56 protein-coding genes and 1 tRNA gene (1 of these 57 only partly in view) are annotated in these 54,360 nt (G+C 65.5%); 33 read left to right on the plus strand and 24 right to left on the minus strand.

The features are described from left to right. The first annotated feature begins 242 nt into the window (after window positions 1–242). Window positions 243–644 carry a DoxX family protein gene (locus tag ACI2KK_RS03135; RefSeq protein WP_404667834.1) on the plus strand — a complete coding sequence of 134 codons (402 nt, stop codon included), beginning with the start codon at window positions 243–245 and terminating at the stop codon, window positions 642–644. Between the two features lie 41 nt (window positions 645–685). Here the strand turns inward: ACI2KK_RS03135 and ACI2KK_RS03140 are convergent, their stop codons facing one another. From ACI2KK_RS03140 to ACI2KK_RS03150, 3 genes are all read right to left on the minus strand, one after another. Continuing rightward, a complete protein-coding gene (locus ACI2KK_RS03140) occupies window positions 686–1,702 on the minus strand; it encodes an alpha/beta hydrolase (protein WP_404667835.1) in 1,017 nt (338 codons plus the stop codon). A 31-nt stretch (window positions 1,703–1,733) separates the two neighbouring features. Next, on the minus strand, window positions 1,734–1,979 hold the full coding sequence (locus ACI2KK_RS03145; RefSeq protein ID WP_404667836.1) for a DUF2790 domain-containing protein: 246 nt from the start codon (window positions 1,977–1,979) through the stop codon (window positions 1,734–1,736). A 232-nt stretch (window positions 1,980–2,211) separates the two neighbouring features. Beyond that, window positions 2,212–3,699, minus strand: a complete 1,488-nt coding sequence (locus tag ACI2KK_RS03150) for a YifB family Mg chelatase-like AAA ATPase (protein WP_404667837.1) — start codon at window positions 3,697–3,699, stop codon at window positions 2,212–2,214. A gap of 174 nt (window positions 3,700–3,873) precedes the next feature. Here ACI2KK_RS03150 and ACI2KK_RS03155 point away from each other — a divergent pair, with 174 nt between their 5' ends. Next, a complete protein-coding gene (locus tag ACI2KK_RS03155; protein WP_404667838.1) occupies window positions 3,874–4,140 on the plus strand; it encodes a type II toxin-antitoxin system RelB/DinJ family antitoxin in 267 nt (88 codons plus the stop codon). Window positions 4,141–4,177: 37 nt separating this feature from the next. Here the strand turns inward: ACI2KK_RS03155 and ACI2KK_RS03160 are convergent, their stop codons facing one another. The 5 genes from ACI2KK_RS03160 to ACI2KK_RS03180 form a co-directional block, all read right to left on the minus strand. Further along, complete coding sequence (locus ACI2KK_RS03160) at window positions 4,178–5,983, minus strand: M48 family metalloprotease (protein ID WP_404667839.1); 1,806 nt, start codon at window positions 5,981–5,983, stop codon at window positions 4,178–4,180. Window positions 5,984–5,987: 4 nt separating this feature from the next. Continuing rightward, a complete protein-coding gene (locus tag ACI2KK_RS03165; RefSeq protein WP_404667840.1) occupies window positions 5,988–7,985 on the minus strand; it encodes a DUF4034 domain-containing protein in 1,998 nt (665 codons plus the stop codon). Between the two features lie 141 nt (window positions 7,986–8,126). After that, window positions 8,127–10,817: a magnesium-translocating P-type ATPase gene (gene mgtA / locus ACI2KK_RS03170; protein WP_404667841.1), complete on the minus strand. Its 2,691-nt coding sequence runs from the start codon at window positions 10,815–10,817 to the stop codon at window positions 8,127–8,129. 872 nt (window positions 10,818–11,689) lie between these two features. Next, complete coding sequence (locus ACI2KK_RS03175) at window positions 11,690–12,118, minus strand: molybdopterin-binding protein (RefSeq protein WP_217840915.1); 429 nt, start codon at window positions 12,116–12,118, stop codon at window positions 11,690–11,692. Between the two features lie 23 nt (window positions 12,119–12,141). Continuing rightward, a complete protein-coding gene (locus ACI2KK_RS03180) occupies window positions 12,142–12,405 on the minus strand; it encodes an accessory factor UbiK family protein (protein ID WP_217840914.1) in 264 nt (87 codons plus the stop codon). Between the two features lie 395 nt (window positions 12,406–12,800). Between ACI2KK_RS03180 and glnK the strand changes: the two genes are divergently transcribed. The 3 genes from glnK to sutA all read left to right on the plus strand — a co-directional run bounded on the left by glnK (window position 12,801) and on the right by sutA (window position 15,279). After that, the gene (gene glnK, locus ACI2KK_RS03185; RefSeq protein ID WP_002555808.1) at window positions 12,801–13,139 is read left to right on the plus strand and encodes a P-II family nitrogen regulator; all 339 of its coding nucleotides are present in this window, start codon (window positions 12,801–12,803) and stop codon (window positions 13,137–13,139) included. A 49-nt stretch (window positions 13,140–13,188) separates the two neighbouring features. Continuing rightward, window positions 13,189–14,520, plus strand: a complete 1,332-nt coding sequence (locus ACI2KK_RS03190; protein ID WP_404667842.1) for an ammonium transporter — start codon at window positions 13,189–13,191, stop codon at window positions 14,518–14,520. Window positions 14,521–14,949: 429 nt separating this feature from the next. After that, window positions 14,950–15,279: a transcriptional regulator SutA gene (sutA, locus tag ACI2KK_RS03195; protein ID WP_217887061.1), complete on the plus strand. Its 330-nt coding sequence runs from the start codon at window positions 14,950–14,952 to the stop codon at window positions 15,277–15,279. Window positions 15,280–15,662: 383 nt separating this feature from the next. Here the strand turns inward: sutA and ACI2KK_RS03200 are convergent, their stop codons facing one another. Genes ACI2KK_RS03200 through ACI2KK_RS03225 form a run of 6 tightly spaced genes read right to left on the minus strand, consistent with a single transcriptional unit; the run spans window position 15,663 to window position 20,252 of the window. Continuing rightward, window positions 15,663–16,358, minus strand: a complete 696-nt coding sequence (locus ACI2KK_RS03200) for an HAD family hydrolase (RefSeq protein ID WP_404667843.1) — start codon at window positions 16,356–16,358, stop codon at window positions 15,663–15,665. Beyond that, window positions 16,355–17,254 carry a tyrosine recombinase XerC gene (gene xerC / locus ACI2KK_RS03205; protein ID WP_404667844.1) on the minus strand — a complete coding sequence of 300 codons (900 nt, stop codon included), beginning with the start codon at window positions 17,252–17,254 and terminating at the stop codon, window positions 16,355–16,357. Before xerC ends, ACI2KK_RS03200 begins: the two co-directional genes overlap by 4 nt. Beyond that, complete coding sequence (locus ACI2KK_RS03210) at window positions 17,254–17,952, minus strand: DUF484 family protein (RefSeq protein ID WP_369988688.1); 699 nt, start codon at window positions 17,950–17,952, stop codon at window positions 17,254–17,256. The genes xerC and ACI2KK_RS03210 overlap by 1 nt, the downstream gene beginning before the upstream one ends. A gap of 13 nt (window positions 17,953–17,965) precedes the next feature. Continuing rightward, window positions 17,966–18,796, minus strand: coding sequence for a diaminopimelate epimerase (gene dapF / locus ACI2KK_RS03215; RefSeq protein ID WP_404667845.1), 831 nt, complete (start codon window positions 18,794–18,796; stop codon window positions 17,966–17,968). 4 nt (window positions 18,797–18,800) lie between these two features. Beyond that, window positions 18,801–20,048, minus strand: coding sequence for a diaminopimelate decarboxylase (gene lysA / locus ACI2KK_RS03220; RefSeq protein WP_404667846.1), 1,248 nt, complete (start codon window positions 20,046–20,048; stop codon window positions 18,801–18,803). Between the two features lie 9 nt (window positions 20,049–20,057). Next, window positions 20,058–20,252, minus strand: a complete 195-nt coding sequence (locus ACI2KK_RS03225; protein WP_217887067.1) for a lipoprotein — start codon at window positions 20,250–20,252, stop codon at window positions 20,058–20,060. Between the two features lie 235 nt (window positions 20,253–20,487). On the opposite strand from ACI2KK_RS03225, the gene cyaY reads away from it, so the two are divergent. The 3 genes from cyaY to rnk all read left to right on the plus strand — a co-directional run bounded on the left by cyaY (window position 20,488) and on the right by rnk (window position 21,600). After that, entirely contained in the window at window positions 20,488–20,820 is a 333-nt protein-coding gene (gene cyaY / locus ACI2KK_RS03230; protein ID WP_016502185.1) for an iron donor protein CyaY, read from the plus strand. A gap of 1 nt (window position 20,821) precedes the next feature. Beyond that, window positions 20,822–21,040, plus strand: coding sequence for a DUF1289 domain-containing protein (locus ACI2KK_RS03235; RefSeq protein WP_217840905.1), 219 nt, complete (start codon window positions 20,822–20,824; stop codon window positions 21,038–21,040). Between the two features lie 149 nt (window positions 21,041–21,189). Beyond that, window positions 21,190–21,600, plus strand: a complete 411-nt coding sequence (rnk, locus tag ACI2KK_RS03240) for a nucleoside diphosphate kinase regulator (RefSeq protein ID WP_011536336.1) — start codon at window positions 21,190–21,192, stop codon at window positions 21,598–21,600. A gap of 110 nt (window positions 21,601–21,710) precedes the next feature. Here rnk and ACI2KK_RS03245 read toward each other — a convergent pair whose 3' ends face one another. The 3 genes from ACI2KK_RS03245 to ACI2KK_RS03255 all read right to left on the minus strand — a co-directional run bounded on the left by ACI2KK_RS03245 (window position 21,711) and on the right by ACI2KK_RS03255 (window position 25,296). Next, window positions 21,711–24,581, minus strand: a complete 2,871-nt coding sequence (locus tag ACI2KK_RS03245) for a class I adenylate cyclase (protein ID WP_404667847.1) — start codon at window positions 24,579–24,581, stop codon at window positions 21,711–21,713. A 117-nt stretch (window positions 24,582–24,698) separates the two neighbouring features. Then, window positions 24,699–24,944, minus strand: coding sequence for a TIGR02647 family protein (locus ACI2KK_RS03250; RefSeq protein ID WP_404667848.1), 246 nt, complete (start codon window positions 24,942–24,944; stop codon window positions 24,699–24,701). A gap of 52 nt (window positions 24,945–24,996) precedes the next feature. Beyond that, window positions 24,997–25,296, minus strand: a complete 300-nt coding sequence (locus ACI2KK_RS03255) for a hypothetical protein (RefSeq protein ID WP_404667849.1) — start codon at window positions 25,294–25,296, stop codon at window positions 24,997–24,999. Between the two features lie 144 nt (window positions 25,297–25,440). On the opposite strand from ACI2KK_RS03255, the gene ACI2KK_RS03260 reads away from it, so the two are divergent. Then, window positions 25,441–26,103 carry a glutathione S-transferase gene (locus ACI2KK_RS03260; RefSeq protein WP_404667850.1) on the plus strand — a complete coding sequence of 221 codons (663 nt, stop codon included), beginning with the start codon at window positions 25,441–25,443 and terminating at the stop codon, window positions 26,101–26,103. Window positions 26,104–26,192: 89 nt separating this feature from the next. On the opposite strand, the gene argH is transcribed toward ACI2KK_RS03260, so the two are convergent. Further along, window positions 26,193–27,587, minus strand: coding sequence for an argininosuccinate lyase (argH, locus tag ACI2KK_RS03265; RefSeq protein ID WP_404667851.1), 1,395 nt, complete (start codon window positions 27,585–27,587; stop codon window positions 26,193–26,195). 299 nt (window positions 27,588–27,886) lie between these two features. Between argH and ACI2KK_RS03270 the strand changes: the two genes are divergently transcribed. The 7 genes from ACI2KK_RS03270 (at window position 27,887) to rsd (ending at window position 34,238) form a co-directional block, all read left to right on the plus strand. Continuing rightward, window positions 27,887–28,633 (plus strand): LytTR family DNA-binding domain-containing protein, encoded by a 747-nt coding sequence (locus ACI2KK_RS03270; protein WP_217887073.1) that lies wholly within the window; start codon window positions 27,887–27,889, stop codon window positions 28,631–28,633. 120 nt (window positions 28,634–28,753) lie between these two features. Then, on the plus strand, window positions 28,754–29,695 hold the full coding sequence (gene hemC, locus ACI2KK_RS03275) for a hydroxymethylbilane synthase (protein WP_404667852.1): 942 nt from the start codon (window positions 28,754–28,756) through the stop codon (window positions 29,693–29,695). Next, on the plus strand, window positions 29,692–30,471 hold the full coding sequence (locus ACI2KK_RS03280) for a uroporphyrinogen-III synthase (protein ID WP_404667853.1): 780 nt from the start codon (window positions 29,692–29,694) through the stop codon (window positions 30,469–30,471). Before hemC ends, ACI2KK_RS03280 begins: the two co-directional genes overlap by 4 nt. 31 nt (window positions 30,472–30,502) lie before the next feature. Continuing rightward, a complete protein-coding gene (locus ACI2KK_RS03285) occupies window positions 30,503–31,603 on the plus strand; it encodes a uroporphyrinogen-III C-methyltransferase (protein WP_217887076.1) in 1,101 nt (366 codons plus the stop codon). Beyond that, a complete protein-coding gene (locus ACI2KK_RS03290; protein ID WP_404667854.1) occupies window positions 31,600–32,838 on the plus strand; it encodes a heme biosynthesis HemY N-terminal domain-containing protein in 1,239 nt (412 codons plus the stop codon). The genes ACI2KK_RS03285 and ACI2KK_RS03290 overlap by 4 nt, the downstream gene beginning before the upstream one ends. 201 nt (window positions 32,839–33,039) lie before the next feature. Continuing rightward, entirely contained in the window at window positions 33,040–33,537 is a 498-nt protein-coding gene (locus ACI2KK_RS03295; protein WP_404667855.1) for a disulfide bond formation protein B, read from the plus strand. A 230-nt stretch (window positions 33,538–33,767) separates the two neighbouring features. Further along, entirely contained in the window at window positions 33,768–34,238 is a 471-nt protein-coding gene (gene rsd, locus ACI2KK_RS03300; RefSeq protein ID WP_404667856.1) for a sigma D regulator, read from the plus strand. Window position 34,239: 1 nt separating this feature from the next. Here rsd and ACI2KK_RS03305 read toward each other — a convergent pair whose 3' ends face one another. Beyond that, window positions 34,240–34,905 (minus strand): FKBP-type peptidyl-prolyl cis-trans isomerase, encoded by a 666-nt coding sequence (locus tag ACI2KK_RS03305; protein WP_404667857.1) that lies wholly within the window; start codon window positions 34,903–34,905, stop codon window positions 34,240–34,242. A gap of 224 nt (window positions 34,906–35,129) precedes the next feature. Here ACI2KK_RS03305 and ACI2KK_RS03310 point away from each other — a divergent pair, with 224 nt between their 5' ends. Then, complete coding sequence (locus tag ACI2KK_RS03310) at window positions 35,130–36,176, plus strand: AlgP family protein (protein ID WP_404667858.1); 1,047 nt, start codon at window positions 35,130–35,132, stop codon at window positions 36,174–36,176. Here ACI2KK_RS03310 and ACI2KK_RS03315 read toward each other — a convergent pair. Beyond that, window positions 36,152–36,631, minus strand: a complete 480-nt coding sequence (locus ACI2KK_RS03315; RefSeq protein WP_404667859.1) for a TIGR02444 family protein — start codon at window positions 36,629–36,631, stop codon at window positions 36,152–36,154. The genes ACI2KK_RS03310 and ACI2KK_RS03315 overlap by 25 nt on opposite strands. 50 nt (window positions 36,632–36,681) lie before the next feature. On the opposite strand from ACI2KK_RS03315, the gene ACI2KK_RS03320 reads away from it, so the two are divergent. The 5 genes from ACI2KK_RS03320 to ACI2KK_RS03340 all read left to right on the plus strand — a co-directional run bounded on the left by ACI2KK_RS03320 (window position 36,682) and on the right by ACI2KK_RS03340 (window position 41,308). Continuing rightward, window positions 36,682–38,592: an ATP-binding cassette domain-containing protein gene (locus tag ACI2KK_RS03320; RefSeq protein ID WP_404667860.1), complete on the plus strand. Its 1,911-nt coding sequence runs from the start codon at window positions 36,682–36,684 to the stop codon at window positions 38,590–38,592. Then, the gene (locus ACI2KK_RS03325) at window positions 38,592–39,176 is read left to right on the plus strand and encodes a mechanosensitive ion channel family protein (protein ID WP_217840888.1); all 585 of its coding nucleotides are present in this window, start codon (window positions 38,592–38,594) and stop codon (window positions 39,174–39,176) included. The genes ACI2KK_RS03320 and ACI2KK_RS03325 overlap by 1 nt, the downstream gene beginning before the upstream one ends. A 160-nt stretch (window positions 39,177–39,336) precedes the next feature. Beyond that, a complete protein-coding gene (locus ACI2KK_RS03330) occupies window positions 39,337–39,969 on the plus strand; it encodes a LysE family transporter (protein ID WP_217840887.1) in 633 nt (210 codons plus the stop codon). A gap of 387 nt (window positions 39,970–40,356) precedes the next feature. Beyond that, window positions 40,357–40,599 carry a DUF2789 domain-containing protein gene (locus tag ACI2KK_RS03335; RefSeq protein ID WP_217840886.1) on the plus strand — a complete coding sequence of 81 codons (243 nt, stop codon included), beginning with the start codon at window positions 40,357–40,359 and terminating at the stop codon, window positions 40,597–40,599. A 70-nt stretch (window positions 40,600–40,669) separates the two neighbouring features. After that, a complete protein-coding gene (locus tag ACI2KK_RS03340; RefSeq protein ID WP_217840885.1) occupies window positions 40,670–41,308 on the plus strand; it encodes an NADH:ubiquinone oxidoreductase subunit N in 639 nt (212 codons plus the stop codon). A gap of 6 nt (window positions 41,309–41,314) precedes the next feature. On the opposite strand, the gene ACI2KK_RS03345 is transcribed toward ACI2KK_RS03340, so the two are convergent. From ACI2KK_RS03345 to ACI2KK_RS03360, 4 genes are all read right to left on the minus strand, one after another. Then, a complete protein-coding gene (locus ACI2KK_RS03345; protein WP_217840884.1) occupies window positions 41,315–41,752 on the minus strand; it encodes a CBS domain-containing protein in 438 nt (145 codons plus the stop codon). Between the two features lie 250 nt (window positions 41,753–42,002). After that, on the minus strand, window positions 42,003–42,467 hold the full coding sequence (locus tag ACI2KK_RS03350) for a DUF805 domain-containing protein (RefSeq protein ID WP_404667861.1): 465 nt from the start codon (window positions 42,465–42,467) through the stop codon (window positions 42,003–42,005). Window positions 42,468–42,488: 21 nt separating this feature from the next. Next, window positions 42,489–42,839 carry a DUF4190 domain-containing protein gene (locus ACI2KK_RS03355; protein WP_404667862.1) on the minus strand — a complete coding sequence of 117 codons (351 nt, stop codon included), beginning with the start codon at window positions 42,837–42,839 and terminating at the stop codon, window positions 42,489–42,491. Between the two features lie 184 nt (window positions 42,840–43,023). Beyond that, a tRNA-Arg gene (locus tag ACI2KK_RS03360) sits at window positions 43,024–43,100 on the minus strand. A 261-nt stretch (window positions 43,101–43,361) separates the two neighbouring features. Here ACI2KK_RS03360 and ACI2KK_RS03365 point away from each other — a divergent pair. The 11 genes from ACI2KK_RS03365 to ACI2KK_RS03415 all read left to right on the plus strand — a co-directional run. Beyond that, on the plus strand, window positions 43,362–44,111 hold the full coding sequence (locus ACI2KK_RS03365) for a GntR family transcriptional regulator (RefSeq protein WP_217840882.1): 750 nt from the start codon (window positions 43,362–43,364) through the stop codon (window positions 44,109–44,111). Further along, the gene (locus ACI2KK_RS03370) at window positions 44,108–45,832 is read left to right on the plus strand and encodes a fumarate reductase/succinate dehydrogenase flavoprotein subunit (RefSeq protein ID WP_404667863.1); all 1,725 of its coding nucleotides are present in this window, start codon (window positions 44,108–44,110) and stop codon (window positions 45,830–45,832) included. The genes ACI2KK_RS03365 and ACI2KK_RS03370 overlap by 4 nt, the downstream gene beginning before the upstream one ends. A gap of 192 nt (window positions 45,833–46,024) precedes the next feature. Next, complete coding sequence (locus ACI2KK_RS03375) at window positions 46,025–46,270, plus strand: ferredoxin family protein (protein ID WP_008096634.1); 246 nt, start codon at window positions 46,025–46,027, stop codon at window positions 46,268–46,270. A 119-nt stretch (window positions 46,271–46,389) separates the two neighbouring features. Continuing rightward, entirely contained in the window at window positions 46,390–47,796 is a 1,407-nt protein-coding gene (locus tag ACI2KK_RS03380; protein ID WP_404667864.1) for an ABC transporter substrate-binding protein, read from the plus strand. Between the two features lie 15 nt (window positions 47,797–47,811). Then, a complete protein-coding gene (locus ACI2KK_RS03385; protein WP_217887091.1) occupies window positions 47,812–48,594 on the plus strand; it encodes an ABC transporter permease in 783 nt (260 codons plus the stop codon). Then, window positions 48,594–49,445 (plus strand): ABC transporter ATP-binding protein, encoded by an 852-nt coding sequence (locus tag ACI2KK_RS03390; protein ID WP_404667865.1) that lies wholly within the window; start codon window positions 48,594–48,596, stop codon window positions 49,443–49,445. The genes ACI2KK_RS03385 and ACI2KK_RS03390 overlap by 1 nt, the downstream gene beginning before the upstream one ends. After that, on the plus strand, window positions 49,442–50,407 hold the full coding sequence (locus tag ACI2KK_RS03395; protein ID WP_404667866.1) for a HEAT repeat domain-containing protein: 966 nt from the start codon (window positions 49,442–49,444) through the stop codon (window positions 50,405–50,407). Before ACI2KK_RS03390 ends, ACI2KK_RS03395 begins: the two co-directional genes overlap by 4 nt. Further along, a complete protein-coding gene (locus tag ACI2KK_RS03400) occupies window positions 50,407–50,682 on the plus strand; it encodes a DUF971 domain-containing protein (RefSeq protein WP_404667867.1) in 276 nt (91 codons plus the stop codon). Before ACI2KK_RS03395 ends, ACI2KK_RS03400 begins: the two co-directional genes overlap by 1 nt. Before the next feature lie 491 nt (window positions 50,683–51,173). Continuing rightward, window positions 51,174–52,616, plus strand: a complete 1,443-nt coding sequence (gene gabD / locus ACI2KK_RS03405) for an NADP-dependent succinate-semialdehyde dehydrogenase (protein WP_404667868.1) — start codon at window positions 51,174–51,176, stop codon at window positions 52,614–52,616. Between the two features lie 182 nt (window positions 52,617–52,798). Then, window positions 52,799–54,076 carry a 4-aminobutyrate--2-oxoglutarate transaminase gene (gabT, locus tag ACI2KK_RS03410; RefSeq protein ID WP_404667869.1) on the plus strand — a complete coding sequence of 426 codons (1,278 nt, stop codon included), beginning with the start codon at window positions 52,799–52,801 and terminating at the stop codon, window positions 54,074–54,076. A gap of 130 nt (window positions 54,077–54,206) precedes the next feature. Further along, a protein-coding gene (locus ACI2KK_RS03415; RefSeq protein ID WP_404667870.1) for an HDOD domain-containing protein crosses the window boundary here: on the plus strand, window positions 54,207–54,360 show its start. The gene runs 1,208 nt beyond the window's last position; the window shows 154 of its 1,362 coding nt (coding positions 1–154); it begins with the start codon at window positions 54,207–54,209; the stop codon falls past the right edge of the window.

Consider the following 54,360-nt stretch of genomic DNA (forward strand, 5'->3'; position numbering starts at 1 on the left):
CACCCACCCACCACACAAACACCACACCCCCCCCCCCCCCCCCCCCCCCCCCCCCCCCCCCCCCCCCCCCCCCCCCCCCCCCACACCCCCCCCCCCCCCCCCCCCCCCCCCCCCCCCCCCCCCCCCCCCCCCCCCCCCCCCGCTCCTACAGGGGCGCGTTTGTGCAACTTGAGCACATCTGCTCAAGCCTTCATCCTGCCGTGCGGGCACAGTCGGTCGTTTCGACTGCCGAGCCCACCACCATGCCCACTTTCGACTCCCCCAGGCTCACCGCCTTCGGCCTGCTGTTCATGCGCACCGCTGCGGCCGTGTTGCTGCTGTTGATCCACGGCCTGCCCAAGTTGCTCAACTGGTCCACCGAGCTGCAGCACATCGAAGACCCCTTCGGCCTGGGTGCCACCCTGACCCTGAGCCTTGCGGTATTTGCCGAGGTGCTGTGCCCGATCCTGCTGATCCTGGGCGTGTTCGCCCGCCTGGCCTGCCTGCCGGTGCTCGCCGTGCTGCTGGTGGCGCTGGTGGTGGTGCACCCGGACTGGAGCCTGGAGCAGGGGCAGTTTGCCTGGTTGCTGCTGGTGTTGTTCGGCGGGTTGGCGTTGACCGGGCCGGGGGCGTGGTCGGTGGCCGGGGTGCTGGCGCGGCGTTGATCGACATGACCGGGGCTGCAAGCAGCCCCGGTTACTGCGGGTTATTGAAGGTGCTTCTTCAGCGCCTGCGCCGCTTGGTCCATCGCACTGCGTGTGCCCGGCACCTCGCTCAGCACATTGAGCAAGCCAAAGTCATGGATCATCCCGTTGTAGCGCACCGCCGTCACCGGTACCCCGGCAGCGCCGAGCTTGCGGGCATAGGCTTCGCCTTCGTCGCGCAGCACGTCCATTTCGGCCGTTTGCACCAGCGCCGGCGGCAGGCCTTGCAACTGCTCCAGGGTGGCCCGCAGCGGCGAAGCATGGATGTCATCACGCTGGCGCGGGTCGCTGGTGTAGCTGTTCCAGAACCACTGCATCATGTTGCGGGTGAGGAAGTGCCCCTCGGCAAACTGGTTGTACGAGCCATTATTGAAGTTGGCATCGGTGACCGGCCACAGCAGGGCCTGGAAGCGCAGCTTCGGCGTACCGGCTTCCTTCGCCTTGATTGCCACTACCGCAGCCATGTTGCCGCCGACGCTGTTGCCGGCCACCGCCAGGCGGCTGCCGTCCACGCCGATCTGTTGGCCATGCTCGGCCACCCAGCGGGTGGCGGCGTAGGCCTGGTTGATGGCGGTAGGGAATTTCGCCTCTGGCGATGGCGTGTAATCGACGTACACCGCTGCCGCCCCAGAGCCCACCACCAGGTCGTGGATCAGCCGTTCGTGGGTGGGGTAGTCGCCCAGCACCCAGCCGCCGCCGTGGAAGAACATGAACACCGGCAACTCGCCCTTGGCCCCCTGTGGCCGTACCACGCGGATTTCCAGCGGCTGGCCATCGGCCTGGATGGTCCGGCGTTCCACCTGAATGCCCGCCAGGTCAACCTTGACCCCGGCCTGGGCGCCGCTGAGCACGGCCCGGGCGTCTTTGGGTGCCAAGGTTTCCAGCGGCTTGCCGCCACCGGCGGCGAGGGCCTCGAGGAAGCCCTGGGTGGTGGGCTCGACACCGGGGCTGCCGGCGGCGAAGGCGCTGTTCACGGCAAGGGCCAGCAGGCCGGCGGTCAGGGTGCGGGACAGGTTCATGGTCTTGCTCCTCTGCTTGTGAGCCGGCGGCTCAGTTCTGGTTGCTGGCGGTGGTGGGTTGGCTGTAGCTCACGGCGCGCAACTGGCCGCTGCTGTCGCGGTAGGTGAGGGTGGCGCGGCTGGCGTGGCCTTGGCTGGCGGCCGGGGTGTCGACGGTGATCACCTGGGCGATGTCCAGGTCCATGCCGTAGTGGTACGGCGTGGCCTCGGTGGCGAAGGCGCCGGCGCTGGTGGCGAGGGTCAGGGTGGCGGCGGCGAGGATTTTGTTGAAAGTCATGATGGTTCTCCAGAAGGTGCTGAGTAGGTTTGGCGACTGCTTGCTGCGTGAGGTGAATATTGCGCGCAAATAGTTAGTGTGCAAAATATATTTCAACTATTGGGCTCATAGAGGTCCCTGTAGGAGCCGGCTTGCCGGCGATCACCGCCAACGGCGGTGCCAGGCTTGGCGGTCGTGTGGGTTGTGCGGGCCCTATCGCTGGCAAGCCAGCGCCTACACGGGGAAGCGCACCTCAGGATCCCGGGCGGTACTGCAACGCCTCTGCCAGGTGCGCCCGGGTAATGCCCTCGACCCCTTCAAGATCTGCCAGCGTGCGCGCCACCTTCAGCAACCGGTGCGCCGCTCGCAGCGACAAGGTCAGCCGTTCGCAGGCAGTCTCCAGCCAGGCCTGGTCAGAGGGTGTCAGGGTGCAATGCCGGCGCAGTCCGTCGAGAGCCAGAAAGGCATTGGCACAGCCCTGGCGGCGTTGTTGCAGCTCGCGTGCCGCAGCCACCACCTGGGCCACGCTGGCGCTGGTCTCGCCGCTGGGCTGGTTGCCCAGCACGGTGTTCTCCCGAGCCACGGTCAGGTGCAGGTCGATGCGGTCGAGCAGTGGCCCGGACAGCTTGTTGCGGTAGCGCTGGATCTGCTCCGGGCTGCACCGGCAGCGGCCGGTGGGGTCGCCGAAATAGCCGCAGGGGCAGGGGTTCATCGCTGCCACCAGTTGGAAGCGGGCCGGGAAGCGCACCCGGTCGCGGGCCCTGGCTACCACGATTTCGCCCGACTCCAGCGGCTCGCGCAGTACTTCGAGTACCCGTCGCTCGAATTCCGGCAACTCGTCGAGAAACAGCACACCGTGATGAGCCAGGGTGATCTCGCCCGGTTGCGGGCGGCTGCCGCCACCGACCAGCGCCGGGCCCGAGGCGGAGTGGTGCGGGTGGCGGAACGGCCGCTGCGGCCAGCTGTCGAGCGGGGCGTGGCCGCTGACCGAGCGGATCGCCGCCACTTCCAGCGCCTCGCGCTCGTCCAGCGGTGGCAGCAGGCCGGGCAGGCGGCTGGCCAGCAGGGTCTTGCCGGTACCTGGGGGGCCGGTGAACAACAGGTTGTGCGCGCCAGCGGCGGCCACCAGCAGCGCGCGTTTGGCGGCGGCCTGGCCCTGCACCTCGCACAGGTCGGGGTAGGGGCGATGCTCCAGCAGCAGGCCGTTGGCAGCATAGGGCGGCAACGGCAGTTGCCCGCTCAGGTGGGCCACCAGCTCCTGCAGGTGCCCCACGGCATACACCACCAGCCCGCCCGCCAGGCTGGCCTCTTCGGCATTCTCCCGCGGCACCACCAATGCCCGCCCGGCATCCCGCGCGGCCAGCGCGGCGGGCAGCACCCCCTGCACCGGGCGCAGGGCGCCAGACAGCGCCAGTTCGCCCAGGCATTCGATGTCTTCGAGGGTGGCCAGCGGCACCTGGCCGTTGGCGGCGAGTATCCCCAGGGCGATGGCCAGGTCGTAGCGCCCACCGTCCTTGGGCAGGTCGGCAGGGGCGAGGTTCTGGGTGATGCGCCGGGCCGGGTAGTCCAACCCCGAGTTGACGATGGCGCTGCGCACCCGGTCCTTCGATTCCTTGACCGTGGCTTCCGGCAGGCCGACCAGGGTGAGTGCGGGCAGGCCGTTGGCCAGGTGGGTTTCGACGCTGACAGCAGGTGCCAGCACGCCAACCTGGGCGCGGCTGTGGACGAGGGCGAGGGACATGGGCACTCCGTGGTTTGCCAGAAGGGGCCGCTTCCTGCGGCTGGCAAAGCTTAGTGCTGCTGGCGGGGGGCAAGCCGGAAAGAGTGCTTCGAGGTTTTGCTGTCAGTCAGGGCGCATGCCGTGACGGATACACTGGCAACTTCGCTTTCCCACCAGCAGATACCTGGAGGATCAATGGCCAAGACAGAAGTCCTGAGCATCCACATCGACAGCCAGCTCAAAACTCAAGCCGCAAGCGTTCTGGCCGAGTTGGGCATTACCAGCTCGCAGGCCATCCAGATGTTGTTTTATCAGGTGGCGAGGGCCAGAACGCTGCCGTTTGACGTCACCGTGGCGCGGCTCAATGAGCGCGCCCGGCAAGCCATGACAGAGCATGATCAGCCGCACACCCTGCGCATGCATGAAAACGCAGAGGCGTTGTTCAAGAGCCTGGGCATTTGAACCTCAAGCGGCGCTTGCTGCGAACGAGTGTTTGGCTCTACCCCTGATCATGCAACGCACACCGTGCATCACAATGCTGCAGCATCGGGTCGAAGGCATCGAGCATCAGTGCTTCCAGCGGTAGATCGACCCGCGGCAGTACGCGGTCCAGCGCCACCTGGCAGTACTGGCGTTCGTAGTGGGCCTCGCCGGTGATGCGCTGCAGCAAGCGCGACAGCGCCGTCGACGGCGGCTTGATCAGCAGCAGGTGCTGGTTGGCGCCGGTCTCGCGCAGCAGCCACACGCCTTCGGCCTGGGACAGCAACGGCGCCAGGGTGTCGCTCAGGCGCTGTAGCTGCGAGGCCGAAAGGCCGTGGTGCTCGTAGCTGGGCGCCTGTTCGCTTTGCTGCACCAGGCTGTCGGCCTGGGCGCGTAACGCTTGTGCTGCGGCCCAGTCCTGCCCGCGCAGGGCCTGCTCGGCCATGTGATGCAGGGCGCTGACCTGGTAGTAGCCCGGCTGCTCGGCCAAGGGCTGCCAGCAGCTGGCGGCGCTGGCGAAGTCGCCTTGCTCTTGCAGCTTCTGGGCGTGCTGGAACATCAGCCAATGATGTTCAGGCGCCATGGCCAGGCCCTGTTCGAGCCAGGGGCCGCGTTCTTCGGCCGGCACCTGCAGGCAGTCTTCGAGCCAGGCCAGGCGTGCCATTTCGTCGACACTGAGTGCGCGCAATGCACGCTTGCTGAGCAGGCCGTGCACTTCACCGCGCTGCGCGCGCCGGCGTTGGCTGGCTTGTTCATGGCGCTGCTGAAACTGCTCGGCACAGCGCTCGTCCATGGCCTGGGCCAGGGCCTGGTGCTCGGCCCCCAGCCACAGCTGGGCGGCGCTGGCTGAGGGGCGCTGCCAGGCGATCGGTGCATGCTGCGCATCGCTGTCCACTGCCAGGGCTTGCAGGCGCTGGGCCAGGCTGGGATGGGTGGAATGCTCGTCTGCTTCTTCATCCAGCGCATCATGCAGCCAGGTGCAGGCCTGGGCGCGGTCCAGCGGCTCGGCCAGGGCCTGGCCGCGGGCCAGTTCGACGAAGTGCCCGCTGTTGGCGGCGGCATAGCGTTGTGGCCAGAACACTCGGCGCAGCGCGCGGGACTGGATGCGCAGGCCGATCAGCGCCTGGGCCATGGGGATGCTGCCGCAGGCTTGCGCGGCCTCGGCATCGGCCTGGTACTCGCAACTGCGGGCGAAGGCGAAGCTGACCTCAAGCAGGCGCGGCACGTACCAGGCAACGAACAGGCGCAGCGGGGCGTGGGCCAGGCCGATGTGTTTTTCGCTGCGCTCGCCCAGTGCCCGCCAGCGCTCGCGGGCAAAATACAGGCGGCTGCTGTAGCGGCCATGGCGCTGGGCGATATGGGCGAACTCGTGTGCCAGCACGGCGGTGCAGGCGGTGGTGTCGAGGGTTTCCAGCAGCGGCAGGCCCAGCACCAGCACATTGTGCGGGCGGCCGAACAGCGACGCGCGCTGGCGAATGCTGGCGTTGAAGCCCTCGTCCAGGTACACCGCGTCCGGCATCGGCGCGCCCAGGCGCGTGCGTACCTGCTCGACGGCTGCAGCCAGGGCGGGGACGGCGTTTGCATGCAGCTCGATACCTGGCGCCTCGTCGTCGTCGCGGCGGCTGAAGGCCTGGCGGGCGATCGACCAGCCCATCAGCGGCGACGGCAGGGTCAGCGCCGCCGCCAGCCAGCCGGCCCAGCCCGGCAGCAGCAGCCAGGCGAGCAGCGGCAGCAGGCAGAGCAATGTGCTGAGGGTAATCAGAAAAGCTTCGCCGAACCACAGCCAGGCATGGATGCGCAGCCGTTCGCTGAATGTTGCGGCCATGGCCTCAGCGGGCCTCTGGTGCTGGCGGCAGTTCGCCCGGGACGAACTTGCCTTGGGTCAGGAAGGCCTTGAAGGCGGTGAAAATCGACAGCAGGCGGTTATGCGAGTTGTACACCCGCTCGGCGATCTCGATGATCTCTTCGCTGTCTTCGTTGATCTGGTGCCCGCGGGTGGCCCATTGCATGGCGGCGAAGCGGTTCTTGCGCGGCGCGCCGCGGCCTTCGAGCCAGGCCAGGGCGATTTCGGCGCAGGCGCGCCCGGCAACCCAGTCGTGGGAGTGGTCGAACACCGACAACAGGTAGCGCAGGCCCAGTTCGTGGTCCACCGGCTCGCCGTAGCGGCGCAGCAAAATGCCCAACTGCACTTTGGCATGACCGTCGGTCTGGTCCTCGCCCATGGCGTCGATCAGCAGTTTCCACACCTCGACCCGGGCCACCGGGTCGTGCATGTCTTCGTTGTTCATGCGATCGCGCGCCAGGTTGTACTTGCTGACCTTGCAGCCGGCCTCGGCGGAGCGCTTGAGCCAGTAGTCAGCCTTGTGCGCGTCGATGTACTGCTCGGGGGTGTCGTTGAACCAGCCGCGGTGCACGTCGTACAAGGCGCTGGCGGCGTCTACCCGGCCGAGGTCGGCCAGGCGCTGCCAGAGGAAACAGGCCACCGGGTGCAGGCCGGCATGCCAGATCATGCGTGGTATTTCTTCGAGGTCGAAACCAAAGCCCTCGCGCCCGTTCTGGCGCTTGGCGGCGGTTTGCAGCCATTGTTCGGCAAGCTCCGGCGAGCGCTCGAAGCCCCACACGCCGAACTGGTGGCCGGCGGCGCGCAGGGCGCAGGCGGCGGCGTAGTTGCTCAGGGCGCTGAGGCGTTCGATGGCGTTCTTGAAGGTGTTCTGCGGGTCGGGCTGCGGGTCGTACAAGCTGATGTACACCAGGCTCCAGAACGGGTCGCCGAGGTTGCCGACCCAGCCTTCACCCGGGTACAGCGCGACGCTTTGGCTGTAGCACTGCATGGCTTCTGGGTGGTTGCCCAGCGAATAGCGCTGGAACGCCCCCTCCCAGGCCAGCAAGGTGGCGCGCTCCAGCGGGCGCAGCTCAAGCGGCTTCCAGTAGTCGAACACCTCTTGCCAGGCGGCGACTTCCTCGCTGTCTTCGGCCTTGGGCAGCTCGATCTGGTCCTCGAAGATCAGCCAGCGAATGGCGTTGCGCTGGGCTTCGCTCCAGCTGGCGGTCAGCGGGCCGTCGGCCAGGCCGTCGATGTCGTCGTAGCTGCCGCCCCAGCGTGGCTTGAGGTAGGCGGCGTGGGTTTCGACGGCCTCGAAGCAGTTGGGCATCCATTGCATGGCGCACAGCAGCCAGTAGTCCTGCGGGCGCTCGAACTGGTGGGCTTCGCGGGGCGGCAGGATGGCCGGCAGCGCCTGCGGCACTTCGGCGGGGGCCTCGAGCTCGTAGCGTTCGAGGTAGCCGCGGGCGGTAGCCAGTGCTTCTTCCTCGGCGTGCTCGCCCGGGCGGTAGCTGGCCGGCTTGCCCTGGAACAGCTCATGCAACCAGCCGGGTTCGTTGAAGTGTGCGCAGATCTTGATCAGGCAGATGGCAGCTGCCGCCGGGCGCGGCGACAGCTGCATGGCCTTGAGCAGGTGCACGGCGGCCAGCTCGCAGGCTTGCGCCGCGCCCAGCCAGCGCTCCTGGGTGACCTCGGAGGCCACGTTGAAGGTGCGGATGAAAGTCGCTCGGTCGAAAGCATGCATACCCATCACCAGGTGGGCGTGGTAGCTGCCCGGGCAAGCTTCGATCCAGCCCTTGAGCACGCGGGTAAGGTCCTTGCCGATCTGGTGGTCCCAGTCGATCAGCATGTGCCCTTCGATGACTTCCGAGTACAGCGGCACCTCGCCTGGCGCGGCTTGCTGCCATTGGTTTTCGAGGTCTTCGCAGAACGCGGTGAGTTCGTTGAATGCGCGGGCTTGCGCCAGTTCACGCAGGTGCTGGCGGGTGCTGGAAAACAATTGCAAGGGAGGGCTACCTTGTAAGTCCATTTAACAAAGGTGTGAGCTGGGTCACATACTGGCTAATGGTCATTATTCCGAAGCCCGCGCAGTGCGTAAAGCATGCACGGCGCGGGCTAGGGGTATCCCTGATGCCTCAGGAGCCGCTCAGAACCACTGGCCGAAGCGGCGGATGTACAGGGTCTTCATGCCCTGGGCCACCAGGCAGTAGCCCAGCAGGGTGGCCACCAGCCAAGGGAAGTACTCCCACGGCAGCGGCACCAGCCCGACCATCGCCCCCAGCGGCGAGAACGGAATGTACAGCCCCAGGGCCATCACCAGCCCGGTGGCGAGGATCACCGGCAGCGCAGCGGTGCTCTGGAAGAACGGCACCTTGCGGGTGCGCAGCATGTGCACCACCAGGGTTTGCGACAGCAGCCCCTCGACGAACCAGCCGGACTGGAACAGCGCCTGCATTTCCACGCTGTTGGCGGCGAACACGTACCACATCAGGGCGAAGGTGGTGATGTCGAAAATCGACGAGGTGGGCCCGATCCACAGCATGAAGCGGCCGATGTTGCCGGCATCCCACTTGCGGGGCTGGCGCAGGAATTCCTTGTCCATGCGGTCCCAGGGCAGCGACAGCTGCGAGAAGTCGTACAGCAGGTTCTGCAGCAGCAGGTGAATCGCCAGCATCGGCATGAACGGGATGAATGCGCTGGCCACCAGCACCGAGAACACGTTGCCGAAGTTGGAGCTGGCGGTCATGCACAGGTACTTCATGATGTTGCCGAAGGTTTCGCGGCCCTTGAGCACGCCTTCTTCGAGCACCATCAGGCTCTTTTCCAGCAGGATGATATCGGCTGACTCCTTGGCGATATCGGTGCCGCTGTCCACCGAAATACCCACGTCGGCGTCGCGCAGGGCCGGGGCGTCGTTGATGCCGTCACCGAGAAAGCCGACGGTGTGGCCATTGGCTTGCAGCGCCTTGAGCACCCGCGACTTCTGCAGCGGGGTGAGCTTGGCGAACACCGTGCGTTCTTCCGCCAGCACCTGCAGTTGGCTTTCATCCAGTTGCTCGATGTCCTGGCCGAGCAGCGGCTGGCCGGGCTCCAGGCCCACTTCGCGGCACACCTTGGCGGTGACCACCGGGTTGTCGCCGGTGAGCACTTTCACCCTTACACCCATCTCGCGCAGGGCGGCGATGGCGGGGCCTGCGGTTTCCTTTGGCGGGTCGAGGAAGGTCAGCAGGCCACGAATCACCAGCCCGCGCTCGTCGTCGGCGTGGTACTGCGCCTTGCGCTCGCCAGCCAGGATTTTGCGGGTACCCACCAGCAGCACACGAAAGCCCTCCTGGTTGTAACGGCTGGCGCTGGCCAGCAGCTGTTCGCGGCGCGCGGCATCCAGGGGCAGGTGCTGGCCGTCATCCTCCACGTGGGTCGCGATGGCGAGCATCTCTTCCACCGCACCCTTGCTCACCAGCAGGTGCTCGCCCAGGGCATCCTTGACGATCACCGACAGGCGCCGGCGGATGAAGTCGAACGGCAGCTCATCGACCTTGGCGTAGGCGAAGGGTGGCTGGAACTGGCTGTTTTCGCCGGCAAAGCGCAGCACGGCCTGGTCCATCAGGTTTTTCACGCCGCTCTGGTGGTGGCTGTTGAGCCAGGCCAGCTGCAGCAGGTGCGGGTTGCTTTGGCCGTCGAGGCCGACGTGGTGCTCGAGGATGATGCGGTCCTGGGTCAGGGTGCCGGTCTTGTCGGTGCACAGCACATCCATCGAGCCGAAGTTCTGGATGGCGTTCAGGCGTTTGACCACCACTTTGCGCCGGGCCATGGCCACGGCGCCCTTGGCCAGGTTGGCGCTGACGATCATCGGCAGCATTTCCGGGGTCAGGCCCACGGCCACGGCCAGGGCGAACAGGAAGGCATCGCTCCAGTCGCCCTTGACCACCCCGTTGAGCACGAACACCACCGGCACCATCACCAGCATGAAGCGGATCAACAGGGCGCTGACGCTGTTCACCCCGCGGTCGAAGGCGGTCTGGCTGCGCGAGCCGGCGATGGCCTTGGCCAGCGAGCCGAAGTAGGTGCGTTTGCCGGTGGCCACCACCACGGCGCGGGCCCGGCCGCTGACCACGTTGGTACCCATGAAACCGACATTGGGCAGCTCGAGCAGGTTGCCGTCGCCGCTGCTGCTGCCTTCGGCGGACTTCTGCGCCACATGGCCCAAGGTGTCGTACTTCTCGACCGGCAGCGCCTCGCCGGTGAGCACGGCCTGGCTGATGAACAGGTCGCGGGACTCGATCAGGCGGATGTCAGCGGGGATCATGTCGCCGGCGGCCAGTTGCACGATGTCACCGGCCACCAGCTCGTTCATGGGCACTTCGCGCAGACGGGCAGGGCGGTCGATGCGTTCGCGGCGTAGCACCGTGGCAGTGGTGCGGACCATCGCCTTGAGGGCTTCGGCGGCCTTGCCCGAACGGTACTCCTGCCAGAAGCGCAGCAGGCCGCTGAGGCTGACCATGGTGAGGATGATGATCACCTTGGTCAGGTCGAGGTCGTCGGTGTCGCCGGCCTGCAGCGGCAGCCAGTAGTCAGTGACGAAGCTGATGGCGGCCAGAGTCAGCAGTACATAGATGAAGGGGTTGTGCAGCGCCTTGAGCAGTTGCACCAGGCCCGGTTGGGGTTTGTCGTGGGCGACTTCGTTGGCGCCGTCACGCAGCAGGCGCTTGGCGGCCTCGTGTTCGGTCAGGCCGAGTTCGCTGGTATCGAGGTTGGCGAAGGTCACGCCCAGGCCGTTGCGGGCTTCGCGGGCGGCGTGGACTTCGCAGGCTTTGGTGTTGCGGTCTTTTACGGTCATTTGGCTGTGCTCCTGCCGCAGGAGGCGGCACGACACACAGCGGGCTCACTACGGTGAGTAGGCGTGGGTCGGGCCGCGATCATTCGATCGGTTTTTTGTCCGGCGTTTTCGGGTTCGCTGGCGAAGGCCGGGTTTATTGTCGGCAGCGAACTTTCTACTGGCTGAGTCCATGGTGTTTCGAGTTCCTTTTAAAAGTTTCAGGCAATAAGTTTCCTGCGAACTTACATGATCGAAAGTTCGGGCTTATATATGGATTGTTCAGTTTTTATCGGGCGCCGCGCGCGCAGCCGATTACGCTAGGAGCGCGGTTTATCGACTTGGAGGTTCCGGGTTGTCGTCGGCGTGGCACCGCCATGCGACGTGCAGCCGTGGGCCGCGCGCAAAGGGCAGGTGGGCATGTGGCGAGGCCGCAGGCTGCGTAGCATGGCGCGGCACAAGAGGGGCGCGGGGCCGGCGATGTATGCAGGTATTGAAGTTCATGAGCTTGCCTCCGTCCGGGCTGGCACCCGGGGCGGCAAGCTACGGCGGAGCATCAGGCTCTGGCGCGGCTTGCCCGACCTTGGGGGCGGGCCCGGTATTCCGGTTCAGGTGCCTGGCAGCCAGGGGCGGCCAGGCAGCGACTAGATACTGTGTCCATTGAATTCTTCGTGAGTTGAAATAAAGGCCCGTTTCAAGGGCGGTGGAACTTTATGCAAAGCATAGCGGGTGAGTCAACAGGCAAGGTGTAACTTAAAGAAGTTTCATCTTGTGTTCATAGGACTATATATGTAGGAAATTTCATATTTCATTTGAAGGCTACATCGCCGGCAAGCCGGCTCCTACAAGGGGCGGTGAACCGTTCTGTAGGAGCCGGGGCCGGCAAACGCATCAAATCAGGGCTTTGCACCCAGAATGATATGCGAGGCCTTGATCAGCGCGGTGGCCTTCACACCTGGCGCCAGGCCGAGCTCCTGCACCGCCTCGCGGGTGACGATGGCAAACACTTCGGTGCCACCGGCCAGCTTCAGTACCACTTCGGCGTTGACTGCGCCGTCGCCTACACGCACCACCTCACCTTCCAGGGCGTTGCGCGCCGACAGGCGATAACCGTCGGCGTCGGTCATCAGCACCACCCAGGGTGCCTTGACCAGTGCCACGGCCTGCTTGCCGACATTGATGTTGAGGTTGTGCAGGCTGGTCATGGTGACCACGGCCACCAGTTTTTCGCCGCCACCCAGGGTCAGTTCGACCTCGGCATTCACCGCGCCAGGCTGGACGGCGCTGACGGTACCTTCGAAGACATTGCGGGCACTGACTTTCATGTAAACGCTCCGTGTATCGGTTGTTATTCTGCGGGCGGCGGCGCCAGCCGGGCTTCCAGCTCGGCAAATTGCTGCTCCAGCGCCTCCAGGCGGGCGCGGGTGCGGGCCAGCACCACCATCTGGCTGTCGAATTCGTCGCGGCTGACCAGGTCGAGCTTGCTGAAAGCGCCCTGCATCAACACCTTGAACTGGCTTTCCAGTTCGGCGCGAGGCTGTGCGGTGTCACCGCTGAACAGGCGCGAGGCCTGGTCGCTCAGGGCATCGAGAAAGGCTTTGGGCGCGAGCATGTGTGGCTATCCGCTGATCTGTGAAAGGGCAGCAGTGTAGCACGCAGCTTTTTTGCACCGTGCCTGCACACTTTTTGCGCAGCGTGGCCAAAGGTCGCGCACCGAATTTGTGCAGCTTTGCCCTGCTGGCGACTGGCCAATCCCGAGTGTTTCACGCAACTAGCTGTTTTTTGGCGTTTTCCCGTACCTGGCAAGGTTTCTGCAAAGACCTGTTCAAGCCGTGCACTGATGCAGTCCATCGAGAGCAAGCAGTGCGCAAGGCCCACCGTTACAGCCGCATCGTGTCTTGGCGGGGAGGATGGAGCCGACGATGCGTTACAAAGCCAGGCGCTGCGCTTAGACTTGAGACGGGTTTGTTTTCCTGGGGCAAGTCCACCAAATCGGGAGAGAGTTTCATGAAGCTAGTCACTGCCATCATCAAGCCGTTCAAGCTGGACGACGTGCGCGAGTCGCTGTCGGAAATCGGCGTGCAGGGCATCACCGTGACCGAGGTCAAGGGCTTCGGCCGTCAGAAGGGTCACACCGAGCTGTATCGCGGCGCCGAATATGTGGTCGATTTCCTGCCCAAGGTAAAGATCGATGTCGCCATCGATGACAAAGACCTTGATCGGGTGATCGAAGCCATCACCAAAGCGGCCAACACCGGCAAGATCGGTGACGGCAAAATCTTCGTGGTCAATCTGGAGCAGGCGATCCGCATCCGTACCGGCGAAACCGATACCGACGCGATCTAAGCGCTACAAAAAAAGCCTCACCAAACCCAACGCCCCAGGAGAAAACAACATGACTCTGCGCAAGATCGCAGGGCTAGGAGCCCTATTGTCCCTCGTAATGCCAGGGCTGGCCCTGGCCGAGGAAGCTGCCCCGGCGCTGAACTCCGGTGACACCGCCTGGATGCTCACCGCCACGGCGCTGGTGCTGTTCATGACCATCCCGGGCCTGGCGCTGTTCTACGGCGGCATGGTGCGTTCGAAGAACGTGCTGTCGGTGATGATGCAGTGCTTCGCCATCACCGGCCTGATGAGCCTCCTGTGGGTGATTTTCGGCTACAGCCTGGCCTTCGATACCACCGGTATGGAAAAGGGCGTACTCAACTTCAATTCCTTCGTCGGCGGCCTGAACAAGGCATTCCTCAGCGGCGTCACACCTGACAGCCTGACCTCGGCCACCGCGTTGTTCCCGGAAGCGGTGTTCATCACCTTCCAGATGACCTTCGCCATCATCACCCCGGCGCTGATCGTCGGCGCCTTCGCTGAACGCATGAAGTTCTCGGCCATGCTGATCTTCATGGCCATCTGGTTCGTGCTGGTCTACGCACCGATCGCGCACATGGTCTGGAGCGGTGACGGCGCGCTGATGTGGGACTGGGGCGTGCTGGACTTCGCTGGCGGCACCGTGGTGCACATCAACGCCGGTATCGCAGGCCTGGTCTGCTGCCTGGTACTGGGCAAGCGCAAGGGCTACCCGACCACCCCGATGGCCCCGCACAACCTGGGCTATACCCTGATCGGCGCGGCCATGCTGTGGATCGGCTGGTTCGGCTTCAACGCAGGCTCCGCCGCTGCCGCCAACGGCACCGCCGGCATGGCCATGCTGGTGACCCAGATCGCCACCGCCGCTGCCGCCCTGGGCTGGATGTTCGCCGAGTGGATCGGCCACGGCAAACCCAGCGCACTGGGCATTGCCTCGGGTGTGGTCGCGGGCCTGGTAGCCATCACTCCGGCTGCCGGTACTGTGGGCCCGATGGGCGCCCTGGTGATCGGCCTGGTGTCGGGTGTGGTGTGCTACTTCTGCGCCACCAGCCTCAAGCGCAAGCTGGGCTATGACGACTCCCTCGACGCCTTTGGCGTGCACGGCATCGGCGGTATCGTCGGCGCCCTGCTCACCGGCGTGTTCGCGGCACCTGCCCTGGGCGGCTTCGGCGCGGTCACTGACATCGCTGCGCAGTTCTGGATCCAGGCCAAGGGTGTGATCTTCACCGTGGTCTACACCGCCATCGTCACCTACATCATCCTCAAGGTGCTGGATGTGCTGATGGGCCTGCGGGTCAACGAAGAAGAAGAGTCGGTCGGCCTCGACCTGGCTCAGCACAACGAGCGCGGCTACAACCTGTAACCGCCACGCTGGAAAACTTGCCCGGTTCGCCGGGCATTTTTTTGCCTGTAATTTGCCGTTTTGCCCGGGGCAAACGGTTTCTATGTCCTGTTCGCGACGCGGGCACAAAACTTACAACGGATCGGGCATTTCTGGTGCTTTGCTTTTTCTGCGAGCGCGCTAGAATGCGCGCCGAAGGGTGCTGCACAGGTTGTCCGCACACTTCGCTACCCTTTGCTAGGCTTGCAATAGCCTGTGGCCAGCAAGGGTTCAAGCATTTTGGTAGGGCTCTGCTTCGGGCAGGGCCTGTTGGGTGCCGGGCTCCCATCAGGAGGCGGGCACTGGAGGCAGTGGCCAACCCACGGCCAGTTGAATTTTCACCGGTAGCCGCCGGTCTACGGCTGCACCGGTCTATAACTAACCTGCTTTTCGCAAGTCATGAGGTAGAACATGAGCGACGATGATCTGGAAAACGACGACCTCGAAGTAGGTGACGAAGACGAGGGTGATGAGGGCATGGAGGCTGCGGCTGACGACGGCGCCGAAGATTCCGGCGACGACGACAGCAGCCCGGCACCCGCTGCCAAGGGCAAATCCAAGGCGGCGGTCTCGGTAGACGAGATGCCGAGCATGGAAGCCAAGCAGAAAGAGCGTGATGCCCTGGCCAAGGCGATGGAAGAGTTCCTTTCGCGCGGTGGCAAGGTGCAGGAAGTCGAGGCCAATGTGGTCGCCGACCCGCCCAAGAAGCCGGACAACAAGTACGGCAGCCGCCCTATCTGAGTGGCTGAATGCAAAAAAGCCCGCCGTCGCTGCGGGCTTTTTTGTGGGCGGTGGGATTGCGTGGCCTGCAAGCCGGCGCTGATCTGCAGGAGATCACCCAGCCCTTTCGGGCTGCGCTGTCGCGCAGAGAACTAGTCTCGCAGATGCACCGCGGTCCCTGTGGGAAGCGGCCTTGTGTCGCGATGGGTCGCGAAGCGGCCCCAAGGCCTCGGCCTCATGCAAAATTGCCGGGGCTGCTGCGCAGCCCATCGCGACACAAGGCCGCTTCCCACAGGGACTTTGGAGCATCTACGCGACAGTGCAGCCCGAAGGGCTGGGTGATCTCCTACAGGGATCGGGCCAGCTGTTCGAAATTGGGCAAGACAGTGTTCCCGCGTTCGCGCTCAGCGCCAGCGGGCGAGCACGTCGGGCAATTGCGACAGGCGCTGGATCTCGGCATCCGGTGCCTGCTCGCCTGTCCAGGCCAAGCCCCGCGGGTTGAACCACACCGCGCGCAAACCGGCACGCTGGGCCCCGGCGATGTCGTCGCCCGGGTGGTCGCCGATATGCACTGCGGCATCGGCCTGCACTTCACCGCGCTTGAGCGCCTCGAGGAACGGCGCCGGGTCGGGCTTGCCGATTCCCAAGTCCTCGGCGCACAAGGCGAACTTGAAGTAGTCCGCCAGGCCGATCCGGCGCACGTCGGCGTTGCCGTTGGTGACCACGCCCAGGGTGTAGTGATGGCGCAGAATCTCCAGCACCGGCTGCACCTCGGGGAACACCTCGACCTGGTGACGGGCGTGCAGGAACACCTCGAAGCCTTCGTTGGCCAGCTCCAGGGCGTGTTTCTCGCTGTAGCCGACTTCTTCCAGGGCATGGAACAGCACCCGCCGGCGCAGGGCGCTGATGCGGTGCTTGAGGCCCGGCTCGGCCTGCACCAGGCGCTCGCGGATGGCGAACAGGTGCTCGACCGGCACCGCGCCCAGAGTCGGTGCGTTGGCTTCGAGCCAGTCGCGTAATACCACTTCGGCGCTGGCGATCACCGGCGCGGTATCCCACAGGGTGTCGTCGAGGTCGAAGGTGATCAGCTTGATGCTCATGAGTCTGTGCCTTTGCTGCGTTTGGCCCGGGGGTGGGCGCTGTCGTACACCGTGGCCAGGTGCTGGAAGTCCAGGTGGGTGTAGATCTGCGTGGTGCTGATGTCGGCGTGGCCGAGCATTTCTTGTACCGCGCGCAGGTCCTGGGACGATTCGAGCAGGTGGCTGGCGAAGGAATGGCGAAGCATGTGCGGGTGCAGGTGCTGGCCGAGCTCGCGCTCGCCGGCGGTCTTCACCCGCAGTTGGATGGCCCGCGGGCTCAGGCGCTTGCCCTGGCGGGTGATGAACACCGCGCCGTCCTGCGGGCTGCCGATGCCGCGCAGGCGCAACCAGGCCTGCAGTGCCTCGCGAGCCTTGCGCCCGACCGGCAGCACGCGGCTCTTGCCGCCCTTGCCGAGCACCTGCACCAGGCCGCCGGCAAGGTCCAGCTGCTCAAGATCCAGGCCGGTCAGCTCCGACAGGCGCAGGCCGGAGGAGTAGAACAGCTCGAGGATGGCCTGGTCGCGGCGGGCGATGAAGTCGTCGTCCACGCCGCCGTCGAGCAACTGCAGGGCGCGGTCGGTGTCCAGCGCCTTGGGCAGGCGCCGTTCGCCCTTGGGCGGCGACAGGCCGTTGGCCGGGTCGTGCTGGCACAGGCCTTCGCGGTTGAGGTAGCGGTACAGCCCGCGCACCGCCGACAGCAGCCGCGCCAGGCTGCGCGAGGACTGGCCGTGGTGGTGCTGGCGCGCCACCAGCTGGCGCAGTTGCTGCACCTGCAGCGCGCCCCAGCCGGCAATGCCCTGGGTGTTGCAGAATTCGACGACCTTTTCCAGGTCGCGGCGGTAGCCCTTGAGGGTGTGGTCGGACACCTGGCGCTCGTTGCGCAGGTGTGCGCAATAAGCCTCCAGCTGGCGTTCCATCAGCGTACCGGGCGTAGCGTGTTGGTGAAGCGCGGCACCACGCGGCCGAGCACTTCGGCGATGTAGCTGAGGAACAGGGTGCCGACGCTGCTCTTGTAGTGCTGCGGGTCGCGGCTGCCGATCGCCAGCACACCGTGCAGGCCCTGGTACTCCAGGGTGGCCACGGCGCTGGAGCCGACCTCCTTGTGCTGGTCGCTGCCGAACAGGAAGGCCAGCTCGTGCTCGCGCAGGCTGCCGCTGATGGTCTTGCCGCCGCCGATCAGCCCGCCGATGGCTTGCTGCGCTTCGGCACCGGACACCCAGCGGCCCACCGGGGCGGCATTTTCGCCAAACAGGATCAGGCTGACGAAGGGCACCTGGAATTCCTGGCGCAGGCTGTCCTCGACGGCCATCACCACTTCTTCCAGGCTGCCGGCGTCGAGCAGGTCGAGGATCAGCCGGCGCGTCTTGTCGAACAGCCGGTCGTTGTCGCGGGCCACGTCCATCAGTTGCGACAGGCGGTGGCGCATCTCGATGTTGCGGTCACGCAGCAGCTTGAGCTGGCGCTCCACCAGCGACACGCTGTCACCGCGCTGGTGGGGGATGCGCTGCTCGACCAGCAGCTCGTCATGCTCGGCGAAGAACGTGGGGTGGGCGCGCAGGTAGGCGACCACCGCGTCGGCGTCGAGCTCGGGTACTGCTTTGGGCTGATCGGTCATGGCGGATACTCGCTTAGAGACGAACCTGTCCTTCGAAAACGCGTACGGCAGGGCCGGTCATCAACACCGGTTTGCCTGGGCCGCCCCATTCGATACTCAAGCGCCCACCCGGCAGGTCGATGGACACCGGCGAGTCCATCCAGCCCTGGGCGATGGCTGCCACGGCAGCGGCGCAGGCGCCGGTACCGCAGGCCTGGGTTTCACCGGCACCGCGCTCCCAGACCCGCAGGTTGGCGCGGTGGCGGTCGATCACCTGGATGAAGCCGGCATTGACCCGCTGCGGGAAGCGCGGGTGGTGCTCGATTTTCGGCCCCAGTTCGTGCACCGGTGCGGTGTTAATGTCGTCGACGCGCAGCACCGAGTGCGGGTTGCCCATGGACACGGCGGCGATCGGGTAGACCTGGCCGTCGACTTCCAGCGGGTAGCTCAGCGCCTGCTGGTCGGCGACGAAGGGGATCTCGGCCGGCACCAGGCGCGGCGGGCCCATGTCGACGCAGACTTGGCCATCGTTGCGCACGTCCAGCTCGATGATGCCGCCCTTGGTTTCGACGCGGATGCGCTTCTTGGCGGTCAGGCGCTTGTCCAGCACAAAGCGGGCGAAGCAGCGCGCGCCGTTGCCGCACTGCTCGACCTCCGAGCCGTCGGCGTTGAAGATGCGGTAGCGGAAGTCCACCTCGGGGTTGCTCGGTGCTTCGACGATCAGCAGCTGGTCGAAGCCGACGCCGGTGTTGCGGTCACCCCATTGCTTGGCGTGCTTGGGCTGGATGTGCGCGTGCTGGCTGACCAGGTCGAGGACCATGAAGTCGTTGCCCAGCCCGTGCATCTTGGTAAAACGCAGCAGCATGGGCTTACTCCGGCAGCAGGCTTTCGCCAGCAAACAGTTCTGCGACGGTCTCGCGGCGGCGCACTTCGAAGGCCTGGTCACCATCGACCAGCACTTCGGCGCAGCGGCCACGGGTGTTGTAGTTGGAGCTCATGACAAAACCATAGGCGCCTGCCGACTGCACGGCCAGCAGGTCGCCCTCGGCGAGGTTGAGCACGCGGTCCTTGGCGAGGAAGTCGCCGGTTTCGCAGATCGGCCCGACCACGTCATAGCTGCGGCCTTCGCCTTCGCGCGGGGTGACGGCGCTGACGCCCATCCAGGCCTGGTACAGGGCCGGGCGGATCAGGTCGTTCATCGCCGCATCGACGATGGCGAAGTCCTTGTGTTCGGTGTGCTTGAGGTATTCCACGCGGGTCAGCAGCACGCCGGCGTTAGCCACGATGTAGCGGCCCGGCTCGAATACCAGGGCCAGGTCGCGCTCGCCCAGGCGCGCGCGAATGGCCTGGATGTAGTCGGCCAGCAGCGGCGGCTGTTCGTCGCGATAGCGCACGCCTACGCCGCCGCCCAGGTCGAGGTGGCGCAGGTGAATGCCGCACTCGGCCAGGCGGTCGACCAGCACCAGCAGGCGGTCGAGGGCGTCGAGGAAGGGTTCGACCGTGGTCAACTGCGAGCCGATGTGGCAGTCGACACCGACCACGTCGAGGTTCGGCAGTTGTGCGGCGCGCACGTAGATGGCTTCGGCGTCGCTGATGGCGATGCCGAACTTGTTCTCTTTAAGCCCGGTGGAGATGTACGGGTGGGTGCCGGCGTCGACGTCGGGGTTGACCCGCAGCGATACCGGGGCAACCTTGCCCATCTCGGCCGCCACCACTTGCAGGCGCTCGAGCTCGTCGGTGGACTCGACGTTGAAGCAGTGCACGCCCACTTCGAGGGCGCGGCGCATGTCTTCGCGGGTTTTGCCGACGCCGGAGAACACCACGCGGTCGGCGCGCCCGCCTGCGGCCAGTACACGCTCCAGCTCACCGCCGGAGACGATGTCGAAGCCTGCGCCAAGGCGCGCCAGCAGGTTCAGCACGCCCAGGTTGGAGTTGGCCTTGACCGCGAAGCACACCAGGTGCTCGCTGCCTTGCAGGGCGTCGGTGTAGCTGCGGTACTGGGCCTCGATGTGGGCGCGCGAGTACACGTAGGTGGGGGTGCCGAAACGCTCGGCGATGGCCGACAGGCTCACCCCTTCCGCGTGCAGCTGGCCGCCGCGGTAGTTGAATGCGTCCATCGGACTTCCTTATTCCTCGGGCTGCGCTTGTTCCGCGTCGTCCTGCTGCTCGGCCGGGTGCGCGTGCTGGTGCTGGTGGGCGCTTTTCGGGGCTTTGCCGTCCTTGCCGTCTTCGGGCAGGTAGAGCGGGCCTTTCTGGCCGCAGGCCGAAACGAGGCAGGCAACCGCGATCAGGGCGGCGAGGGAGGAAGTCAGGCGTTTCATGAAGTGAAATCCTTGGAAATATGCAGTATTGCGGCCGAGTATACCGAGCGCCCGGCATATTGCCTATGCGAGGGCCGGGCCGCTTGGCGGGGGCTGTGTTGGCAGTGCCGGCCTCATCGCCGGCAAGCCGGCTCCTACAGCAGTTGGGCGATTGGCGCTAGTCTTTGCATTCGACAGCAACCCGCCTTATCGTGCCCGGCTTGCGTGTGTGCAGCCATTTTTCGAGGTCCTAGCAATGAGTTTGAGCGAAGCGCGTTTCCATGACCTGGTCGATGCGACCCAACAGGCGCTGGAAGACCTGTTCGACGAGAGCGGCATGGACCTGGACATGGAGAACTCCGCCGGGGTGCTGACCGTCAAGTTCGAAGGCGGCGCCCAACTGATCTTCAGCCGCCAGGAGCCGCTGCGTCAGCTGTGGCTGGCCGACCGTTCCGGTGGTTTCCACTTCGACTACGACGAAGAAAGCGGCAAGTGGGTGTGTGAGAAGAGCGAAGAGCTGCTGGGCGAGATGCTCGAGCGCATCGTCTGGGAACGTGCCGGCGAAAAGCTGGACTTCGACGAGATCTGAGATGACCACCGCCCCCCGGCCACCGAAGCCGCTGTACAGCAACGTCAGCCCGGCGGTGCCATCACCTTGTATCAGCGTATGTCGGCTGGATGAGCACAAGGTGTGCACCGGCTGCCACCGCCATGTCGAGCATATCCGCGAGTGGCGGGCAGCCGATGACGAACGGCGGCGGCAGATCTGCCGCGAGGCCCTGGCCTTGAAAGCGCGGGCGCAGGCGTAGCCAGGCTGTGGGCTTGAGTATTTACTGCGCTGTGGTAGTGTCAGGTTCTGCGTCGATGGCGCACCAGCATTCGCAAACCCCGCCCTTGGGCGGGGTTTTGCTTTATCTGCCCCAGGAAAACCGCCCCGTTCAAGGAGTCTGACCGGATCATGAGCACCAAGCCTTCCCTCATCCTCACCCGCCTGGATGTCCAGCGTCTCGAGCGCCTGCTCGACAGCCTCGATGAAAGCACCCCAGGTGTGCTCGCCCTGCAGGACGAGCTGGACCGCGCCGAGCAGGTGGTCGGGCATGAAGAGGTGCCGGCAGGTGTGGTGACCATGAATTCGCGGGTGCACTGCCGCGAGATCGCCAGCGGCAAGGATTACCACCTGACCCTGGTGTACCCGAAGGACGCCGGCCCCGAGGGCAATGTGTCGATCCTTGCACCGATCGGCTGCGCGCTGCTGGGGCTGTCGGTAGGTGACCAGATCGACTGGCCGGCGCCAGGTGGCAAGACTCTCAAGCTCGAACTGCTGGCGGTCGAGTACCAGCCTGAAGCCGCTGGCGACTTCGACCTCTGACCCCACCGGGCCATTCGCCCCCCTGTAGGGGGCCGGCTTGCCGGCGATGAGGCCAGCACAGGCGGCATCAAATGTTGCCAGAACGGGCCCTATCGCCGGCAAGCCGGCGCCTACAGGGATCGCGTCGGGGCTTGAAGCTCCTGCTCCAGCCCATCATTCAACGCCTGTTCCAGCTCACGCTTGTAGCGCAGGCACAGGCTGGTTGAACCAGGCTCGTCGCCCAGCAGCTCGGACAGGTCGACGTCGGTGATGTAGCAGCGGTAATTGCCGGCGCTGCGCCGCTGGCGCAGGATTTGCCGGGCGACCACGGTGTACAGCTGGTCGCCATGCTCCAGCTCCGAGTACTCCTGCTGGTCGCAGTACAGCGTGACGTGCACCGTGCCACCGGCACCGCTTTGCACAATCGCCTGCACTTCGTAATAAGGCTGGCTCGGACTCTCCTGTGGCACCGGGCGCGGCTCAAGGCTGCGCGCCTTGCCGATCCCGCTGGGCAGCAACTGCTGGTAGACGATTTCCAACGCCGCCTGCGGCAGGCTGTCCAGCGGCAGATGGGCATCGCGGCGCATCACCGTCGACTGCAGAAAGCGCTGCAACGGCAGCAGCAGGTGCTGCTCGTCCTGCATCGGCAGGCGCTGTTGCCACAGCGCGTTGTGCTCGTCGAGCACATACAGGTCGGCCCAGCCATCAAGCAGGCGGTAGAACACCTGGATGCAACCGGGCTGGCCCTGCTCCAGTACCAGCGGCAGGTCGTGGTCCTGCAGGGCGTTGCCGTCCAAATGCAGCGGGCTGTAGCTGTTGCGCTCCTCGCCCAGGGCTGCCAGCACGGCGTCGTGGTTGTCGTGGGTGGCCAGCGTCACCTGCCCGGCCAGCAGTTCGAGCACGTGGGTGTGCTGGGCCACCTGCAGCAGGTAGCGGTGGCTCAGGCCCTGGTCGAGCAGCAGTTGCGCCGTGTCGAAGATTTCCTCGACCCGTTGGCCGATGGCCTGGGCGCGGTTGTGGCAGTAGCAGCGCACCCGTACCCGTGGGCGGTGGCTGCGCTGGCCCAGGCTGTTGAGGAAGTCGCGCAGGCAACGTACCAGCGCATGCTCGCCGTCGTAGCGCTGCACCAGCACTTCGTTCCAGCTGTTGAGGGTGACCTGGTCGAGGGTCAGTACCAGGTTTTCGCGCACCCCGGCGTAGCTCAGCGAATCGGTGCGCTCGGTGGTCATCAGGATGTTCAGGTCGCGGTGGTGGCGCAGCGGGTCCACCGCCACGTTCACCAGCAGCAGGATTTCGTCGGCCACGCTCGGTTGCAGCAGGCGTACCTCGCTGACCGGTTCCAGCGGCAGCGGGATGGCCTGCTGCAAGCTGCCGAGCAGGTTGAACAGCTCGAAGTCGCTGAGGTCGCTGGCGCCCGGGTGCAGGGCGATGCGCGTGCTGCTGTCGATGACGCCGTTGCGATGGGCCCAGGTCAGCAGTTCGATCAGCTCGCGGCAGCGCTTGAGCGGGCTGAAGTGTTCCCACTCGTGCACCCCCAGGCTGCCGTTGTACAAGCCCCAGAGGAAGGTGCCGGGCTCCTTGCGGTTGGGCGACTGCACCAGGGTCAGGATGTCTTCGGCCATGTCCGGGGCGATGCCGGGGTTGATCACTTCGATCTTGCCGGCGCGGCGCTCGAAGGCCGCGTACAGGCGCCGGCCCAGTACATTGAGGTCGCGCTGGTCGGCGCGGCTGTCGGCGTTCTGGCGCTTGGCGAACTGGGTGAGGAAGCGGTAGCTGTGGTTCAGCTCGGCCACCAGCTCGCGGCGCTCGACCGCCACCTGGCGCACCTTCCACTGGCTGCGGCTGTCCAGCAAGGTCAGTTGGCGCTCGTCCCAGCCCCATTCTGCGGCCAGGCGCGCCAGCAGGCGGCGCTGCCAGCCATCGCTGCGGGCCCGGCCCAGGCCGCTGAGCTTCTTGTTCACCTTCAGGTACAGGCTGCGCCGCACCAGCTCCAGGCGGGCGTGCTCGCCGCGCTGTTGCAGGTACTGCTCGATGCGCCGGTAGACCATCACGTAGGGGTCCAGCTCGTCCAGGTCCAGGCGGTTGGCGAACACCGCCTGCTTGTAGGCCAGGCTCAGGCAGCGCACGTCGGGGTGCTCGCTGGCGTAGACCTCGGTCAGCAGCAGCTTGAGCAGCGACTTGTAGGGCGAGTCGAGGCCCTTGAACAGCTGCCACAGCCCGGCGCCGACGTATTCCCCCGGCGGTATGTGCGCCAGGTGGCCGAGGTCAAGGTCGTCGCGTGCACGGATGAAGCGCTTGGACAGCAGGGTCTGGGTGTAGGCGCGGTAGTTGTGCTCCTGGTACACCGGCACCAGCCACCATAGCGGCGTGCGCCCGGCCAGCCACAGTGCGGTGCGGTAGAACTCGTCCAGCAGCAGGTAGTGCTGGGTGGTGCCGCAGTCGTCGGAGCTGAGCTGGCTGTCGCGTTCGCCCTGCACGAAGCCTTGCGGTTCGATCAGGAAGAAGTGCGCCTCGGCGCCCAGGCTGGCCGCCCAGGTTTCCAGCAGCTGGCATTTGCGCCGCAGCTCTGCCAGCGCCTGCTCGCCGAGGTCTGGCGCGTGGCATACCCACAGGTCCATGTCGCTTTGTTCGGCCTGGGCCAGGGTGCCCAGGCTGCCCATCAGGAACAGGCCGTGGATCGGCTGCGGCAGGTTGCCCAGGCGCGGTTTGTGGGTGAACGAGCGGGCCAGGCGCTGGGCTTCGGCCAGCAGGTCGGCGCCCGGTTCGAAGCCCGACACACCGGCCGGCGTGCTGCCGGACACATAGCCTGGCAGCAGCGGGTGGTTGACGTGAAACAGCAGCGGCAACAGCGTCAGTACCTGTTGCTGGCGGCTGGACAGCCCCTCCATCGCCCGCGCCAGCCGCCCCTGGTTGAGCTTGAGAAAGCGCGTGCGCAGGCGCGACAGCTCCTTGCGGTCGATACCCTGGTCGATATCGGGGCGGATTTCGTGGGGGTGGTTCATGGGGCACTCAGGCAGGCCGGTAAGCAACCGCGAGTTTAGCCTGAGTGCGCAGGTCGGATAAGTGGGTAGTGGTTTTTTGGCGTCATTTAGTCAACGCCCGTCGCCCACAAGGTGATTTCAGGCAGGCTGTGGCGACTTGAGGACGTTCAACAGCAGTTGCACGCTTTCAACCGCGTCATGACCCAGGCTGGTCAGGTAGCCGCCATCGGGTTGGTTGGTCAGTTGCTTGTCGTGCAGGCGCTTGGCCGCGGCGACCAGCGCGGGGGAGGCGTTGGCGTGAATCTTGATGCCTTCCTGGCTGCTGTCCAGGTTGAACAGGGCAAGGACTTCCAGTTCGGCGATCAGCTCGGGGGTGAAGGACATGGTACGACTCCTGACTTCCAGACAAGGATGGAAGTCAGGAGTGTAGTCACGCTTATTCGATATCGCCTTGATCCGCCTCAGGTGGCAGCTCCGGCAGGGCGCGCAGGGCGGTTTCGTACCATTCGGTGTCGAACGCGCGGTCCTCGTCCAGCATGGCGTCGATCTCGATGGCCAGCACGTGGGCCATGAGGTTGAGGATGTCCTCGCGCTCGTAGCCGACCAGGGTCAGCTTGTTCAGCGTGGCCTTGGCCGCTGGCGGCTCGCCGCTCTCGATCTGGTTTTCGATGGCCTGGGTGAGGGTGGCCTCGGCGAAATCTTCGTCGTCATTTTCGATATCGGTGGGCTCGCTCATCGCGCTACTCCTGTGGTGAGGCGCACAGTGTGCCATGCCCGTGGCGGCAATGCCCGGTCATCGACGCCGGGCATGACGCTGGCCAAGGGTAGGGAAGGGGGCTATAAAAGCCGGGCCATCCCCACACGGCCTGGAGGCTGTTCAATGCTCAAGCTTCATGGATTTGCGGTCAGCAACTACTACAACATGGTCAAGCTGGCCCTGCTGGAAAAAGGCCTGCCGTTCGAGGAGGTGCTGTTCTTCGGTGGCGCATCTGCCCAGGCGCTGGCGGTCAGCCCCAGGGGCAAGGTGCCGGTGCTGGAGACCGAGCACGGTTTTCTCAGCGAGACCGGGGTGATCCTCGACTACATCGAACAGACCCAGCCGGGCAAGGCGCTGCTGCCAGCGGACCCTTTCCGCCAGGCCAAGGTGCGTGAGCTGCTCAAGGAGATCGAGCTTTACATCGAGTTGCCGGCACGTACCTGCTATGCCGAGGCATTCTTTGGTGCTGCGGTCGAGCCGCTGATCAAGGAGCGTGCCCGGGCTGACCTGCTGGCGGGTTTTGCCACCCTCAAGCGCAACGGTAAGTTCGCACCCTATGTGGCGGGTGAGCAGATGACCATCGCCGACCTGATGTTCGGTTTCTCGGTGGACCTGGCCTGTCTGGTGGGCAAGAAGGTGCTGAACATCGACTTCCTGGCGGACTTCCCGCAGGCGGCCGAGTTGCTCAAGAAGCTGGGTGAGAACCCGCACATGGCGCGGATCGTGGCAGACAAGGACGCGGCGATGCCGGCGTTCATGGACATGATCAAGAGCGGCAAGCGCTGAGGCCGAAAACCATCGCGGGGCAAGCCCTCTCCCACGCACTGTAGGAGCCGGCTTGCCGGCGATGGGCTGCAAAGCAGCCCCTATACGGCTTAGCGCGAAGCCAGCAGCGCCTTGCCGCGAACCGCGGCAGCCCGCACCTGCGCAGGTGCAGTACCACCGATGTGGTTACGGGCATTCACCGAGCCTTCCAGGGTCAGCACGGCAAACACGTCCTGCTCGATCTGGTCGCTGAACTGGCGCAGTTCGTCCAGGCTCATCTCGGCCAGGTCCTTGCCGGTGTCGACGCCGTACTTCACGGCGTGGCCGACGATCTCGTGGCAGTCACGGAACGGCAGGCCACGGCGCACCAGGTAGTCGGCAAGGTCGGTGGCGGTGGAGAAGCCGCGCAGGGCCGCTTCGCGCATGATGGCGTGCTTGGGCTTGATCGCCGGGATCATGTCGGCAAAGGCGCGCAGCGAGTCGCGCAGGGTGTCGGCGGCGTCGAACAGCGGCTCCTTGTCTTCCTGGTTGTCCTTGTTGTAGGCCAGCGGCTGGCCTTTCATCAGGGTCAGCAGGCCGGTCAGGGCGCCGAACACGCGGCCGCTCTTGCCGCGCACCAGCTCCGGTACGTCCGGGTTCTTCTTCTGCGGCATGATCGAGCTGCCGGTGCAGAAGCGGTCTGGCAGGTCGATGAACTGGAACTGCGCGCTGGTCCACAGCACCAGCTCTTCGGAGAAGCGCGACAGGTGCATCATGGCGATGCTGGCGGCGGCGCAGAATTCGATGGCGAAGTCACGGTCCGAAACGCCGTCCAGCGAGTTGCCGCCCACGGCCTCGAAGCCCAGCAGCTTGCAGGTGAGCTCGCGGTCGATCGGGTAGGTGGTGCCGGCCAGCGCGGCGCTGCCCAGGGGCATGCGGTTGGCACGCTTGCGGCAGTCGACCAGGCGCTCGTAGTCGCGGCTGAGCATTTCGAACCAGGCCAGCAGGTGGTGGCCGAAGGTGACCGGCTGGGCGGTCTGCAGGTGGGTGAAGCCGGGCATGATGGTGTCGGCTTCACGCTCGGCCTGCTCCAGCAGGCCCTGCTGCAGGCGGGTGATTTCGGCCAGAATCAGGTCGATTTCGTCGCGCAGCCACAGGCGGATGTCGGTGGCCACCTGGTCGTTGCGGCTGCGGCCGGTGTGCAGCTTCTTGCCGGTGATGCCGATGCGGTCGGTGAGGCGCGCCTCGATGTTCATGTGCACGTCTTCGAGGTCGACGCGCCAGTCGAAGGTGCCGGCCTCGATTTCGCCCTGGATGGTGTTCAGGCCATCGATGATGGTGTCGCGCTCGGCGTCGCTGAGTACGCCGACCTGCGCCAGCATGGTGGCGTGGGCGATCGAACCCATGATGTCGTGGCGGTACAGGCGCTTGTCGAAGTCGACCGAGGCGGTGAAGCGGGCGACGAAGGCGTCGACGGGCTCACTGAAGCGGCCGCCCCAGGACTGATTGGTCTTGTCGGTGCTCATGGATTCACTCATGGAAGTCGTGAACGGATAAAAGTGGCGCCGATCATAGCAGGGTTGGGCCCGCCGCCGCAGGGCGCCGGTCGCCAGAATCGTGCGGTAACAAGGGCGCAAGGCTTATTCAACGATTGAACGGCAGTGTTCCACGGACCGTCTACAGTTGGACAAAGGACTGGCGGTGAATCTGCCAGGCCAGTGAATCTTTGGCCTTCGCATCGGTCTGTAGCGTGACCGCGTTACGGTCACACCACACCTGTCTACGCTATACCCGTGCGAGACTCACTCAGGAATCCAGCGCAATTATGAATGTCCTGATCGTTGATGACGAACCCCAAGCCCGCGAACGCCTGAGCCGGATGCTCGGCGAGCTGGAGGGCTACACCGTGATGGAGCCCAGCGCCACCAACGGCGAAGAAGCCCTGGCGCTGATCGAAAGCCTCAAGCCCGACGTGGTGCTGCTGGACATCGGCATGCCGGGGCTCGATGGCCTGCAGGTCGCTGCCCGGTTGTGCGAGCGCGAGGCGCCACCGGCGGTGGTGTTTTGCACCGGTGATGATGAATACGGCAGCCAGGCCTTTCGCGACAGCACCCTGAGCCATGTCGACAAGCCCATCCAGCCCCAGGCCCTGCGCGATGCCCTGCGCCGCGCCGAAAAACCCAACCGCACCCAGCTGGCGGCCTTGACCCGGCCGGCCGGCGACACTGGCGGTGGCCCGCGCAGCCATATCAGCGCCCGTACCCGCAAGGGCATCGAGCTGATCCCCCTGCCGCAGGTGATCTACTTCATCGCCGACCACAAGTACGTGACCCTGCGCCACGAGGCCGGCGAGGTGCTGCTGGACGAGCCGCTCAAGGCGCTGGAAGACGAGTTCGGCGAGCGCTTCGTGCGCATCCACCGCAACGCCCTGGTCGCCCGCGAACGCATCGAGCGCCTGCAGCGCACTCCACTTGGGCACTTCCAGCTATATCTGAAAGGGTTGGATGGCGATGCCCTGACCGTCAGCCGCCGCCACGTGGCCGGTGTGCGCAAGATGATGCAGACGCTCTGAGAACATTCGGTTTACCGGGGCACCCGTGGCAGCGGGCTTGCCCCGCGATTGACCCACATCTGCTTGCCTGCCCGGCGATGCTGTTATGATCGACAGCATTTCTCTGCCTCGGGGCGTTTCATGTCCACTCGCGAAATCCGCATTGCCACCCGTAAAAGTGCCTTGGCCCTGTGGCAGGCCGAGTATGTCAAAGCCCGCCTGGAGCAGGCCCACCCAGGCCTTTTGGTAACGCTTGTGCCCATGGTCAGCCGCGGCGACAAGCTGCTCGACGCCCCGCTGGCGAAGATCGGTGGCAAGGGGTTGTTCGTCAAAGAGCTGGAAACCGCCCTGCTCGACAACGAAGCCGACATTGCCGTGCACTCGATGAAAGACGTGCCCATGGACTTCCCCGAAGGCCTGGGCCTGTATTGCATCTGCGAGCGCGAAGACCCGCGCGACGCCTTCGTTTCCAACACCTTTGAAAGCCTTGAAGCGCTGCCGGCCGGCAGCGTGGTCGGTACCTCCAGCCTGCGCCGCCAGGCACAATTGCTGGCGCGCCGCCCGGACCTGAAAATCCAGTTCCTGCGCGGCAACGTCAACACCCGCCTGGCCAAGCTCGATGCCGGTGAGTACGACGCCATCATCCTTGCCGCCGCCGGCCTGATTCGCCTGGGCTTCGAAAACCGCATCACCTCGAGCATCAGCGTCGACGACAGCCTGCCGGCGGGCGGGCAGGGCGCGGTGGGCATCGAATGCCGCAGCGCCGACAGCGAAATCCACGCGTTGCTGGCGCCGCTGCACCATGCCGATACCGCCGACCGCGTTGTCGCCGAGCGCGCCCTGAACAAACGCCTGAACGGCGGCTGCCAGGTGCCGATTGCCTGCTACGCGGTGCTCGAAGGGCAGCAGCTGTGGCTGCGCGGCCTGGTCGGCCAGCCTTCCGGCGGCACCCTGCTGGTGGCCGATGCGCGTGCTTTGCGCGGTGACGCCGAGGCCCTCGGCGTGCAGGTGGCCGAGGCGCTGCTGGCCCAGGGCGCCGAGGCGATCCTGAAGGAAGTCTATGGCGAGGCCGGCCACCCGTGAGCCCCTGGCGCCTGCTGCTGACCCGCCCTGAAGAGGACTGTGCGGCACTGGCGCAGACCTTGGCCGAGGCCGGCATCGCCAGCGCGAGCCTGCCGTTGCTGGCCATCGAGCCTCTGCAGCCGGGCCCGACGCAGCAGCAGGTGGCGCAGGTCGCTCAGGCCCAGGCCATCATCGTGGTCAGCAAGCCGGCGGCGCGTTTGTTGCTGAAAGAGCTCGACCAGGCCGGTATCCAAGCCCCGCCTTCGGGCTGGTTCAGCGTCGGTGAGGCGACTGCCAGCATCTTGCAGGCGCGCGGTCTGGCGGTGAGCTTCCCGGCCTCGGGCGATGACAGCGAAGCACTGCTCGGCCTGCCGGCCCTGCGCGAGGCTTTGGCCGGCGTGGCACCACGGGTGCTGATCGCCCGTGGCGAGGGAGGTCGCGAACTGCTGGCCGAGCGTCTTGCAGAGCAAGGTGCTAGTGTCGAATATCTGGAACTGTATCGTCGCTGCCTGCCGGAGTACCCGGCGGGCACCCTGGCGCGCCGGGTCGATGGGGAACGCCTCAACGGCCTGGTGGTCAGCAGTGGGCAAGGTCTTGCACACTTGCAGCAAATTGCGGGTACGGACTGGCCGCGGCTTTCACGCCTGACGCTGTTCGTGCCCAGCCCGCGGGTTGCCGAACAGGCCCGCGCGCTGGGCGCCCGCCAGATTGTGGATTGCCGTGGCGCCAGTGCCGCGGCCTTGCTGGCAGCCGTGCAGCGAACCGCTGCGCCTGCCCCCCAAGGCACCACGCCCTAGCGCGATGGGCCACCATGCAAAGGATGGATACGTGAGCGAAACTGTCTTGCCCCACACCGAACAGCCCGCGGCGCCCGAGGCGCCGGAACCCTCCACCGCCACCCCTGCCCGCCGTTCCGGCACGGGCCTGGCGCTGCTGGCCCTGCTGGTCGGCGCCGCCGGCGTCGCGGTGGGTGGCTGGGGCGTCTGGCAAGTACGCCAGTTGCAGGGCAGCGAGCAGGGCCAAGGCGAGCACCTGCAAGCCCTCAACCAGCGCGCCGATGCCCTGCAGCAGCGCGAGCAGCAGCTCACCACGCAACTGGCCAGCCTGCCGCCGGCCAGCGAGCTGGAAGACCGCCGGCGCCTGGTGGCGCAGTTGCAGGGCGATCAGCAGCGCCTCAGCCAGCGCCTCGAGACCGTGCTCGGCGAAAGCCGCAAGGAGTGGCGCCTGGCCGAGGCCGAACACCTGCTGCGCCTGGCCACCCTGCGCCTGTCGGCGCTGCAGGACATCGCCAGCGCCAAGGCCCTGGTCGAAGGCGCCGACGAGATCCTGCGCGAGCAGAGCGACCCAGGCGCCTTTGCCGCCCGCGAGCAATTGGCGCGCAGCATGGCCACCCTTGCCAGCACCCAGCAGCCTGACCGTACCGGCCTTTTCCTCAAGCTCGCCGCCCAGCGTGAGCTGGTGCAGCAGCTCAGCGCCCAGTCGCCGGAGTTCGACAGCAACGCCGACGCCCTGGGCGCGCTGACCGCGGATGGCGACGGCGCCAGCCGCTGGTCGCAATGGTGGGCCGAGATCTCCAAGTACTTCCAGATCGAATTCAACGCCGACGACAACGTGCGCCCGTTGCTTTCGGGGCAGTCGCTCAATCAGCTGCGCCTGGCCCTGAGCCTGACCATCGAGCAGGCCCAGTGGGCCGCGCTCAACGGTGAGGCCAAGGTCTACAACCAGGCCCTGGACGATGCCCGTAGCGTGTTGCTGGCCAACTTCAACGCCGACAACCCGCAAAGCAAGGCGATGCTCGCCAGCCTCAACGAATTGGCCGCGCAGCCGGTGTCGGTGGTCACCCCTGACCTCAGCGAGAGCCTGGCCGCGGTGCAGGCGTATATCCAGCGCCGCCACCTGCCGGCCGAAGCCGAGGGGGCCAAGCCATGAAGCGCGTCTACCTGCTGGCGGTGCTGGCGATCGTGATCGCCGCGGCACTGGGCATCGCCATCGCCAAGCACAGCGGCTACGTGCTGGTTGCCTACGGCAGCTTCCGCTACCAGTCGGGGCTGTGGGCGGCGTTGGGGGCGCTGGTCGGTTTAGTGCTGCTGCTGTTGCTGCTGCGTTATGTACTGGGCCTGGTGTTGACCTCCAGCGGCGTGGTCAACCCCTGGTCGCGGCGCAACCGCAGCCGGCGCACGCGCATTGCCGTCGAGCAGGGCCAGTTGGACCTCGCCGAAGGCCGCTGGGCCAGCGCCCAGCGCCACCTGCAGCGGGCTGCCGAGTCTGACCGCCAGCCGCTGCTGTACTACCTCGGCGCCGCCCGCGCGGCCAACGAACTGGGCCGTGTGGAAGACCGCGACAACCTGCTGGAGCGCGCCCTGGAGCGCCAGCCCCAGGCCGAGCTGGCGGTGGCCCTGACCCATGCGCAGTTGCAGATGGACCGCGGCGAAACCGAAGGTGCACTCGAGGCCCTGCAGGCCATGCAGGAGCGCCACCCGAACAACGCCCAGGTACTGCGCCTGTTGCAGCGCCTGCACATGGACCGCGGCGATTGGCCGGCGCTGATCCGCCTGCTGCCCGACCTGCGCAAGCACAAGGTGCTGCCGGGCAACGAGCTTGCTGCCCTCGAGCAGCGTGCCTGGGGCCAGAACCTCGGCCTTGCAGCTACCCGTGGTGAAGACCAGCAGGCCGCCCGCCAGGCGCTGGAACGTGCCTGGCAACAGCTCACCGCAGCCCAGCGCCAGGAGCCGCAACTGGTGCTGGCCTATGCCGAGCAGCTGCGCCAGGTGGGCGCCCAGGGTGAGGCTGAACAGGCACTGCGCACCGCGCTCAAGCGTGGCTACGAAAGCCACCTGGCCCGGCTGTACGGCCTGGTGCGCGGTGACGACCCGGCGCGTCAGCTGCAAACTGCCGAAGGTTGGCTCAAAGACCACCCGCAGGACCCGAGCCTGCTGCTCACCCTGGGCCGCCTGAGCCTGCAGAATCGCCTGTGGGGCAAGGCCCGCGACTACTTCGAAAGCAGCCTGCGCATGGAACGCAACCCCGAGGCTTGCGCCGAACTGGCTCGCCTGCTGGCCAGCATGGGCGAAACCGAGCGCAGCAACCAGCTGTTCCAGGAAGGCCTGGGGCTGCTCGACGAGCGCCTGCTGGCCTTGCCGCTGCCGGAAGGTGTGCGCGCTTGAGCCTGCGCTGGCCCGCGGCGAAGCGCGGGCCAGCGGCCTCCCTGGCGGATGCTGAAACGTCCTTCGCCGCCATCAGAATATTCCCACCTCGATTAGCTTCGATTCGCTGCTGAACAGCGACGAATCCGCCCTGTAGCGCCTTGATACAAAGCGCGCGTTTCCTCTACCGTTCAGAACCTTTTCCTTACTTGCGGACACCCCATGTCGCCGGCCCGCCTGCGCAGCTTTTTCTTCCCCGCCCTGCTGGCCTCATTGGCCGTGCTGGTTGCATCGTTCGGCCTGGAGCCTGTGGTGGGCTTGCAGCCGTGCGCCTTGTGTCTGAGCCAACGGCTGATGCTCGGCCTTTACGCGCTGGTGTGCCTGCTGGCATTGCTGCAACGGCCGGGTGAGCGTGGTCGGCGTGGCTACCTGTGGCTGGCGCTGGCATGCGCATCGGCGGGGGCGCTGCTGGCCGCACGGCATGTGTGGCTGCAGGGCGGGCCGCTGCCGCCGCCAGGCTGCCCGCTGCCACTGCTGGAGCAGCCGTTGGCCGATGTGCTGATCGGTTTGCTGTGGGGCAGCGCCGACTGCGTGTCGATCAGCTGGAGCTTTCTCGACCTGACCTTGCCCGAATGGAGCCTGCTGGCTTTCGTGCTTCTGGCCCTGCCACCCTTGACGGCGCTGCTGGCGTATCGTTTCCGCCAACTGGCCGCCGTTTGACCCAGGGCAATGCGCAAGGCATTGCACGACCAGCGGTTTGTAGGAAAGGGATTAAACGCTTGTATGAACTTAGTACGCTGCGTACCTTGATGGGCAGGACGCTCGGGAATAATCTCCCAGCACGCATACCGAAAACACACCTGTTCGATGCCGTCCTGCTGACGTCACTTTTGTGCCACGGCTTGTGCCACGAAGTGCAGCGGCATCTATCCAGAAGGGAAGAGATCGCCATGCTCGATAGTTGCCAGAACGCCCAGGAACGCTGGGGCGGTGTTCACAAGCTGATCGACCGTTGGCTGGAGGAGCGCGAGGAGCTGGTGCAAGCCTTCCGCGCGCTGCGCGATGCCAAGCCGGCGTTCGCCGACAAGGACAAGAACCGCGATTTCTGCGCGGTGCTGGTCGATTACGTATCGGCCTGGCACTTCGAGGTCAGTGAGCAACTGGTGACCGAGGCCAAGGCTTTCGGTGACGAGAAAGCCCTGAAACTGGCCGAAGAAATCAACCCGCGGATCAACGACATCACCCAGATTGCGCTGGCGTTCAACGACCACTGCGAGAAAGGCGAGTGCACCGACACCGAGCGCTTCGCCGATAAGCTCGGCAAGCTCGGCGGCTTGCTGCACGAGCGCTTCGAGCTGGAAGACTGCCTGATCGAGGTGCTGCACAACGCGCACAAGGAAGAGGGCGCGGTGCCGGCCTGATTCAGTCGGCCACCGCCAGCAGCTCGATTTCGAATACCAGGGGGGTGTAGGGCGCGATCAGGTCGCCCGCGCCTTCCGCGCCATAAGCCTGCGCCGAAGGGATCACCAGGCGCCATTTCGCCCCCGCCTTCATGTTCGGCAACGCCACTCGCCAGCCCTCGATCACCGAGTCCAGCTTGAACCATTGCGGTTGCTGGTTCTGGTCGAACACCGTGCCGTCCGGCAGCCTCCCCACATAACGCACCTGCACGCTGCCGCTGGTTTTTGGCTGGGCGCCGGTGCCGCCGGCCAGCTCGCTGTAGAGGATGCCTTCGGGCAGTTCGTGCACGCCGGCGCGGGCGCGTTCGGTGGCCATGAAGCGTTTTTCGGCGGCTGTCAGCTTGTCCACTTCGGCCTGCTCGGCAGCGCTGCTTGCCTGTTCATCGTGCTGTTGCAAGATGGCCTGCATGCGTGACTTTTCGATGCGCGGCGGCTGGCCCTGGTAAGCCTGGCGCAAGCCTTCGACCAGTTGCTCCAGTTGCAGGCCGGGCACTTCCTGGCGCAGCCGATCACCCAGGCTGGAACCGATGCTGTAGGCCAAATCGTCGCTGTTGGCGGGGGCGTTTTGCGCTGCGGCCAGTGACAGTGGCGCCACCAGGCACAGGCCGAGAATCAGGTAACGGGGCATGCTCGACTCCTGCGGCAATGAGGGCGAAGTATGCCAGCGTTGTTGGCGGCTGATGCGTAAATATCAGCAATACATTAATCGGCAACTACACTTGTTTTCTGCTGCAAGACAACAACTTTGCCCAGGCATGCAACGCGGCGCTACTGATACTGTCAACATGCCCTAGCGGCGGTAGCAGCAGAAGCATAGTATGAGCCGCACTCTCGTCAGCCAGGAGGTAAACCATGTCGGCCAAAAAGAAGCCAGTAAGTACGCCGTTGCACCTGCTCCAGCAACTTTCGGGCAGCCTGCTCGAACATTTGGAAGATGCCTGCTCTCAAGCGCTGGCGGATGCCGAGAAACTGTTGGCCAAGTTGGAAAAACAACGTGGCAAGGCGCAGGAAAAACTGCACAACGCCCGCCTGAAGTTGCAAGACGCCGCCAAGGCCGGCAAAGCCAAGGCCCAGGGCAAGGCGCAAAAAGCCGCAGGCGAACTTGAGTCCTTGCTCGATTCGCTCAAAGAGCGCCAGACGCAAACCCGCACCTATATTCAGCAACTCAAGCGCGACGCCCAGGAAAGCCTGAAACTGGCCCAGGGTGTTGGCAAGGTGCGTGAAGCCGCCGCCAAGGCACTGGACACCCGCGCCGCTGCCCCGAAAGCCGCCGCCAAGCCAGCCGCCAAAGTCCCCGCCAGACCTGCTGCCAAAGCCGCCGCCAAGCCTGCGGCCGCCAAGCCCGCTGCGAAACCCGCTGCTGCCAAAGCCCCGGCCAAGACCGCCGCTGCCAAACCTGCCGCCAAGCCAGCAGCCAAACCGGTAGCAACTAAAGCGCCAGCCAAGCCTGCTGCAAAAACCGCTGCCGCCAAGGCCCCGGCCAAGCCTGCAGCCAAACCTGTTGCCGCCAAGGCTCCGGCCAAGCCTGCTGCTAAACCTGTTGCTGCCAAAGCCCCGGCCAAGCCCGCCGCGAAACCGGCCGCCAAGCCCGCAGCTACCGCTGCAGCAAAACCCGCCGCAGCCAAGCCCGCCGCCAAACCGGTAGCGGCCAAAGCCCCAGCCAAACCGGCAGTTGCCAAGCCAGCCGCCAAGCCAGCAGCGGCAAAGCCAGTCGCGGCTAAACCCGCAGCGGCCAAGCCAGCAGCAAAACCTGCTGCCAAACCCGCGGCCGCCAAGCCTGCCGCCAGCAAGCCCGCCGCACCGGCCACCAGCGCCGCAGCAGCACCGGCTGCCAGCCCGGCTACCCCGGCAGCACCTGCCAGCACCACCTCGGCTCAGGCGCCGTCTTCGGCCTCCTGAAGCTGTCGGGCCGCGGCGCGCAGATGATCCAGCGCGTCGTGTGCCTGGGCCCGGTCCGGCGCCAGCCGGGCCAGCCAGTCTTCGTCGTCGCCCGCCCCGGCGGGCCACGCACTCGCCAGTGTTTCCAGGCGCTCCAGCAAGGTGCGCTCAGCCTGTAACTCCAAGCCTTTCACCTGTTCACGCAGCACCGCCAGTTGCGGGTCGGCCAAGGCGTGCTCGCGCCACTGCCGGCGCAGTGCACGCAGCGGCGTTATCACGTCCCGCTGCCAGGGCTCGGCAAGCTCGCGCAGGGCGGCTATGCGCTGCCCTTGCGGGGCTACTCCGCGGGTTTGCAGCCAGGTGCCGCAGAGCAACAGGCAAACATCGCCGCCTGTACCCTGCAGGGCCAGGCAGGCGGCTTCTACACCTGGCCGCGCGTACAGGGCCAGGGCATGGTTCCACAGGTCGGTGTGCATGGTTTCGCTCGCGCCAGTGATCGGGGAAGCTGGTAGACTCCGCGACCATCATGATCAGACTATCCAACCTCACTTTACAGCGTGGTCCGCAGCGCCTGCTAGAAGGCGCCGAGATGACCCTGCACACCGGTCACAAGGCCGGCCTGATCGGCGCCAACGGCGCCGGCAAATCCAGCCTGTTCGCGCTGCTGCGCGGCGAGCTGTCACCCGATGGCGGCGACTGCCTGCTGCCCGGTGACTGGCGCATCGCCCACATGCGCCAGGAGGTCGATACCCTCGAGCGCATCGCCGTGGACTACGTGCTCGATGGCGATGCCCGCCTGCGCAAGGTGCAGGCCGAGCTTGCCGCCGCCGAGCAGGCCCACGACGGCACCGCCCTGGCGCGCCTGCACAGCGAGCTGGACAGCGCCGACGGCTATACCGCCGATGCCCGCGCACGCAAGCTGCTGGCTGGCCTTGGTTTCAGCAACGAGCAGATGGACCGCCGCGTCGGCGACTTCTCCGGTGGCTGGCGGATGCGCCTGAACCTGGCTCAGGCGCTGATGTGCCCGTCCGACCTGCTGCTGCTCGACGAGCCCACCAACCACCTGGACCTCGACGCCATCCTGTGGCTGGAAGACTGGCTCAAGGGCTACCCAGGCACGCTGCTGCTGATCTCCCACGACCGCGACTTCCTCGACGCGGTGGTCGACCATGTGCTGCATGTCGAGCAACGCAAGCTCAACCTCTACAAGGGTGGCTACACGGCCTTCGAGCGCACCCGCGCCGAGCGCCTGGCGCAGCAGCAGCAGGCCTACGAGAAGCAGCAGGCGCAGCGCGCCCACATGGAAAAGTACATCGCCCGCTTCAAGGCCCAGGCCACCAAGGCACGCCAGGCGCAGAGCCGGATCAAGGCCCTGGAGCGCATGGAAGAGCTGTCGGCGGCGCACGTGGATTCGCCGTTCGACTTCGTCTTCCGTGAATCGCAGAAAATCTCCAGCCCGCTGCTGAGCCTGTCCGAAGGCCGCCTGGGCTACGGCGACAAGGCCATCCTCGACAAGGTCAAGCTGCAGCTGGTGCCCGGTGCGCGCATCGGTTTGCTGGGCCCCAACGGCGCCGGCAAGTCGACCCTGATCAAGAACCTGGCCGGTGAGTTGGAGCCGCTGTCCGGCCGCCTGGTGCGTGGCGAGAACCTGGCCGTGGGCTACTTCGCCCAGCACCAGCTCGACTCGCTGGACGACAAGGCCAGCCCGCTCTTGCACCTGCAACGCATCGCCCCTACCGAGCGCGAGCAGACGCTGCGCGACTTCCTCGGCGGCTTCGACTTCCACGGTGACCGTGTCGACGAGCCGGTGGTGAATTTCTCCGGTGGCGAAAAGGCCCGCCTGGCCCTGGCACTGATTGCCTGGGAACGGCCGAACCTGCTGCTGCTGGACGAACCGACCAACCACCTCGACCTCGAGATGCGCCTGGCCCTGACCATGGCACTGCAGGAGTTCGCCGGTGCCGTGGTGGTGGTGTCCCACGACCGTCACCTGCTCAAGAGCACCACTGACGAGTTCCTGCTGGTGGCCGACGGCAAGGTCGATGTTTTCGATGGCGACCTCGACGACTACAGCCGCTGGCTGGTCGAGTACCGCCAGCGCAGCGCCCCGGCCAGCAACGCGCCGGTCAACCCGGACAAGACCGACAAGAAGGCCCAGCGCCAGGCTGCCGCCGCGCTGCGCCAGCAACTGGCCCCGCACAAGAAGGCTGCCGACAAGCTTGAGGCCGAGCTGAACCAGTTGCACAAAGAGCTGGCCGAGGTCGAAGCGGCGCTGGGTGACAGTGGCGTCTACGAGGCGGCGCGCAAGGACGAGCTGCGCGACCTGCTGGCCCGCCAGACCAAGCTCAAACAGCGCGAAGGCGAGCTGGAAGAGGCCTGGATGGAAGCCCTGGAAACCCTCGAAAGCATGCAGGCCGAGCTTGAGGCGCTGTCCTGATGGAAGAGCTGCGCTCGCTGCTGCCGGGGCAATGGATGGACACCTTCTGGCTGGGCTTGCAGATCGTACTCATCCTGATGATCGCCTTCGTGCTGCAGCGCATGGTCGGCCGCGGCCTGAAAAGCCTGGGCGAGCGCTACCCGCTGCCCCACGAGTTGCTGGTACCGGTGCGCGGTGCTTTGCGCTGGTTGATCATGGGCAGTGCACTACTGTTCGTGCTGGAGCGCCTCGGGGTATCAGCCACGGTGCTGTGGACCGCGCTGTCGGGCTTCGTTGCCGTAGCGGCGGTTGCGTTCTTCGCCATCTGGAGCGTGCTCTCCAACCTTCTGTGCGCGGTGCTGATCTTCACCGTCGGGCCGTTTCGCATCGGCGATGTGGTGGAGCTGGTCGACACCCTCGACAAGCCGGGGGTGAAGGGCCGGGTGATCGCCATCAACCTGCTGTACACCACGCTGATGGAAACGCCGGAGGCTGGTGGGGCGTTGGTGCAGGTGCCGAACAGCCAGTTCTTCCAGAAGGCGGTGCGGCGTTGGCGTGGGGCTGAGGCCAGTGTTGCGTTGCAGGAGCCGGTGGCGCACGACTGACCGCTGCGGCAGTTGCAATCGCGGGGCAAGCCCGCTCCCACGATGATGTGGGAGCGGGCTTGCCCCGCGATCGTTTTGCAGCGCGCAAAATACCGCTGGTTATTTTTTCGCCAAAACCTTAGCTTAACGTTTTGCAACATTTGTTCGAGCGAGGTGTGTGATGTCGATGGAAACCTGGTTGGCCTTCTTTGCCGCGTGCTGGGTGATCAGCCTGTCGCCGGGCGCGGGGGCCATTGCCTCGATGTCCAGCGGTTTGCAATACGGTTTTTGGCGTGGTTACTGGAACGCCCTGGGCCTGCAACTGGGCCTGATCGTGCAGATCGCCATCATCGCCGCCGGCGTTGGCGCCATCCTCGCAGCCTCGGCCACCGCCTTCCAGGTCATCAAGTGGTTCGGTGTTGCCTACCTCGTGTACCTCGCCTACCGCCAGTGGCGTGCGCTGCCCATGGACATGAGTGAGGAGTCGGCGGTGCGGCCGATCGGCAAACCATTGAGCCTGGTGTTCCGCGGCTTTCTGGTCAACGTCAGCAACCCCAAGGCGCTGGTGTTCATGCTCGCGGTGCTGCCGCAGTTCATCAACCCGCACCAGCCGCTGCTGGCGCAGTACGTGGCGATCACCGTGACCATGATCAGCGTCGACATGCTGGTGATGGCCGGTTACACCGGGCTTGCCTCCAAGGTGCTGCGCCTGCTGCGCACACCCAAGCAGCAGAAGCGCCTGAACCGCACCTTCGCCGGGCTGTTCATCGGCGCGGCGACCTTCCTCGCCACCCTGCGCCGCGCGCCGCTCTGATTCCAGGTTCAAAACCCATCGCGGGGCAAGCCCGCTCCCACGCTGTCTTATGGCAGGCCGTGGGAGCGGGCTTGCCCCGCGATGCTTTCTGCGCACCACAACCTAAACTTCAGGGGGCCCGGCTGGAGTCTTACTCGCCAGGGCGCGGTCTAGGCTTTGTACGAAAAGTGCCTGCGCGACGATCATGCTGCGTTGAAAACAGGCTCGGAATGCTCATTTGCAACCAGCAAACTCCGCTTCCTCGCCTGTTTTCGCCTTGCCTGATCGCCGCTCGGCTACTTTTCGTACAAAGCCTACATCGAGGCAGGTGACCACGATCACCGCTGATGCTCGCAACCAACGCCGGGTCGGCGTCGTGGACGGCCTGCCCGGCATTCAGGAGGAACCATGGAAGCGCCGATTCATCCCTTCGCCGAACTGTTCAAGCAACTGGGCCTGCCGGACGATGCGGTCAGCATCGACCAGTTCATCGCCAGCCACTCACCGCTGAAGAACGAGATCAAGCTGGTGGATGCGCCGTTCTGGAGCGACTCGCAGCGCGCCTTTCTCAAGGACAGCATCATCGAGGACGCCGACTGGGCGGTGCCTTTCGATCAGCTCAACGAGGCGTTGCGTCGCCCCCGAAAATAAAGCGCCGAGCGGCACCTGATGGGTGATCAGGCCGTTGCTATGCTCAGGAAAACAATAAGGGGATGGCGCGATGAAAGATCCCTACGCACCAGGTTTCTGGTGCACCGTGACGATCCTGGGCACCCTGACCACCGGTTACTTCTACGGTATCCGGCACACCCAGCAGATGAACCAGGCTGTGCAGTTTCTGTACGCCGCTGCCGCGGTCACTGCCGCGGTGGCGTTGTGCGGGCTGGCGTGGATCGCCTGGGAGTACCTGCACCTGAACCGCCGCGAAGTGGCCCAGGGCCGAACGCTTTTGACCATCTGGAACACCAAGGTGGCGCTGCGCCGGGTCGAGACCGTGTTCGACCGCTATTTCTGGGGCAGCTACTGGCACTCCGGGCGCACCTTCGAAGAGGTCATGGGCGAGCTCAAGGGCACGCCGCTTGAGCAGAGCCTGGATGCGCTGAAACGCCAATGCCGCGAACTCGACCGTGAAACCCACGACCATCACCACCACTGGCTGGCCAATGCCCGCGACCTGTCCAGCGTGGCCACGGCCATGGCTCGCGAGCGCTACCAGCTCGACCTGTGCGATGCCCCGGCGCGCGATGGCGGCAACACCGCCGTGCTCAACCGCGACCTGGAAGTGCTGGTGTACACCTGGTCGGCGCGGTTGCGCAGCTTTGACCACCAGCTGGACGAACTGGAGCGCGGCTATCACTAGCCTGCTTCATTCACCGCGAATGTATTGCTCCAGCTGGGCGATCAGGCTGGCCTGTTCGGCGATGGTTTCTTTTACCAGGTCGCCGATCGACAGCAGCCCCAGCAGCTCGCCGTTGTTTACCACCGGCAGGTGGCGCAGGTGGCGGTTGGTCATCAGGTTCATGCAGTACTCGAGGTTCTGCTTGGGTTCCACGGTGACCACCGGTGCGCTCATGATGGCGCGCACGGGGGTGGCCGCCGAAGAGCGGCCCTGGAGCACCAGCTTGCGCGCATAGTCCCGCTCGCTGACGATTCCCACTACCTGATTGTTCTCCACCACCGGCAGCGCGCCGACGTTCTTCTCCGCCAGCAGCTTCAAGGCATCGAGCACCGAATCGTCGGGGCCGATGGTGTACACGGTGTGGTGCTGCGACTTGGCTTTGAGAATTTGTTCGACGTTCTTCATACAGGCCTCGAGGGGTGGAAAGCGCGATGTACCGGAGTAAATAAAGCATCCGGCACCGCGCTCTGCACGGCAATGCAGGAAACGGCATCGAGGCGATTGAAAAACGTCATGGCCGGGCCTTTTTGCCAGGCATGAAAAGGGCGGCCCGCAGGCTAATGCCAGCCAGTTAGCGAAATTGGGGCTGCAAAGCAGCCCATTTGTAACGCTGACTGACAGGCATTAGCCCGCAGGCCGCCTTTTGCTGGGCTGTTTACTGGCCCTTGGGGTTCGGGCCGAAACGGTTGTTGCCCGGGGTGCTGTCGAAGAACATGAACACGATGTTGACGATCGGCACCAGGATCCACCAGCCGCTGTGGTCGGTGTCATGCAGGCGACGCACGGCAAGGGCGATGGCCGGAATCATGACCGCCAGGCTGAACAGCAGGCTGAAGATGGGGGTCAGGCCCAGGAAACCGTCGACGAAGCCGACCAGCAGCGAGATCAGGTTGATCACCACCGCGAACAGCCAGTATTCCTTGCGGCGTGCACGGCCCTGGAAGGTGGCGTACTTCTTCATGACTTCGAAGAACACATTGCCGAAGGTGATGGTCGAAGCGCTCGCTGCGCCGGTCGACACCCCGCTTGCGCCGCCATTCTGGGTGGCACCGCAGCCCGGGCAGCTCACGGCCGATTCGTGGATCTGTTTGGCGCAGCCGCGGCAGAACACCATGCTCATTTGTTTTCCCTCACGTTTGGATTAGCTGGCTGATAGGCCGATAAGGCACAGCAGCGAAATCACTGCCATGACCACGCCGGCGATGGCCATGCCATTGCCGGAATTTTTCTGGTGGATGCTGAGGATGCCGAGCAGCAGGGCGACACCGGCGAACAGGCCAAGGCCGGTCAGAGTGTCGTTGTCCCATTCGGAGTCATCGAACAGCGTCAGCACGCAGAGAATGCCGAGAATCAGGGAAGTGATCGCTTTCCACGAGGAGCCAGCGCCGGCCGCGGTGGCGGGGGTGGCAAATTGCGGTGCACCGCATTGCGGGCAGGTGTGGGCGGTTTCGTGCAACTGCCTGGCGCAGCCGCGGCAATAGACCATCGCCATCGCAAGTCCTTTTGGGCGTTCGCCGAACGCTTCCCTGTTCGATAAAAAGTGCTGCCCAATGCGGCAGCGGGCGCAGAGGTTACCAAACATTTCACGGGTGGCGAAACAGTGGCGCCAAAAAAACGAGGATCAGTGCAAGGCACAAACGAAAAAGCCCCGGGACAAGTCCCAGGGCTTTTGAAGATGGCGCACTCGGCGGGATTCGAACCCACGACCCCTGCCTTCGGAGGGCAGTACTCTATCCAGCTGAGCTACGAGTGCAACGGGCCGCATGATACCCATCTGTGCCGGTGGCGTCTATCGGCTTGATCCACGGGCGTTTTTCCCGGTCTTGTAGGAGCCGGCTTGCCGGCGATTGGCCTTCAAAGCTGTGCCTGGGCGGTCGACCGCTATCGCCGGCAAGCCGGCTCCTACAGGGGGCGTCTAACCATATGCAATATCGGTATTTCACGGGCCATGCTTATGCCCGTTATCTTCAGATCACAACTTGTTATAACAAGTCAGCCAACAGTGAAGATGACCATGGCCGAACTGCTCCCCCTGTCCCCGGTACCGCTCTACACCCAGCTCAAGGACCTGCTGCGCGAGCGCATCCTTGACGGCACCTACGCCCCGCACAGCCGCATGCCCTCGGAAAACGAGCTGGGCAAGGCCTTCGACGTCAGCCGCATCACCGTGCGCCAGGCGCTGGGCGACCTGCAAAAGGAAGGGCTGATCTTCAAGATCCACGGCAAAGGCACCTTCGTTGCCAAGCCCAAGGCGTTCCAGAACGTCAGCACCTTGCAGGGCCTGGCCGAATCGATGACGCAGATGGGCTACGAGGTGATCAACCGCCTGCGCAGCCTGCGTCATGTACCGGCCAACGCCCTGGTGGCGGCGCGCCTGCAGGTGGAGGAGGGCAGCCTGGTCACCGAAATCCGACGGGTGCGGCTGATCAACCGCGAGCCGGTGTCGCTGGAGATCACCTGGCTGCCCCACGCCGTTGGTGAAAAGCTGGAAAAGGCCGACCTGGTCACCCGCGACATCTTCCTGCTGCTGGAAAACGACTGCGGCATCGCCCTGGGCCACGCCGACCTTGCCATCGACGCGGTGCTCGCCGACAGCGACCTGACCCAGGCGCTGGAGGTAGAGGAAGGCTCGCCGATCATGCGTATCGAGCGCCTCACCCACACCGCCGACGGCACCCCGCTGGACTTCGAACACCTCTACTACCGCGGCGATGCCTTCCAGTACCGCCTGCGCATCGACCGCCAGAAAGGGGCCAAGGCATGAGCATCGAGACCCAGGACTACGACATCGTGGTGATCGGCGGCGGCACCGCCGGCCCCATGGCCGCGATCAAGGCCAAGGAGCACAACAAGAGCCTGCGCGTGCTGCTGCTGGACAAGGCCAACGTCAAGCGCAGCGGTGCCATCAGCATGGGCATGGATGGGCTGAACAACGCGATCATTCCCGGCCACGCCACGCCCGAGCAGTACACCAAGGAAATCACCGTGGCCAACGACGGCATCGTCAACCAGGCCGCGGTGTACGCCTATGCCACTAAAAGCTTCGAGACCATCGAGCAGCTCGACCGCTGGGGGGTGAAGTTCGAGAAGGACGAAACCGGCGACTACGCAGTGAAGAAGGTCCACCACATGGGCGCCTACGTGCTGCCGATGCCTGAGGGCCACGACATCAAGAAGGTCCTGTACCGCCAGCTCAAGCGCGCCCGGGTCGAGATCAGCAACCGCATGGTCTGCACCCGCGTGCTGCTCGATGGCGAAGGCGCCGCGGCCGGCGTACTGGGCTTTGACTGCCGCAGCGGCGAGTTCCGGGTGATCCGCGCCAAGGCGGTGATCCTCGCCTGCGGCGCTGCCGGGCGCCTGGGCCTGCCGTCGTCGGGCTACCTGATGGGCACCTACGAGAACCCGACCAACGCCGGCGACGGCTACGCCATGGCCTACCACGCCGGGGCGGAGCTGGCCAACCTTGAGTGCTTCCAGATCAACCCGCTGATCAAGGACTACAACGGCCCGGCCTGCGCCTACGTCACAGGCCCCTTGGGCGGCTACACCGCCAACAGCAAGGGCGAGCGCTTCATCGAGTGCGACTACTGGAGCGGGCAGATGATGTGGGAGTTCCACCAGGAACTCGAGGGCGGCAACGGCCCGGTGTTCCTCAAGCTCGACCACCTGGCCGAGGAGACCATCCAGAACATCGAGGAAATCCTGCACAGCAACGAACGCCCGAGCCGCGGCCAGTTCCACGCTGGGCGCGGCACCGACTACCGCCAGCACATGGTCGAGATGCACATCTCCGAAATCGGCTTCTGCTCCGGGCATTCGGCCTCAGGGGTGTGGGTCAACGAAAAGGCCGAGACCAGCGTCAAGGGCCTGTACGCCGCTGGCGACATGGCCGCGGTGCCGCACAACTACATGCTCGGGGCCTTCACCTATGGCTGGTTCGCCGGTGCCAACGCGGCGCAGTACGTGGCCGGGCGTGAGTTCGCCGAGGTCGATGCGCAGCAGGTCGAGCGCGAGCAGGCCCGGGTGTTCGCGCCGCTGCGCCGCGAGCACGGCCTGCCGGCTGCGCAGGTGGAGTACAAGCTGCGGCGCATGGTCAACGACTACCTGCAGCCGCCCAAGGTGACCAAGAAGATGGAAATCGGCCTGGCGCGCTTTGCCGAGATCGAGCGCGACCTTGAGCAGATGAAAGCCAGCAACCCCCATGAGTTGATGCGGGCGATGGAAGTTGCGGTGATTCGCGACTGCGCCGAAATGGCCGCACGCGCGTCGTTGTTCCGCGAGGAGAGCCGCTGGGGGCTGTACCACCACCGGGTCGATTTCCCCGAGCGCAACGATGGCGAGTGGTTCGTGCATTGCCACCTGAAAAAGGGCGAGGACGGTGAGATGACCAGCTTCAAGAAAGCCGTCGAGCCGTACCTGATCGCCCTGGACGCCGAAGAGCAGACCGCCTATGACCGGCTGCGCGTCAAAGCCGACGCTGCTTAGGGGCGCTGGTGCAGAGCTTTTGTAGGAGCGGCCTTGTGTCGCGAAAGGGCCGCGTAGCGGCCCCGGCGATCTTGGAGAATTACCTGGAGTGGGGGCTGCTGCGCAGCCCTTTCGCGACACAAGGCCGCTCCTACAGTGGACGCGTCATATCAGACATAAAACGAGGGCCAAAGGCCCCAAGGACCCCGTGAAATGGCCTACCAACCCCAGGAAATCTTCTTTCGCAGCAGCGCCCCGGTGACCATCGACGAAGACAAGTGCATCGCCGAAAAAGGCTGCACCGTCTGCGTCGAGGTGTGCCCCATGGACCTGCTGGCCATCAACCCGGCTACGCAGAAGGCCTACATGGCCTTTGACGAGTGCTGGTACTGCATGCCCTGCGAAAAGGACTGCCCCACCGGCGCGGTCAAGGTCGACATCCCGTACCTGCTGCGCTGAAACACCCGCCATCCGGCCGAACCACCGGACGCCCTCCCGCACTGCCCCTCGTTTCCCACCACCCATGCCGGGCGGCGGAGACGACTCTGATACCTATAAACGATTCGAGGGGAACACCCATGCGCCTTGTAGCAACCGTGGCCGGCCTTGCGCTGGCAATCACTGGCCTGAACGCCAGCGCCGAAACCATCCGCATCGCCATCGGCACCCAGGACACCACCATCAACTGCGCCACCGGCGGCCTGTTGATCCGCGAGCTGGGCCTGCTCGACAAGTACCTGCCCCATGACGGCAAGTACAAGGGCGCCCAGTACCAGGTGGAATGGAAAAACTTCACCAGCGGCGCGCCGCTGACCAACGAGATGGTCGCCGGCAAGCTCGACTTCGGCGCCATGGCCGACTTCCCCGGCTCGTTCAACGGTGTCGCCCACCTGGATGCCGGCAAGCGCAGCCTGTTCATCAGCGTGCTGTCCGGCAGCGTGCACGGCAGCGGCAACGGCATCGTGGTGCCGGCCGCCTCCAGCGTGCAGTCGCTGGCCGAGCTCAAGGGCAAGACCATTTCCGTGCCGTTTGCCTCCACCGCCCACGGCATGCTGCTGCGCGCCGTGGCGGCGCAAGGCTGGGACCCGCAAAAAGATGTGCGCATCATTGCCCAGGCACCGGAAATCGCAGGTTCCGCCCTGCGCAGCAACCGCATCGAGGCCCACGCCGACTTTGTGCCGTTCGCCGAGCTGTTCCCCAACCGCGGCTTCGCCCGCAAGATCTACGACGGCGCCCAGGCCAACGCGCCGACCTTCCATGGCGCGCTGGTGGATGCCGATTACGCGAAAAAATACCCCGAGGTGGTCACCGCCTACCTGCGGGCAAGCCTCGAAGCCGACCGCCTGATCGCCGCCGAACCCGAGAAGTACAGCGAGCTGATCGAGAAGGTCACCGGCATCGAAGCCGAGGTGAACTACCTGTTCCACGGCCCCCTCGGCCTGCAGACCCGCGACCTCACCTGGAAGCCTGAATACCGCCAGGCCGTGGCCACCTCCATCGACACCCTCAAGCTGCTGAAGAAGACCGATCGCGGTCTGGACACCGCCCAGTTCATTGACGACCAGTACATCCGCGCCGCCTTCAAGCAAGCCGGGCAGGACTACGACAAGGCATTGAAGAACTACGACCCGCTGCCGCTCAAGGCCAATGACGCCACCACCGGCAAGCCGATCACCGACTTTAGCCGCCTGGCGCAGATCTGGGTCCGCGGCGAGGACAGGGTGCGCCACTACGCCTCCCCGGAGGCCGCGCTGATCGCCCTGGCCCAACTGGAGCAGGAGGGCAAGGATATCCGCGCCATCTACGCCCAGGCCGCCGACAGCGGCATCAAACTGCTGGCCAACCAGGCCTGGTTCGTGCGTAACGGCAAAGGTGAGCTGGCGGCGTTCCTGCTCAAGGGCCAGGCCGAGCAGTACGCCAAGGCCAACGGCGGCGAGGCGTTGGACTTCGTCCACGCCAACCAGAAGCTGCTCGCCCAGCGCTGACCGGAGCCCGCCACCGTGACCCACGACCTCAAACGCTGGCCGCTGCGCCTGGCTTCGCTGCTGGCCTGCCTGCTGTTCTGGCAGCTGGCCGCCAGTCACAAGCTCAACCTGCTGCTGTTCACCTTCACCTACGTGCCCACCCCGGGCGCCGTGCTCGACGCCGCCTGGCAATTGCTGGCGTCCAACGCATTGCTGGCCCACCTGGGCAGCAGCCTGGCGCGGGTGTTCGCCGGTTACGCTGCAGCGGCACTGCTGGGGGTGTCGCTGGGCCTGCTGATCGGCCGCTGGCGCTGGCTGGAGGACACCCTGATGCCGCCGCTGGAAGTGCTGCGGCCGATCCCGGCGGTGGCGTGGATTCCGCTGGCGATTTTGATGTTCCCGTCCTCGGAACTGTCGATGGTGTTCATCACTTTCACCGGGGCCTTGTTTCCGATCCTGCTCAACACGGTGCACGGCGTGGAGGCGGTCGACCCGCGCCTGGTGGCCTCGGCGCGCAGCCTGGGTGCCGGGCGCGGGGCGATCCTGCGTGAAGTGGTGCTGCCCGGCGCCTTGCCCAGCATCGTCACCGGGCTTGCCATCGGCATGGGCACCTCGTGGTTCTGCCTGGTTACCGCCGAGATGATTTCCGGGCAGTTCGGCATCGGTTACTACACCTGGGAGTCCTACACCTTGCAGAACTACCCCGACATCATCGTCGGCATGCTGCTGATCGGCGTGCTGGGCATGGGCAGCAGTGCCCTGGTCAAGCGCCTGGGCGCCCTGGCTACGCCCTGGTACCGGGCAGGGAGGCGCGGCTGATGAACAGCTATCAACAGCTGCCCGGGCGCATCGAGGCGCAGGGCTTGTCGATTCGCCTGGGCCAGGGCCGCGAGGCCTTCGAAGCGGTGCAGGCGCTGGATTTCGCCATCGCCCCGGGCGAGTTCGTGTGCATTCTCGGGCCGTCCGGCTGCGGCAAGTCGACCCTGCTCGGCGCACTGGCCGGGCACCTCACGCCTGCCAGCGGGCAACTGCGGGTGGATGGCCTGCCGATACCCGGCCCGTCCCCCGAGCGCGGCATGGTGTTCCAGCACCACACCTTGCTGCCTTGGCGCAGCGTGCTCGACAACGTCGCCTTCGGTTTGAAGATGCAGGGGCTGGGCAAGGCCGAGCGCCAGCGCAAGGCCGCCGAGATGCTGCAACTGGTGGGCCTGGGCGATTTTGCCGAGCGCTGGCCCAGCCAGCTCTCCGGCGGCATGCAGCAACGCGCCGAGATCGCCCGGGTGTTGATCAACCACCCGCGCTTGCTGCTGATGGACGAGCCCTTTGGCGCGCTGGACGCCCAGACCCGCTCGCGCATGCAGGAGCTGCTGCTGGATATCTGGGCGCGCATCCGCACCACCGTGGTGTTCGTCACCCATGACATCGACGAAGCACTGTTCCTGGGCGACCGCATCCTGGTGATGAGCCCGCGCCCCGGGCGCTTCATCGAAGACCTGCGCCTGGACTTTGCCCGCCCGCGCCGGGCCAGCCTGCTGACCAGCCCAGAATTCACCCACCTGAAACGCCATTGCCTGGCGCTGCTGCGCCATGAAGAAGGCCGCGAACTGCCGCGCCTGACACCGTTGGGCCTGCCCGACGCCGACCATCCTCCGCTGCGGATTGCGCTATGACCGAACGAAGCACCGACAACCCCGACATTCTTGAGCTGCTGCCACGGCTGGGCGACGGCGACGCCGGCGTGCGGCGCATCGCCCTGATCGCGCTGGCCGACCTGGAGTACCCGGATGGCCTGCCGTGGCTGACCGATGCACTGCTGGTCGATGGTAGTGCCGAAGTACGCGCCGAGGCCGCGCGCCTGCTTGAAGCCTGGGAAGAACCCGAGGTGGTGCAGGGCCTGTGCGCCGCGTTGGCCGACCCGGCCGAGGCGGTGCGCCTGGCGGCTGCGCAGAGCCTGAGCGAACTCAAGACCCAGGAAGCCGGGCAGTTGATTCTGCCCTGGGCCGTGCATGCCGACGCCTTCGTGCGCGCCAGCGCCCTGCGGGCACTGCGTGAGCTGCGCCTGGAAGACGCTGCCGGGCCTGCCTTGCGGGCCTTGGCTGACCCGGATGCCGGGGTACGCCGCGAGGCGGTGGGCATTCTTGGCTGGCTCAAGCATGAGCCGGCTTTGCCCGCCCTGGCCGAGCTGGCCGCCCGCGAGGCGGACACCGAGGTGCGCCGCGCCGCGATCGGCGCCTTGGGCCTGGCCCGTGATGCAAGCGTGCTGCCGGCGTTGATCGGCGCCCTGGCTGACCCGGCCTGGCAGGTGCGCGAGGAAGCCGCTACCACGCTGGGCAAGGTGGGCCATGGCGAGGCCGGTCAGGCCTTGATCGCAGCGCTGGCCGACAGCTATTGGCAGGTACGCCTGCGCGCCGCGCGGGCGCTGGGCCGGCTGCGCCATGCCGCCGCGCTGGAAGGGCTGGCCGAGCTGCTCGGGCATGGCATCGCCAACCTGCGCAAGGAAGCCGCGCTGGCCCTGGGTGAGTTAGGTCAAGCCCGCGCCTTGCCAGCGTTGCAGGCGGCCGAAGCTGACAGCGACCCCGAGGTGCGCAAGGCCGTGCGCATTGCCCTGGCGCAGTTGCAGGGGGCGGTGTGATGCAAACGCCCAGCGCGCTGCGCAACCGCCGCGAGGTCGGGGAACTGCAGGTGCAGTGGGGCGAGGCGTGGCAGGTCATCAGCCACGCCCGTTTGCGCGGTGCCTGCCCCTGTTCACAGTGCCGCGCCGCACGTTTGCAGGGCGCGATCAGCCTGGTGCGCGAGGATGTGCGGGTGGAGCGTATCGAGGCCCAGGGGTATGGGGTGCAACTAGTGTTCAGCGATGGGCATGAGCGGGGGATCTATCCCTGGGAGTACCTGCGCGAGCTGGGGTGACTGTGATGGCCCTATCGCCGGCAAGCCGGCTCCTACAGGAACCGGCTTGCCGGCGATAGGGCCAGAGCAGGCAACCCACCCCTCAAAACACTGGGCATCGGCGCCGGCTTGCAGAAGGCGTCATGCCGGGAGGGCCGTCGGTCCTCCCTTCATCATTCCCCTTGCATGTTCGTCTAACCTTCGAGGGCCCTTTCGCGGGCAAGCCCGCTCCCACAGGTTCAGTGCTGTGCTTCAAACCAGCGCTGAACCTGTGGGAGCGGGCTTGCCCGCGAATGGCCATACGGTGGTTTTCAGACGGGGTGTTCAACCATTCGTTCTTTTTTTCGAACAGGCTATTGTCCAACACCCCAGCTGCCGCTTAGCATTCTGTTTGAGATTTCAAACGCTCAGCACCCAGGCGTCGAACACCCTGGTGCACGAATTCCTGACGGCCGCCCCCTATTGGGGGCGCCTTTTCAACAATCAATAATTCGCAGTAAAGGGAAGCCGACATGCAGCTCAAAGACGCTCAGTTGTTCCGCCAGCAAGCCTTCATCAATGGTGAGTGGCTGGATGCGGACAGCGGTCAGACCATCAAGGTGACCAACCCGGCCACAGGTGACGTGATCGGTACCGTGCCGAAGATGGGCGCCGCCGAAACCCGCCGCGCCATCGAGGCCGCCGACAAGGCCCTGCCGGCCTGGCGTGCACTGACCGCCAAAGAGCGTGCCGGCAAGCTGCGCCGCTGGTTCGAGCTGATGATCGAGCACCAGGACGACCTGGCCCGCCTGATGACCACCGAGCAGGGCAAGCCGCTGGCCGAAGCCAAGGGCGAAATCGCCTATGCCGCCTCGTTCATCGAGTGGTTCGCCGAAGAAGCCAAGCGCGTTTACGGCGATGTCATCCCGGGCCACCAGCCAGACAAGCGCCTGATCGTCATCAAGCAGCCGATCGGTGTTACCGCTGCCATCACCCCGTGGAACTTCCCGGCCGCGATGATCACCCGTAAAGCCGGCCCGGCCCTGGCCGCCGGTTGCACCATGGTACTCAAGCCTGCCTCGCAGACCCCGTACTCCGCCCTGGCCCTGGTCGAGCTGGCTACCCGTGCCGGCATCCCGGCTGGCGTGCTCAGCGTCATCACCGGCAGCGCCGGCGAAGTGGGTTCGGAACTGACCGGCAACTCGCTGGTACGCAAGCTGTCCTTCACCGGCTCCACCGAAATCGGCCGCCAGCTGATGGAAGAGTGCGCCAAGGACATCAAGAAGGTATCGCTGGAGCTGGGTGGCAACGCCCCGTTCATCGTGTTCGACGACGCCGACCTGGACAAGGCGGTCGAGGGCGCGATCATCTCCAAGTACCGCAACAACGGCCAGACCTGCGTTTGCGCCAACCGTATCTACGTGCAGGACGGCGTCTACGACGCGTTCGCCGAGAAGCTGGCCGCTGCGGTTGCCAAGCTGAAGATCGGTAACGGCCTGGAAGAAGGCACCACCACCGGCCCGCTGATCGACGGCAAGGCCGTGGCCAAGGTCCAGGAGCACATCCAGGACGCAGTCTCCAAAGGCGCCAAGGTGCTGTCCGGCGGCAAGCTGATCGAAGGCAACTTCTTCGAGCCGACCATTCTGGTCGACGTGCCGAAAACCGCCGCTGTCGCCAAAGAAGAGACCTTCGGCCCACTGGCGCCGCTGTTCCGCTTCAAGGACGAGGCTGAAGTCATCGCCATGTCCAACGACACCGAGTTCGGCCTGGCCTCGTACTTCTACGCCCGCGACATGAGCCGCGTGTTCCGCGTTGCCGAAGCCCTGGAATACGGCATGGTGGGTATCAACACCGGCCTGATCTCCAACGAAGTGGCACCGTTCGGTGGCATCAAGGCCTCGGGCCTGGGCCGCGAAGGTTCCAAGTACGGCATCGAGGACTACCTCGAAATCAAATACCTGTGCCTGAGCATCTGATCCGGCACTAGCGGTTTTTACCTCTGCCAGCGGGGCGCGAGAGCGACGCCTCGCTGGTCTTTTTGACACTGCAGTACCTGGTGGCCAGGGCGTTCACGACAGTCGATCAACGAATACTGACCGTGCACCTTCCAGCCACCCCCGAATAAAAGCGCCGTCAGAGTCGGCGCAATGAGGGCATTATGAGCAAGACCAACGAATCCTTGATGCAACGCCGTGTCGCCGCCGTCCCGCGTGGCGTTGGCCAAATTCACCCGATCTTCGTCGAAAGCGCGAAGAACGCCACGGTGATCGACGTTGAAGGCCGCGAACTGATCGACTTCGCTGGCGGCATCGCAGTACTGAACACCGGCCACCTGCACCCGAAAGTGGTTGCCGCTGTGCAAGAGCAACTGACCAAGGTCAGCCACACCTGCTTCCAGGTGCTGGCCTACGAGCCTTACGTCGAGCTGTGCGAGAAGATCAACAAGCTGGTCCCTGGCGAATTCGACAAGAAGACCCTGCTGGTCACCTCCGGCTCCGAAGCCGTTGAAAACGCCGTGAAAATCGCCCGTGCCGCCACCGGCCGCGCCGGCGTGATCGCCTTCACCGGCGGCTACCACGGCCGTACCATGATGACCCTGGGCCTGACCGGCAAGGTCGTGCCGTACTCCGCTGGCATGGGCCTGATGCCAGGCGGCGTGTTCCGCGCGCTGTTCCCGAGCGAGCTGCACGGTGTCAGCGTTGACGATGCCATTGCTTCGGTCGAGCGCATCTTCAAGAACGACGCCGAGCCGCGCGACATCGCTGCAATCATCCTCGAGCCGGTACAAGGCGAAGGCGGCTTCCTGCCAGCCCCTAAAGAGCTGATGAAGCGCCTGCGCGAGCTGTGCGACAAGCACGGCATCCTGCTGATCGCCGACGAAGTGCAGACCGGCGCTGGCCGTACCGGCACCTTCTTCGCCATGGAGCAGATGGGTGTTGCGCCTGACCTGACCACCTTCGCCAAGTCCATCGCTGGCGGCTTCCCGCTGGCCGGTGTGTGCGGCAAGGCCGAGTACATGGACGCCATCGCCCCGGGCGGCCTGGGCGGTACCTACGCAGGTTCGCCAATCGCGTGCGCCGCGGCCCTGGCGGTTATCGACGTGTTCGAAGAAGAGAAACTGCTGGACCGCAGCAAGGCTGTTGGCGAGCGCCTGACCGCCGGCCTGCGTGAAATCCAGAAGAAGCACCCGATCATCGGTGATGTCCGTGGTCTGGGCTCGATGATCGCCGTGGAAGTCTTCGAAAAAGGCACCCACACCCCGAACGCCGCTGCCGTTGCACAGGTTGTGGCCAAGGCGCGCGACAAGGGCCTGATCCTGCTGTCCTGCGGTACCTACGGCAACGTTCTGCGCATCCTGGTGCCGCTGACCGCCGAAGACACCCTGCTGGACAAAGGCCTGGCCATCATCGAAGAGTGCTTCGCTGAACTCGCGTGATGTGACCCGCTGCAGAAAAAACCCGCCTCGGCGGGTTTTTTTGTGCCGTTTGTAGCCTTATGGCGCTAAGGTTGTAAGAGGATTCCGAGGAAGCTGCGATGGATCGCGCGTCATTACTGGAGAGCCGCTCATGAGCGCTGTCGACCCCGTCCCCCCTAGCGTGCTGATTGTCGAAGGTGACCCCTGGGTGCGCGACATGCTGCGCGAGATGCTGCTGAGCGTGCGCTGCGATGCCCGCCTGCAGGTTTGCGCCGACGGCTCCCAGGCACTGAGCGCGCTTTCGA

The organism is Pseudomonas sp. NPDC089406 (assembly GCF_044900265.1).
In the GTDB taxonomy this organism is placed as follows: domain Bacteria; phylum Pseudomonadota; class Gammaproteobacteria; order Pseudomonadales; family Pseudomonadaceae; genus Aquipseudomonas; species Aquipseudomonas fakonensis.

Bases quoted from the DNA above. Each gene is read 5' to 3' on its own strand.
- ACI2KK_RS03135 (WP_404667834.1), top strand. From the start codon at position 243: ATGCCCACTTTCGACTCCCCCAGGCTCACCGCCTTCGGCCTGCTGTTC.
- ACI2KK_RS03140 (WP_404667835.1), bottom strand. From the start codon at position 1,702: ATGAACCTGTCCCGCACCCTGACCGCCGGCCTGCTGGCCCTTGCCGTG.
- ACI2KK_RS03145 (WP_404667836.1), bottom strand. From the start codon at position 1,979: ATGACTTTCAACAAAATCCTCGCCGCCGCCACCCTGACCCTCGCCACC.
- ACI2KK_RS03150 (WP_404667837.1), bottom strand. From the start codon at position 3,699: ATGTCCCTCGCCCTCGTCCACAGCCGCGCCCAGGTTGGCGTGCTGGCA.
- ACI2KK_RS03155 (WP_404667838.1), top strand. From the start codon at position 3,874: ATGGCCAAGACAGAAGTCCTGAGCATCCACATCGACAGCCAGCTCAAA.
- ACI2KK_RS03160 (WP_404667839.1), bottom strand. From the start codon at position 5,983: ATGGCCGCAACATTCAGCGAACGGCTGCGCATCCATGCCTGGCTGTGG.
- mgtA (WP_404667841.1), bottom strand. From the start codon at position 10,817: ATGACCGTAAAAGACCGCAACACCAAAGCCTGCGAAGTCCACGCCGCC.
- ACI2KK_RS03175 (WP_217840915.1), bottom strand. From the start codon at position 12,118: ATGAAAGTCAGTGCCCGCAATGTCTTCGAAGGTACCGTCAGCGCCGTC.
- ACI2KK_RS03180 (WP_217840914.1), bottom strand. From the start codon at position 12,405: ATGCTCGCGCCCAAAGCCTTTCTCGATGCCCTGAGCGACCAGGCCTCG.
- glnK (WP_002555808.1), top strand. From the start codon at position 12,801: ATGAAGCTAGTCACTGCCATCATCAAGCCGTTCAAGCTGGACGACGTG.
- ACI2KK_RS03190 (WP_404667842.1), top strand. From the start codon at position 13,189: ATGACTCTGCGCAAGATCGCAGGGCTAGGAGCCCTATTGTCCCTCGTA.
- sutA (WP_217887061.1), top strand. From the start codon at position 14,950: ATGAGCGACGATGATCTGGAAAACGACGACCTCGAAGTAGGTGACGAA.
- ACI2KK_RS03200 (WP_404667843.1), bottom strand. From the start codon at position 16,358: ATGAGCATCAAGCTGATCACCTTCGACCTCGACGACACCCTGTGGGAT.
- xerC (WP_404667844.1), bottom strand. From the start codon at position 17,254: ATGGAACGCCAGCTGGAGGCTTATTGCGCACACCTGCGCAACGAGCGC.
- ACI2KK_RS03210 (WP_369988688.1), bottom strand. From the start codon at position 17,952: ATGACCGATCAGCCCAAAGCAGTACCCGAGCTCGACGCCGACGCGGTG.
- dapF (WP_404667845.1), bottom strand. From the start codon at position 18,796: ATGCTGCTGCGTTTTACCAAGATGCACGGGCTGGGCAACGACTTCATG.
- lysA (WP_404667846.1), bottom strand. From the start codon at position 20,048: ATGGACGCATTCAACTACCGCGGCGGCCAGCTGCACGCGGAAGGGGTG.
- ACI2KK_RS03225 (WP_217887067.1), bottom strand. From the start codon at position 20,252: ATGAAACGCCTGACTTCCTCCCTCGCCGCCCTGATCGCGGTTGCCTGC.
- cyaY (WP_016502185.1), top strand. From the start codon at position 20,488: ATGAGTTTGAGCGAAGCGCGTTTCCATGACCTGGTCGATGCGACCCAA.
- ACI2KK_RS03235 (WP_217840905.1), top strand. From the start codon at position 20,822: ATGACCACCGCCCCCCGGCCACCGAAGCCGCTGTACAGCAACGTCAGC.
- rnk (WP_011536336.1), top strand. From the start codon at position 21,190: ATGAGCACCAAGCCTTCCCTCATCCTCACCCGCCTGGATGTCCAGCGT.
- ACI2KK_RS03245 (WP_404667847.1), bottom strand. From the start codon at position 24,581: ATGAACCACCCCCACGAAATCCGCCCCGATATCGACCAGGGTATCGAC.
- ACI2KK_RS03250 (WP_404667848.1), bottom strand. From the start codon at position 24,944: ATGTCCTTCACCCCCGAGCTGATCGCCGAACTGGAAGTCCTTGCCCTG.
- ACI2KK_RS03255 (WP_404667849.1), bottom strand. From the start codon at position 25,296: ATGAGCGAGCCCACCGATATCGAAAATGACGACGAAGATTTCGCCGAG.
- ACI2KK_RS03260 (WP_404667850.1), top strand. From the start codon at position 25,441: ATGCTCAAGCTTCATGGATTTGCGGTCAGCAACTACTACAACATGGTC.
- argH (WP_404667851.1), bottom strand. From the start codon at position 27,587: ATGAGCACCGACAAGACCAATCAGTCCTGGGGCGGCCGCTTCAGTGAG.
- ACI2KK_RS03270 (WP_217887073.1), top strand. From the start codon at position 27,887: ATGAATGTCCTGATCGTTGATGACGAACCCCAAGCCCGCGAACGCCTG.
- hemC (WP_404667852.1), top strand. From the start codon at position 28,754: ATGTCCACTCGCGAAATCCGCATTGCCACCCGTAAAAGTGCCTTGGCC.
- ACI2KK_RS03290 (WP_404667854.1), top strand. From the start codon at position 31,600: ATGAAGCGCGTCTACCTGCTGGCGGTGCTGGCGATCGTGATCGCCGCG.
- ACI2KK_RS03295 (WP_404667855.1), top strand. From the start codon at position 33,040: ATGTCGCCGGCCCGCCTGCGCAGCTTTTTCTTCCCCGCCCTGCTGGCC.
- rsd (WP_404667856.1), top strand. From the start codon at position 33,768: ATGCTCGATAGTTGCCAGAACGCCCAGGAACGCTGGGGCGGTGTTCAC.
- ACI2KK_RS03305 (WP_404667857.1), bottom strand. From the start codon at position 34,905: ATGCCCCGTTACCTGATTCTCGGCCTGTGCCTGGTGGCGCCACTGTCA.
- ACI2KK_RS03310 (WP_404667858.1), top strand. From the start codon at position 35,130: ATGTCGGCCAAAAAGAAGCCAGTAAGTACGCCGTTGCACCTGCTCCAG.
- ACI2KK_RS03315 (WP_404667859.1), bottom strand. From the start codon at position 36,631: ATGCACACCGACCTGTGGAACCATGCCCTGGCCCTGTACGCGCGGCCA.
- ACI2KK_RS03320 (WP_404667860.1), top strand. From the start codon at position 36,682: ATGATCAGACTATCCAACCTCACTTTACAGCGTGGTCCGCAGCGCCTG.
- ACI2KK_RS03325 (WP_217840888.1), top strand. From the start codon at position 38,592: ATGGAAGAGCTGCGCTCGCTGCTGCCGGGGCAATGGATGGACACCTTC.
- ACI2KK_RS03330 (WP_217840887.1), top strand. From the start codon at position 39,337: ATGTCGATGGAAACCTGGTTGGCCTTCTTTGCCGCGTGCTGGGTGATC.
- ACI2KK_RS03335 (WP_217840886.1), top strand. From the start codon at position 40,357: ATGGAAGCGCCGATTCATCCCTTCGCCGAACTGTTCAAGCAACTGGGC.
- ACI2KK_RS03340 (WP_217840885.1), top strand. From the start codon at position 40,670: ATGAAAGATCCCTACGCACCAGGTTTCTGGTGCACCGTGACGATCCTG.
- ACI2KK_RS03345 (WP_217840884.1), bottom strand. From the start codon at position 41,752: ATGAAGAACGTCGAACAAATTCTCAAAGCCAAGTCGCAGCACCACACC.
- ACI2KK_RS03350 (WP_404667861.1), bottom strand. From the start codon at position 42,467: ATGAGCATGGTGTTCTGCCGCGGCTGCGCCAAACAGATCCACGAATCG.
- ACI2KK_RS03355 (WP_404667862.1), bottom strand. From the start codon at position 42,839: ATGGCGATGGTCTATTGCCGCGGCTGCGCCAGGCAGTTGCACGAAACC.
- ACI2KK_RS03365 (WP_217840882.1), top strand. From the start codon at position 43,362: ATGGCCGAACTGCTCCCCCTGTCCCCGGTACCGCTCTACACCCAGCTC.
- ACI2KK_RS03370 (WP_404667863.1), top strand. From the start codon at position 44,108: ATGAGCATCGAGACCCAGGACTACGACATCGTGGTGATCGGCGGCGGC.
- ACI2KK_RS03375 (WP_008096634.1), top strand. From the start codon at position 46,025: ATGGCCTACCAACCCCAGGAAATCTTCTTTCGCAGCAGCGCCCCGGTG.
- ACI2KK_RS03380 (WP_404667864.1), top strand. From the start codon at position 46,390: ATGCGCCTTGTAGCAACCGTGGCCGGCCTTGCGCTGGCAATCACTGGC.
- ACI2KK_RS03390 (WP_404667865.1), top strand. From the start codon at position 48,594: ATGAACAGCTATCAACAGCTGCCCGGGCGCATCGAGGCGCAGGGCTTG.
- ACI2KK_RS03395 (WP_404667866.1), top strand. From the start codon at position 49,442: ATGACCGAACGAAGCACCGACAACCCCGACATTCTTGAGCTGCTGCCA.
- ACI2KK_RS03400 (WP_404667867.1), top strand. From the start codon at position 50,407: ATGCAAACGCCCAGCGCGCTGCGCAACCGCCGCGAGGTCGGGGAACTG.
- gabD (WP_404667868.1), top strand. From the start codon at position 51,174: ATGCAGCTCAAAGACGCTCAGTTGTTCCGCCAGCAAGCCTTCATCAAT.
- gabT (WP_404667869.1), top strand. From the start codon at position 52,799: ATGAGCAAGACCAACGAATCCTTGATGCAACGCCGTGTCGCCGCCGTC.